The organism is Bradyrhizobium guangxiense (assembly GCF_004114915.1).
In the GTDB taxonomy this organism is placed as follows: Bacteria; Pseudomonadota; Alphaproteobacteria; order Rhizobiales; family Xanthobacteraceae; genus Bradyrhizobium; species Bradyrhizobium guangxiense.
Genome location: NZ_CP022219.1, coordinates 115,343 through 171,141, shown reverse-complemented (window position 1 = coordinate 171,141; position 55,799 = coordinate 115,343). Strand labels below are relative to the sequence as shown.

General features: G+C 65.2%; 55 protein-coding genes, 1 tRNA gene and 1 pseudogene (2 of these 57 running past the window's edge). 26 read left to right on the top strand and 31 right to left on the bottom strand.

What is annotated here, in order from left to right; all coding sequences use genetic code 11:
• On the bottom strand, positions 1-1,148 hold the 5' portion of the coding sequence (locus tag X268_RS00805) for a methyl-accepting chemotaxis protein (RefSeq protein WP_128923164.1). It extends 928 nt beyond the left edge of the window; the window shows 1,148 of its 2,076 coding nt (coding positions 1-1,148); the start codon lies at positions 1,146-1,148; its stop codon lies off the left edge, out of view.
• A gap of 243 nt (positions 1,149-1,391) precedes the next feature.
• On the opposite strand from X268_RS00805, the gene X268_RS00800 reads away from it, so the two are divergent.
• Complete coding sequence (locus X268_RS00800; protein ID WP_128923163.1) at positions 1,392-2,687, top strand: hemolysin family protein; 1,296 nt, start codon at positions 1,392-1,394, stop codon at positions 2,685-2,687.
• 211 nt (positions 2,688-2,898) lie between these two features.
• On the opposite strand, the gene X268_RS00795 is transcribed toward X268_RS00800, so the two are convergent.
• From X268_RS00795 to X268_RS00785, 3 genes are all read right to left on the bottom strand, one after another.
• The gene (locus X268_RS00795) at positions 2,899-3,138 is read right to left on the bottom strand and encodes a PilZ domain-containing protein (protein WP_128923162.1); all 240 of its coding nucleotides are present in this window, start codon (positions 3,136-3,138) and stop codon (positions 2,899-2,901) included.
• 105 nt (positions 3,139-3,243) lie between these two features.
• Positions 3,244-4,932 (bottom strand): FMN-binding glutamate synthase family protein, encoded by a 1,689-nt coding sequence (locus tag X268_RS00790; RefSeq protein ID WP_208764413.1) that lies wholly within the window; start codon positions 4,930-4,932, stop codon positions 3,244-3,246.
• 418 nt (positions 4,933-5,350) lie between these two features.
• Positions 5,351-6,124: a ferredoxin--NADP reductase gene (locus X268_RS00785; protein ID WP_128923161.1), complete on the bottom strand. Its 774-nt coding sequence runs from the start codon at positions 6,122-6,124 to the stop codon at positions 5,351-5,353.
• 381 nt (positions 6,125-6,505) lie between these two features.
• Between X268_RS00785 and X268_RS00780 the strand changes: the two genes are divergently transcribed.
• Entirely contained in the window at positions 6,506-7,309 is an 804-nt protein-coding gene (locus X268_RS00780; RefSeq protein ID WP_128923160.1) for an ATP-grasp domain-containing protein, read from the top strand.
• A gap of 131 nt (positions 7,310-7,440) precedes the next feature.
• Positions 7,441-7,677: a hypothetical protein gene (locus X268_RS00775; RefSeq protein WP_128923159.1), complete on the top strand. Its 237-nt coding sequence runs from the start codon at positions 7,441-7,443 to the stop codon at positions 7,675-7,677.
• 310 nt (positions 7,678-7,987) lie between these two features.
• On the opposite strand, the gene X268_RS00770 is transcribed toward X268_RS00775, so the two are convergent.
• Positions 7,988-8,188 carry a hypothetical protein gene (locus tag X268_RS00770; RefSeq protein ID WP_128923158.1) on the bottom strand — a complete coding sequence of 67 codons (201 nt, stop codon included), beginning with the start codon at positions 8,186-8,188 and terminating at the stop codon, positions 7,988-7,990.
• 625 nt (positions 8,189-8,813) lie between these two features.
• Between X268_RS00770 and X268_RS00765 the strand changes: the two genes are divergently transcribed.
• Positions 8,814-9,020: a hypothetical protein gene (locus X268_RS00765; RefSeq protein ID WP_128923157.1), complete on the top strand. Its 207-nt coding sequence runs from the start codon at positions 8,814-8,816 to the stop codon at positions 9,018-9,020.
• 374 nt (positions 9,021-9,394) lie between these two features.
• Here X268_RS00765 and X268_RS00755 read toward each other — a convergent pair whose 3' ends face one another.
• Positions 9,395-10,348 (bottom strand): amino acid ABC transporter substrate-binding protein, encoded by a 954-nt coding sequence (locus X268_RS00755; protein ID WP_128923156.1) that lies wholly within the window; start codon positions 10,346-10,348, stop codon positions 9,395-9,397.
• 9 nt (positions 10,349-10,357) lie between these two features.
• Complete coding sequence (locus X268_RS00750) at positions 10,358-11,656, bottom strand: dicarboxylate/amino acid:cation symporter (RefSeq protein ID WP_128923155.1); 1,299 nt, start codon at positions 11,654-11,656, stop codon at positions 10,358-10,360.
• 213 nt (positions 11,657-11,869) lie between these two features.
• On the opposite strand from X268_RS00750, the gene X268_RS00745 reads away from it, so the two are divergent.
• The 5 genes from X268_RS00745 (at position 11,870) to X268_RS00725 (ending at position 17,205) form a co-directional block, all read left to right on the top strand.
• Entirely contained in the window at positions 11,870-12,871 is a 1,002-nt protein-coding gene (locus X268_RS00745; RefSeq protein ID WP_128923154.1) for an NADP-dependent oxidoreductase, read from the top strand.
• A gap of 214 nt (positions 12,872-13,085) precedes the next feature.
• Positions 13,086-13,916: a hypothetical protein gene (locus X268_RS00740; RefSeq protein ID WP_128923153.1), complete on the top strand. Its 831-nt coding sequence runs from the start codon at positions 13,086-13,088 to the stop codon at positions 13,914-13,916.
• A 106-nt stretch (positions 13,917-14,022) separates the two neighbouring features.
• Positions 14,023-14,238, top strand: coding sequence for a hypothetical protein (locus X268_RS00735; protein WP_128923152.1), 216 nt, complete (start codon positions 14,023-14,025; stop codon positions 14,236-14,238).
• 190 nt (positions 14,239-14,428) lie between these two features.
• Complete coding sequence (locus X268_RS00730; protein WP_164937455.1) at positions 14,429-15,595, top strand: FAD-dependent monooxygenase; 1,167 nt, start codon at positions 14,429-14,431, stop codon at positions 15,593-15,595.
• Positions 15,592-17,205 carry a benzoate-CoA ligase family protein gene (locus X268_RS00725; RefSeq protein ID WP_128923151.1) on the top strand — a complete coding sequence of 538 codons (1,614 nt, stop codon included), beginning with the start codon at positions 15,592-15,594 and terminating at the stop codon, positions 17,203-17,205. The genes X268_RS00730 and X268_RS00725 overlap by 4 nt, the downstream gene beginning before the upstream one ends.
• A gap of 210 nt (positions 17,206-17,415) precedes the next feature.
• On the opposite strand, the gene X268_RS00720 is transcribed toward X268_RS00725, so the two are convergent.
• Positions 17,416-17,928, bottom strand: a complete 513-nt coding sequence (locus X268_RS00720) for a MarR family winged helix-turn-helix transcriptional regulator (RefSeq protein ID WP_164937454.1) — start codon at positions 17,926-17,928, stop codon at positions 17,416-17,418.
• On the bottom strand, positions 17,918-18,550 hold the full coding sequence (gene maiA, locus X268_RS00715; protein ID WP_128923149.1) for a maleylacetoacetate isomerase: 633 nt from the start codon (positions 18,548-18,550) through the stop codon (positions 17,918-17,920). Before maiA ends, X268_RS00720 begins: the two co-directional genes overlap by 11 nt.
• A gap of 178 nt (positions 18,551-18,728) precedes the next feature.
• On the opposite strand from maiA, the gene gtdA reads away from it, so the two are divergent.
• Positions 18,729-19,769 carry a gentisate 1,2-dioxygenase gene (gtdA, locus tag X268_RS00710; protein ID WP_128923148.1) on the top strand — a complete coding sequence of 347 codons (1,041 nt, stop codon included), beginning with the start codon at positions 18,729-18,731 and terminating at the stop codon, positions 19,767-19,769.
• Positions 19,770-19,873: 104 nt separating this feature from the next.
• Here gtdA and X268_RS00705 read toward each other — a convergent pair whose 3' ends face one another.
• The 4 genes from X268_RS00705 to X268_RS00690 form a co-directional block, all read right to left on the bottom strand.
• Positions 19,874-20,698 (bottom strand): ABC transporter permease, encoded by an 825-nt coding sequence (locus X268_RS00705; RefSeq protein ID WP_164937453.1) that lies wholly within the window; start codon positions 20,696-20,698, stop codon positions 19,874-19,876.
• Positions 20,691-21,464 (bottom strand): ABC transporter ATP-binding protein, encoded by a 774-nt coding sequence (locus tag X268_RS00700; protein WP_128923146.1) that lies wholly within the window; start codon positions 21,462-21,464, stop codon positions 20,691-20,693. Before X268_RS00700 ends, X268_RS00705 begins: the two co-directional genes overlap by 8 nt.
• A 107-nt stretch (positions 21,465-21,571) precedes the next feature.
• A complete protein-coding gene (locus tag X268_RS00695; protein ID WP_128923145.1) occupies positions 21,572-22,576 on the bottom strand; it encodes an ABC transporter substrate-binding protein in 1,005 nt (334 codons plus the stop codon).
• 48 nt (positions 22,577-22,624) lie between these two features.
• Positions 22,625-23,992, bottom strand: a complete 1,368-nt coding sequence (locus tag X268_RS00690; RefSeq protein WP_128923144.1) for an FAD-dependent oxidoreductase — start codon at positions 23,990-23,992, stop codon at positions 22,625-22,627.
• 111 nt (positions 23,993-24,103) lie between these two features.
• Between X268_RS00690 and X268_RS00685 the strand changes: the two genes are divergently transcribed.
• Both X268_RS00685 and X268_RS00680 read left to right on the top strand, forming a co-directional pair.
• Complete coding sequence (locus X268_RS00685; RefSeq protein WP_128923143.1) at positions 24,104-24,988, top strand: LysR family transcriptional regulator; 885 nt, start codon at positions 24,104-24,106, stop codon at positions 24,986-24,988.
• A gap of 137 nt (positions 24,989-25,125) precedes the next feature.
• The gene (locus X268_RS00680) at positions 25,126-25,398 is read left to right on the top strand and encodes a hypothetical protein (protein WP_208764412.1); all 273 of its coding nucleotides are present in this window, start codon (positions 25,126-25,128) and stop codon (positions 25,396-25,398) included.
• 3 nt (positions 25,399-25,401) lie between these two features.
• Here X268_RS00680 and X268_RS00675 read toward each other — a convergent pair whose 3' ends face one another.
• Positions 25,402-26,205, bottom strand: a complete 804-nt coding sequence (locus tag X268_RS00675) for an enoyl-CoA hydratase-related protein (RefSeq protein ID WP_128923142.1) — start codon at positions 26,203-26,205, stop codon at positions 25,402-25,404.
• Between the two features lie 152 nt (positions 26,206-26,357).
• Here X268_RS00675 and X268_RS00670 point away from each other — a divergent pair, with 152 nt between their 5' ends.
• Positions 26,358-27,332: a 2-dehydropantoate 2-reductase gene (locus tag X268_RS00670; RefSeq protein WP_128929105.1), complete on the top strand. Its 975-nt coding sequence runs from the start codon at positions 26,358-26,360 to the stop codon at positions 27,330-27,332.
• Positions 27,333-27,335: 3 nt separating this feature from the next.
• Here the strand turns inward: X268_RS00670 and X268_RS00665 are convergent, their stop codons facing one another.
• From X268_RS00665 to X268_RS00655, 3 genes are all read right to left on the bottom strand, one after another.
• Positions 27,336-28,010, bottom strand: a complete 675-nt coding sequence (locus X268_RS00665; protein ID WP_430648249.1) for an alpha/beta hydrolase family protein — start codon at positions 28,008-28,010, stop codon at positions 27,336-27,338.
• Positions 28,011-28,115: 105 nt separating this feature from the next.
• Positions 28,116-29,672 (bottom strand): acyl-CoA synthetase, encoded by a 1,557-nt coding sequence (locus X268_RS00660; RefSeq protein WP_128923141.1) that lies wholly within the window; start codon positions 29,670-29,672, stop codon positions 28,116-28,118.
• The gene (locus X268_RS00655) at positions 29,669-30,406 is read right to left on the bottom strand and encodes a TetR/AcrR family transcriptional regulator (protein WP_128923140.1); all 738 of its coding nucleotides are present in this window, start codon (positions 30,404-30,406) and stop codon (positions 29,669-29,671) included. The genes X268_RS00660 and X268_RS00655 overlap by 4 nt, the downstream gene beginning before the upstream one ends.
• Positions 30,407-30,494: 88 nt before the next feature.
• Between X268_RS00655 and X268_RS00650 the strand changes: the two genes are divergently transcribed.
• From X268_RS00650 to X268_RS00630, 5 genes are read left to right on the top strand one after another with little or no spacing between them, the layout of a single operon-like run.
• On the top strand, positions 30,495-31,676 hold the full coding sequence (locus X268_RS00650; protein WP_128923139.1) for a lipid-transfer protein: 1,182 nt from the start codon (positions 30,495-30,497) through the stop codon (positions 31,674-31,676).
• A gap of 8 nt (positions 31,677-31,684) precedes the next feature.
• Positions 31,685-32,140 carry a MaoC family dehydratase N-terminal domain-containing protein gene (locus tag X268_RS00645; protein ID WP_128923138.1) on the top strand — a complete coding sequence of 152 codons (456 nt, stop codon included), beginning with the start codon at positions 31,685-31,687 and terminating at the stop codon, positions 32,138-32,140.
• Positions 32,137-32,547 carry a MaoC/PaaZ C-terminal domain-containing protein gene (locus X268_RS00640; RefSeq protein ID WP_128923137.1) on the top strand — a complete coding sequence of 137 codons (411 nt, stop codon included), beginning with the start codon at positions 32,137-32,139 and terminating at the stop codon, positions 32,545-32,547. Before X268_RS00645 ends, X268_RS00640 begins: the two co-directional genes overlap by 4 nt.
• 16 nt (positions 32,548-32,563) lie before the next feature.
• Entirely contained in the window at positions 32,564-33,391 is an 828-nt protein-coding gene (locus X268_RS00635) for an SDR family NAD(P)-dependent oxidoreductase (RefSeq protein ID WP_128923136.1), read from the top strand.
• 13 nt (positions 33,392-33,404) lie between these two features.
• Positions 33,405-34,550 (top strand): acyl-CoA dehydrogenase family protein, encoded by a 1,146-nt coding sequence (locus tag X268_RS00630; RefSeq protein WP_128923135.1) that lies wholly within the window; start codon positions 33,405-33,407, stop codon positions 34,548-34,550.
• Positions 34,551-34,565: 15 nt separating this feature from the next.
• On the opposite strand, the gene X268_RS00625 is transcribed toward X268_RS00630, so the two are convergent.
• The 6 genes from X268_RS00625 to X268_RS00600 form a co-directional block, all read right to left on the bottom strand.
• A complete protein-coding gene (locus X268_RS00625; protein WP_128923134.1) occupies positions 34,566-35,705 on the bottom strand; it encodes an amidohydrolase/deacetylase family metallohydrolase in 1,140 nt (379 codons plus the stop codon).
• 115 nt (positions 35,706-35,820) lie between these two features.
• Positions 35,821-35,897, bottom strand: a tRNA-Arg gene (locus tag X268_RS00620).
• Between the two features lie 99 nt (positions 35,898-35,996).
• A complete protein-coding gene (locus X268_RS00615; protein ID WP_128923133.1) occupies positions 35,997-36,953 on the bottom strand; it encodes a tripartite tricarboxylate transporter substrate-binding protein in 957 nt (318 codons plus the stop codon).
• A 51-nt stretch (positions 36,954-37,004) separates the two neighbouring features.
• Positions 37,005-37,376, bottom strand: a complete 372-nt coding sequence (locus X268_RS00610; RefSeq protein ID WP_128923132.1) for a cupin domain-containing protein — start codon at positions 37,374-37,376, stop codon at positions 37,005-37,007.
• A 25-nt stretch (positions 37,377-37,401) separates the two neighbouring features.
• A complete protein-coding gene (locus X268_RS00605) occupies positions 37,402-38,040 on the bottom strand; it encodes an RraA family protein (protein ID WP_128923131.1) in 639 nt (212 codons plus the stop codon).
• Positions 38,041-38,061: 21 nt separating this feature from the next.
• Positions 38,062-39,579 (bottom strand): AMP-binding protein, encoded by a 1,518-nt coding sequence (locus tag X268_RS00600; protein ID WP_128923130.1) that lies wholly within the window; start codon positions 39,577-39,579, stop codon positions 38,062-38,064.
• A 242-nt stretch (positions 39,580-39,821) separates the two neighbouring features.
• Here X268_RS00600 and X268_RS39135 point away from each other — a divergent pair, with 242 nt between their 5' ends.
• A complete protein-coding gene (locus X268_RS39135) occupies positions 39,822-40,442 on the top strand; it encodes a hypothetical protein (RefSeq protein WP_164937452.1) in 621 nt (206 codons plus the stop codon).
• A 73-nt stretch (positions 40,443-40,515) separates the two neighbouring features.
• Here X268_RS39135 and X268_RS00590 read toward each other — a convergent pair whose 3' ends face one another.
• Positions 40,516-40,728 carry a hypothetical protein gene (locus X268_RS00590; RefSeq protein WP_128923129.1) on the bottom strand — a complete coding sequence of 71 codons (213 nt, stop codon included), beginning with the start codon at positions 40,726-40,728 and terminating at the stop codon, positions 40,516-40,518.
• Positions 40,729-40,745: 17 nt separating this feature from the next.
• Complete coding sequence (locus tag X268_RS00585; RefSeq protein WP_128923128.1) at positions 40,746-41,753, bottom strand: 2-dehydropantoate 2-reductase; 1,008 nt, start codon at positions 41,751-41,753, stop codon at positions 40,746-40,748.
• Positions 41,754-41,913: 160 nt separating this feature from the next.
• Between X268_RS00585 and X268_RS00580 the strand changes: the two genes are divergently transcribed.
• Both X268_RS00580 and X268_RS00575 read left to right on the top strand, forming a co-directional pair.
• Positions 41,914-42,480 carry a YidB family protein gene (locus tag X268_RS00580; RefSeq protein ID WP_128923127.1) on the top strand — a complete coding sequence of 189 codons (567 nt, stop codon included), beginning with the start codon at positions 41,914-41,916 and terminating at the stop codon, positions 42,478-42,480.
• Positions 42,481-42,522: 42 nt separating this feature from the next.
• Entirely contained in the window at positions 42,523-42,795 is a 273-nt protein-coding gene (locus X268_RS00575; protein ID WP_172786583.1) for a GlsB/YeaQ/YmgE family stress response membrane protein, read from the top strand.
• A 201-nt stretch (positions 42,796-42,996) separates the two neighbouring features.
• Here X268_RS00575 and X268_RS00570 read toward each other — a convergent pair whose 3' ends face one another.
• Positions 42,997-43,782 (bottom strand): SDR family NAD(P)-dependent oxidoreductase, encoded by a 786-nt coding sequence (locus X268_RS00570; protein ID WP_128923126.1) that lies wholly within the window; start codon positions 43,780-43,782, stop codon positions 42,997-42,999.
• A 249-nt stretch (positions 43,783-44,031) separates the two neighbouring features.
• Between X268_RS00570 and X268_RS00565 the strand changes: the two genes are divergently transcribed.
• From X268_RS00565 to X268_RS00555, 3 genes are read left to right on the top strand one after another with little or no spacing between them, the layout of a single operon-like run.
• Positions 44,032-45,096, top strand: a complete 1,065-nt coding sequence (locus tag X268_RS00565) for an acyl-CoA dehydrogenase family protein (protein WP_128923125.1) — start codon at positions 44,032-44,034, stop codon at positions 45,094-45,096.
• 14 nt (positions 45,097-45,110) lie between these two features.
• The gene (locus X268_RS00560) at positions 45,111-46,271 is read left to right on the top strand and encodes an acyl-CoA dehydrogenase family protein (protein ID WP_128923124.1); all 1,161 of its coding nucleotides are present in this window, start codon (positions 45,111-45,113) and stop codon (positions 46,269-46,271) included.
• Positions 46,272-46,286: 15 nt separating this feature from the next.
• On the top strand, positions 46,287-47,105 hold the full coding sequence (locus X268_RS00555) for an enoyl-CoA hydratase/isomerase family protein (RefSeq protein WP_128923123.1): 819 nt from the start codon (positions 46,287-46,289) through the stop codon (positions 47,103-47,105).
• A 181-nt stretch (positions 47,106-47,286) separates the two neighbouring features.
• Here X268_RS00555 and X268_RS40665 read toward each other — a convergent pair.
• The 4 genes and pseudogenes from X268_RS40665 to X268_RS00535 form a co-directional block, all read right to left on the bottom strand.
• A pseudogene (locus X268_RS40665) lies at positions 47,287-49,301 on the bottom strand (acetate--CoA ligase family protein).
• Between the two features lie 276 nt (positions 49,302-49,577).
• Complete coding sequence (locus tag X268_RS00545; RefSeq protein ID WP_164937451.1) at positions 49,578-50,324, bottom strand: VOC family protein; 747 nt, start codon at positions 50,322-50,324, stop codon at positions 49,578-49,580.
• Positions 50,325-50,326: 2 nt separating this feature from the next.
• On the bottom strand, positions 50,327-51,115 hold the full coding sequence (locus X268_RS00540; RefSeq protein WP_128923121.1) for an enoyl-CoA hydratase: 789 nt from the start codon (positions 51,113-51,115) through the stop codon (positions 50,327-50,329).
• A gap of 154 nt (positions 51,116-51,269) precedes the next feature.
• Positions 51,270-52,475: an ABC transporter substrate-binding protein gene (locus X268_RS00535; protein WP_128923120.1), complete on the bottom strand. Its 1,206-nt coding sequence runs from the start codon at positions 52,473-52,475 to the stop codon at positions 51,270-51,272.
• A 285-nt stretch (positions 52,476-52,760) separates the two neighbouring features.
• On the opposite strand from X268_RS00535, the gene X268_RS00530 reads away from it, so the two are divergent.
• Positions 52,761-53,612, top strand: a complete 852-nt coding sequence (locus X268_RS00530; RefSeq protein WP_128929102.1) for a thermonuclease family protein — start codon at positions 52,761-52,763, stop codon at positions 53,610-53,612.
• Positions 53,613-53,647: 35 nt separating this feature from the next.
• On the top strand, positions 53,648-55,138 hold the full coding sequence (locus X268_RS00525) for a M48 family metalloprotease (RefSeq protein WP_128923119.1): 1,491 nt from the start codon (positions 53,648-53,650) through the stop codon (positions 55,136-55,138).
• A 169-nt stretch (positions 55,139-55,307) separates the two neighbouring features.
• Here X268_RS00525 and X268_RS00520 read toward each other — a convergent pair whose 3' ends face one another.
• On the bottom strand, positions 55,308-55,799 hold the 3' end of the coding sequence (locus tag X268_RS00520) for an MFS transporter (RefSeq protein WP_128923118.1). Its footprint extends 843 nt past the window's final position; the window shows 492 of its 1,335 coding nt (coding positions 844-1,335); the start codon falls outside the window, past its right edge — the gene reads right to left on this strand; it ends in the stop codon at positions 55,308-55,310.

The following is a 55,799-nucleotide window of genomic DNA, read 5'->3' as shown; positions in this document are numbered from 1 at the left end:
AGCGAGCCCGAGACCTGGCCGATCTCGTCGTTGCGGCCCGTCACCGGAATCTCCACCTCGTGCTGTCCGGCGGCGAGCGACCCGATCACGTCGGCGATCCGGCCGAGCGGCGTCACCACGCGCCTGCGCAGCATCATCGTCACACCACCGAGCGTGCCGAGCAGCGCCAACACGGCGACGCCGGCAAGGGCGAGCATTGCCAGCGCGCCGTCGCGCGCGGAAGAAGCACGCTCGGCGGCTTCCGCCAGCGCAGCGTCGCGCACGCCGTAGAACATCTGGATCGCCGGCACGATGACTTTCGCCAGCTCGTCGGCGGTCGCGCCGTATTTGCCGTCGCTCCGCGCTGCAGGAAGCTCCTTGTCCACGGCAACGGCGGCTTGTCCGAAATAAGAGTCCGTTGCCGCCTTGTGCGCGGCAGCGATGCGGGCGGGATTTCCGAGTTGTTCGAGACCAGCCTCGATGCGCTCGCGGTCGGCCTCGACGCGGCCCTGCATGCGGTCCATCAGCGACAGTTCGGCTGCGGTGAGCGGGCGGCGTGCGGACAGCGCCGGTGACAGCGTGGCCGCGCGGCTGCCGGCCGAAACACGCAGATCCTGCGCCGTTCGCGCCAGGCTCAACAGCGCCGCGAGCGAGGAATCGGCATTGATGACCTTCGCCTCAAGCCGGTTCATGACCGGTTCGATGTGGCCGATGACCTCGGCAACACCGGGCAGGAAACCCTTTGTCGCAGCACTGTCGCGCGCCGCCAGCGGGACGCCCATCGCGCGATCGGCTGCGGCGGTGATCTCCTTCAGCCGCTGCGCCGCACGACCGAGATTCTCGGCAATCGCGCCGCCATCATCCAGCATCATGACTGCGCGCCGTGCGGCCTCGAAGCCCGCCTCGGCAGTTTTCGAAGCCTTGGTGGCGGCCTCGAGCTGTGCCTGCGTTGCCGCGCCTTCCTGGAAGATCGGTCCGATATAGGGAGCGCGAAGGCTGGCGACGTGCTGGTTGGCCATCAGCGTCGCGCCGAACGCATCGACGGTCTTGATCGCGTCGGAGCGGTTCGTGAAGATGCGTGTCTGGGGTATCAGCACCTCGGCGCCGAGGATGACTGCAAATACCGTCACCGTCAGCATCGACAGCGCGAAAAGTTTCCCGATCCGCATCTTGGGTCCCCCCAATAGATTTCTGCAATGTCGAAAACCTAGGCCGGCGGCCACTAAGGGCCCGTTAAGCAACGCTCCGTAGTTCCGCGGAGCGTCAGGTCGTAGCGGACAGCCTTGAAGCGCGGCGACGCGGCGGTTCCCACGGTGGCGAATGCGTGGATTTGCCAGCACTTCCTCCCCGAATACCTATATCAATGGCGTGCGCCCGCCATCCGGCCACACTTGCTTACCTCCGGAACGTCAATGCTCTCCCTGGAACTCGTCATCGTCGTCGTCCTGATCGTCATCAACGGCCTGCTCTCCATGTCCGAGCTGGCCGTGGTCTCGTCGCGTCCCGCCCGGCTGTCGCTGCTCGCGGCCAAGGGCGTGCGCGGTGCCGAGCGGGCGCTGACGCTGGCAGCCGATCCCGGCAAATTCCTCTCGACGGTGCAGATCGGCATCACGCTGGTCGGCGTGCTCTCCGGCGCGTTCTCCGGCGCGACGCTCGGACAGCGGCTGACGCAATGGCTGCTCGAGCTCGGCCTGTCCTCCGGCATTGCCGACATCGTCGGCGTCGGCATCGTGGTCACGCTCATCACCTACGCCACCCTGATCGTCGGCGAGCTGGTGCCGAAGCAGGTTGCGCTGCGCGACCCCGAAAGCATCGCGGTCAGGGTCGCGCCGGCCATGCACGTGCTCGCGAAAGTCTCGCTGCCGCTGGTCTTCCTGCTCGACATCTCCGGCAAGCTGATCCTCACTTTGCTCGGCCGCGGCGGCAAGTCCGAGGAAAAGGTCTCGGAGGACGAGATCCATCACCTCGTCAGCGAGGCCGAGAGCGCCGGCGTGCTCGAGCCCGGCGAGAAGGAGATGATCGCCGGCGTGATGCGGCTCCGCGACCGGCCCGTCGGCGCGGTCATGACGCCGCGCACGGAGGTCGACGAGATCGACCTGAACGACGATCCGGCCGCCATCCAGGAGATCATTGCGAGCAGCCCGCACTCGCGCTTTCCCGTCTCCAACGGCGATCGCGACAAGCCGATCGGCGTGCTCCAGGCCAAGGACCTGCTGGTCGCCTATATGAACGAGCGCAACCCCGATTTGCGCGCGCTGGTGCGCGAGGCGCCCGGCATTCCGGCCTCGGCGGACGCGCGCGACGTGCTGACCATCCTGAAAGCCGCTCCAGTTCACGTCGGTCTGGTCTACGACGAATATGGCGGCTTCGAAGGCATGGTGACCGCCGCCGACATCCTCGAGTCCATCGTCGGCGCCTTTCATTCGGAGGAGGGACCGCCGGAGCCGGCCTTTATCAGGCGCGCCGACGATTCGCTCCTGATCGCCGGCTGGATGCCGGTCGACGAGTTCGGCGAGCTGCTTGGCGTCGAGCTGCCGCCGCACCGCTACAACACGGTGGCAGGCCTCGTGCTGCAGCAATTCAGCGCGCTGCCTAACGTTGGCGACGCCTTCGACTTCGGCGGCTGGCACATCGAGGTGGTCGATCTCGACGGGCGAAGGATCGACAAGATCCTGGCGAGCCGGTTGAGCGAGGTCGAGACGGGGTGAGTTGCGCGGTTAGCGAGCCGCAAAGCTAAAGAATGATCCGGAAAAGTGCGAAGCAGTTTTCCGGAAAGATCATGCGCAAACAACAACCTAAAGCGCGATGACGATTCATCTAAATCTCATCGCGCTTTAGCTGTCGTCCCGGACCAGCGCGCCTCGAGCGCTCGCCGATTCGGGACGCCAGCTGAAAACGCCGCGAGGACGAGGCCCTCACTCACCGGAACTTCACGCCGATTCGCTTCTCCTTGCGCCAGACCACGATGCAGGATCGATGGGTTCCGTCGGCCTGGAGGAACAGGGTGAAATGCTCGGGAATGCCGACCGGGCTGGTGACGTCGAGCGCCGCGCCGGCGTCGGACAGGTTGCGGACGGTGCAGTCGATGGCGCCGCCGCCGAACTCCATCGTTCCGGCCTTCAGCACGCGATGCCTCGCCTTGTCGCGCCGTTCGTCCATGGGCACAACCTACATCCAAAGTTGAACCAAACGTTAAATGCCAGCCACGCTCACGGCGTGCATTCGTGCGGGCCGCCGATGGCGCCCCGCCCTTCGGCAATGCCGCTACGGCGCCGGCTGGAACGTCTCCGCCTGCGCCATCCGCCAGGCATCGCGGAAGCGCGGATCGTCGGTGCCGTCGAGCAGCTCGCCCGGACGCAGCGCCGGATAGAGCTGCGCGAAGGTTTGGACCTTGGTCGTGGACGTGCGCTGGCTGAAATGGATCGGGCGCAGCTGCTGCGGATGCTCCAGGCCGGCCGCGGCGATCAGCTCGGTCAGCGAATGCAGCGTCGCGTGGTGATAATTGTGCACGCGGTCGATCTTGAGCGGCACGTAGAGCGCACGCGCGCGCGTCGGATCCTGCGTCGCCACCCCGGTTGGACAGCGGTCGGTATGGCAGCTCAGCGACTGGATGCAGCCGAGCGAGAACATGAAGCCGCGCGCCGAGTTGCAATAATCGGCGCCGATCGCCATCGCCCGCGCCATGTCGAAGGCGGTGGCGATCTTGCCCGAAGCACCGATCCTGATGCGGTCGCGCGCATTGATGCCGACCAGCGCGTTGTGGACGAAGTCGACGCCCTCGCGCATCGGCATGCCCAGATGATCCATGAACTCCAGCGGCGCCGCGCCGGTACCGCCTTCATTGCCGTCGACGACGATGAAGTCGGGATAGATGCCGGTCTGAAGCATCGCCTTGCAGATCGCCAGGAATTCCCAGGGATGTCCGATGCAGAGCTTGAAGCCGGCCGGCTTGCCGCCGGAGAGACGCCGCATCTCGGCGATGAACTGCATCATGCCAACGGGGGTCGAGAAGGCGCGGTGCGAGGCCGGAGAGATGCAATCCTCGCCCATCGCGACGCCGCGGATCTTCGAGATCTCCTCCGAGACCTTGGCCGCCGGCAGCACGCCGCCATGGCCGGGCTTGGCGCCCTGGCTGATCTTGAGCTCGACCATCTTGATCTGATCGTCGCCGGCGACGCGCGCGAACGCTTCGGGATCGAAGCTGCCGTCGAGATGGCGGCAGCCGAAATAGCCGGAGCCGATCTCCCAGATGATGTCGCCGCCCATCTCGCGGTGATAGGGGCTGACGCCGCCCTCGCCGGTGTCGTGCGCGAAGCCGCCCTTCTTGGCACCGGCGTTCAGCGCGCGCACCGCATTCGGGCTGAGCGCGCCGAAGCTCATCGCGGAAATGTTGAACACCGAGGCCGAATAGGGCTTCTTGCAGTCGGGGCCGCCGATGGTGATGCGAAACTTCTCCTGGGCATGCGTCTTCGGCGACACCGAGTGGTGCATCCACTCATAGCCTTCCCGGTAGACATCCTCCTGGGTGCCGAACGGACGCTTGTCGAGCTCCATCTTGGCGCGCTGATAGACCACCGCGCGGGTGTCGCGCGAGAACGGCATGCCGTCCTTCTCGCTCTCGAAGAAGTATTGCCGCATCTCCGGGCGGATCTCTTCGAGCAGGAAGCGGATATGCGCCGAAATCGGATAGTTGCGCAGCACCGCGTGGCTCTTCTGCAGGAGATCGCGGACGCCGAGCAGGGTCAGCGCGCCGAAGATCAGGACCGGAATCAGCAGGATGTCGAAGATCTTGCGGTCGGTGATGCCGATACCGATCAGGAGCGCGGTAACGACCGCGCAGATCGTCAGCACGATGAAGCGCGGCGAGAAGGGCAGCAGCAGGGTTTCAACGATCCCCTCTTCCGCCAGCGGCAGGCGCTTCGGGGATGCATGCGTCTTGTTGTCGTCGGCCACGATTCCGGTCCTCTCGCCAGCATGAGGCGGTACGATACGCCCTCGCCTGTCATACGGATATGACGCAGCCCTTGTTTCAGGCTAGCGAAATCGGCCGGCGCAGATCAATCCGCCGGGAGGACGGATTTTGCGGTGCAGCAGAGGGGATTGGGAGGACCAGTCGATCCTGAGCGAAGGCCCGGATCGGTCCCCAGTGGAACGCGCAGGCACCTCCACATATTCGGCTGTCGTCCCGGGCAAGCGCCAGCGCAGACCCGGGATCCGTATCCACGGGAAGGGATGTTGGGCGAAGCTGGTGGTTACCAGCCTTCGCAAAACTACTCCCTGCGGGTCTGGGTCCCGGATCGGCGCGCGCTTGAGGCGCGCTTGTCCGGGACGAGTGAGGCGAAGCCATCCCGCGAAAGCGAGATGGCGGCGCTTAGCGCTCGACGAACGCCTTCTCGATCACGAAATGGCCGGGCTTGTTGCCGGAACCTTCGATGAAGTCGCGGCTCTCGAACATCACCTTCAGCTCTTCCAGCATCGCCGGGCTGCCGCACATCATGATGCGGTCGGTTGCGATGTCGAGCGGGCCCTGTCCGATGTCGTTGAAGATCTGCTCGGAGTTGATGAGGTCGGTGATGCGGCCGCGGTTCTTGAACGGCTCGCGGGTCACGGTCGGATAGTACACCAGCTTATCGGCGAGCAATTCGCCGAACAGCTCGTCCTCGCGCAGGCTCGCGACGAGCTTCTCGCCGTAAGCGAGCTCGGAGACCTGACGGCAGCCATGCACCAGCACGATCGACTCGAACTGGTCATAGACCTCGGGGTCCTTGATCAGGCTCGCGAACGGCGCGAGGCCCGTCCCGGTCGAGAGCAGCATCAGCCGCTTGCCGGGAAGCAGATTGTCGGTGATCAGCGTGCCGGTCGCCTTGCGGCCGACCAGGATGGTGTCGCCTTCCTTGATCTTCTGCAGACGCGAGGTCAGCGGGCCGTCCTGAACCTTGATCGAGAAGAACTCGAGCTCTTCCTCGTGGTTGGCGCTCGCCATGCTGTAGGCGCGCAGCAGCGGACGGCCGTCGACCTCGAGGCCGATCATGGCGAACTGGCCGTTCTGGAAGCGGAAGCCGGTATCGCGCGTGGCGCGAAAGCTGAACAGCGTGTCGGTCCAGTGCTGAACGGAAAGAACCTTCTCTCGGTAAAACGCGCTCATGATTTTCGATATTCCGAATAATTGCGGTTTTAGGGCAAAAGCGCTGCCCGGCCCCTGAAAGCGGGGCGGACACCATTGCCATGGCGGAGGATTTCGCGTGTGTGATCTACGCCATTGAGACCAATAATCAACCTCGTTCCGGATGCAATTGATGCTGGTCAAACCGGCATTTGCGGCAGAACTGGTCACATCATTAATGAATCTGCTGCCTGGCCTGCAGGAAGGGCAATTTCTTTTCCCTCCGGAGCTCGAATGCAGCACTTAATTTCCATCGCGCTCGCGAGAATTTCATTAAGAATAGCTCTGATTACCGCACGGGATTGGCGCCGCTGACCGGATTTTTACGGCTTTCGGCGACGGAACGACGAAAGACAGGACGACTTGGCAAGCGACGAGCGAATCTTCGTTCAGGCAATCCGGCGCTATTGCGCGGACCACGGCATCACGGTCGATGTCCGCGCCGGCGGCTGGCTGATCGCGATGCGCCGGGGCGAGATGCGCCATTTCGCTTTCGGCTACGACGTGGGCCTCAACAGCGCCATCGCGCACCGCCTCGCCAACGACAAATCGGCAACCGCCGAGGCGCTGACGCTTGCAGGCGTGCCCTGTGTTCTCCATCACCTCTTCCTTAACCCGAAGCTCGGCAGGAACGTGGTCGGCGCGACCTGGCGTGAGGCGATGCTGGACCTGCTGCGCGACAATCCGCAAGGCGTGGTGGTCAAGCCGAACGAGGGAACATCGGGGCGCTCGGTGTTCAAGGTGACGACGGAAGCGCAACTCGACCACGCCGCTGGCGAGGTCTTTGCGATGAGCGCCGGGCTCGTGATCTCGCCCTATGTCGCGATCGAGGACGAGGTCCGCGTGGTGCTGCTCGATGACGCGCCGCGCGTCGTCTACAGCAAGCAGCGTGGCTCGGATTGGCGGCACAATCTCGATGCCGGCGCAAAGCCGGTGCTGCTGGAGGGCGGCGATGTCCGCGCGGCCTGCGTGCAGCTCGCGATCGAGGCCGCGCGCGCCATCGGCATCATCTTCGCCTCGATCGATGTGGTTCGCGCGGATGGCGCATGGAAAGTGCTCGAGATCAATTCCGGCGTGATGATGGAGGCGCTGGGCAAGCTGCATCCGGAGCTGGTGCAGGCGACCTATGACGCGGCACTGAATCGGATTTTCGAAGAGGCGAGCTGAACCGCCAAGGTCGCAATTGCCGGCCCCGTAGTTCCCTCCAACGCAGCAACTTCACAATATTCCATTGCGCGTGCATTGCCGGTTGATCCAGCGCAATTCCTGGGCGGCCGCGACATGATGGATGTGGCCAAATGACATTCAGAGCTTCCACAGAGGACCGGCAAGAGATTGAGGGTATGAGGATCACTCCGGAACAACTTGAAAATTTCGCGACACAGATTGCGGGCTCCGAGTTCGAGATCCAGGCTCACGACGGCATCAAGGAGCTGATCGGCCACCTTACTCCCGATGACTACGATGCCGTGCTGGCGCGAGCCGCCGAGATCGTGCGTGAGCGCGTCGAGAGCAGATCCGGTCGTCCAAAATAGAACGAGGCCCGGAATACCGAGCCTCGTCACCTAGCTACTGGATTGGGTCAGAGAGAAGCCGCTAGGCAAGAAAAATGCTAGAATGAACCTTGATTGCGCCGATTGCGCCAGCGCAAACAGCCGTGAAATACGTCGACGAGGGCCCTACGATTCCGCCAGGCTACGCTGCGGCCTTCGCCCCCTAGATCAGGCAGGCAAGATAGACAACCGCCGCGCTGAGGACGGCTGCGACCGACCAAAGCGCCGGATCGAACGGCTCGGCGACAACCCTGGTCTCAATTCTGTTCTTTGGCATTGAGGATTCTCCGAGTCAGCGGGCAGCGACGATGGTCGTGCCACTCATAGCCACTGGTCTTCCGGGCTTGGATACGGCCACCCTCTCGACGGAGGTGGCTCTCTCGTCGAAGTGAAGAGAAACGGCGAAGCCACTGATTGCCGCGGCGACCAACAATGCGACGATGACGATCTTGGAGTGGGTTGCACGGTCGGCGCTATAAATCGAGTGATTCATCGGGCTCTCCGAACTCTGTTCGATTAACGCATTGTTAAACAGGGTCACCGGCGTGGCCAGCTCGCGTCGTATCTTAGGGCGAGTCCCCTAAGTAGTCTGACGGAGGAAGGTTTCGGCCGAAGCTTGAGCCGCATCAAACTCGTTCTCCTCCCTTCGCAAATACAAATGCGGTGCCGGTACAGGCAAGGAGGTCGAGTGATGCAGCAGAATTTGCCGCCCCATGTGAGACAGGCTGTCGAGGAGGCTTGGGCCGTCAGGCTTGCACGGCAAGCGGATGCTTGGAAGAGCATGCGTATGGGACGAAGGAGCGCCACTGACTGCGGCGTGGTCGTCGTTCGAAGGCCGAAGCGGACGCAAGCCGTCTCGCAAGACAAATCTCTCGGTTAGCAATTTGCCCGCTCGGGTCGGCTTCGGCCGCTAGGCGGCGAGGTGGGTGGATCCATCGACTCGCGCCGGCACCGTAGCGCCGCTTTCGGAATGAATGATCGTGACACGATGAGATGCAATCTCTTCGATAATCAGGCGACGCAAGCTCAGCCCCCGCGATTGGTCGTGCCCGCCACGCAGCCATGGTCGGCAGTGGACGTAGGTCTCTTCCTCGTCTCGAACTCTATCAGGCAATCAGATGAATGAAGCGCAACAACTGGCTCTGGCGATGTTCGTTCTGGCGTGCGCCGCCATGACCTTGGTCGCGGGACAGCTCTACATGAACCAGGGCTCGGAAATGACTTCTGCCCCCAGACGCTTGCAGACAATGCCGCTGGGCATCTCGTCGCCGACACAGACGAGCCGCAGCGCGATCCCCGATTTCGCGGCGCAGAGGCGGTCATGACGACGAGACGAGCGCAGCAAGCCCGGAGTTCAGCCGTGCGCAAGGAGAGCACCCCGATCGGCAGGCGCAACACCAAGATCACGCTCGGCGAGATGCGCGCGTCCGGCGTCCGTGGCATCATCATCGACTGCGCGGATTGTGGCTGTGGCCACTGGACCGCCCTCAACGCAGACCTCTGGCCAGATGAAGTCCGGCTGTCCGATCTCGAGAGCCAGCTAGCCTGCACGGCGTGCAATGGGAGAGCCGTGGTCAGACCCGATTTCGCCTGGCAGATGAGAAGCCACGGTGGAGCGCTGGTGAACGTCCGCTCGTCTTCTGTTCCTGCTCTAGGCGCGTCAAGAAGCGCCACGAGCTAAGATGCGCCAGGCACGGTGCTAGTTACTTGCGCTCGCCGAATCATCCATCGCCTTGAACGCCTCTTCCAGCTGCAGCGAGATCGGCACGTTCATGCGTTCGCCGGTGGGAAGGCGTGCGGTGAACCATTTGTTGTAGAGCGGGACGAGATCGCGGTTGGAGCCGAGCTTGCGGAAGGCGCGCTCGACCACGGCGGAGAGCTGAGGCTCGCCCTTGCGGAACATAATGCCGTAGGGGTCATAGGACAGATAGTCCCCGACCACACGAAAATATTCCTGCGCCTTGTGGCGCGCGATCAGGCCATAGAGCAGGATGTCGTCGGTTGCGAATGCATCGGCCTTGCCATCGTTCACCATCCGGAACGACTGCTCGTGATCCGGCGCGGTCACGATGTTGAGGCCGAGCGAGAGCTTCTTGTCGACGGCGTGCATCGCCTGCTCGTTCGTCGTGCCCTTGGTCACCACGACGGTCCGGCCCTTCAGGTCCGCGACACCGGAAATTGCCGCTCCCTTCGGCACCATCAGCTTGGTGCCGGCGACGAACATCAGCGGCGAGAAGGCGACGCGCTTGCCGCGCTCGGCATTGGCGGTGGTCGAGCCGCATTCCAGGTCGATCTTGTTCTGGAGCACGGCGTCGATGCGGTCGTCCGAGGTGACCTTGATGTAGTCGATCTTGAGATCGGGATCGTCGACCTCGACGCCGATCTCCTCGACGATGGCCTCGCAGAGCTCGAGGCTGTAGCCGATCGGACGGCCCGACTGATCGAGGAAGGAGAATGGCGGCGAGCTTTCGCGATAGCCGAGCCGCACGGCGTGGGCCTTCTTGATGGCGGACAGCGTCGGGCTGAGCCCTTCGCCGGCCTGCGCGAGCGCCGAGGTCGCGAACAACGAGGTCGCGAACAAAGACGTCGCGAGCAACGAGGCCGCGAACCACAGGCGGCCCGAGGTCAGCGACCTCGCTGGGGTCTGACCCATGGTTCACTCCTACCCATGGCCGGCCATTGCGGGTACCTCGCCCGGCACCATGTCGTCGGGCACGACGTCGGCTGGTCCGAGCGCATGCTCGGGCCCGAGCTCGCCTTCCCATTTGGCCACGACCGAGGTCGCCAGCGTGTTGCCGATCACGTTGGTGGCGCTGCGGCCCATGTCTAGGAAGGTGTCGATGCCCATGATCATCAACAGGCCCGCCTCGGGGATGTTGAACTGCGCCAAGGTCGATGCGATCACGACGAGGGAGGCACGCGGCACGCCGGCGACGCCCTTGGAAGTGATCATCAGCGTCGCCAGCATCGCGAGCTGGGTGCCGAGCGGCATGTCGATGTGATAGCTCTGCGCGATGAAGATGCTCGCGAAGGTGCAGTACATCATTGTGCCGTCGAGGTTGAAGGAATAGCCGAGCGGCAGCACGAAGCTCGAGATTCGCGACGAGGCGCCGAAGCGGTTCAGCCCCTCCAGCGTCTTCGGATAGGCCGCCTCCGAGCTGGCGGTGGAGAACGCGATCATCAGGGGCTCGCGGATCAGCTTCAGGAGATGGCTGTAGCGCGGCCCGATCACGATGAAGCCGACGATAACCAGGATGGCCCACAGGATCATCAGCGAGAGATAGAAGCCGCCCATGAAGACGACGAGCTTCCAGAGCACGGCGAGGCCGTTCTTGGCGACCGTGGCGGTGATCGCGGCCCATACCGCGAGCGGCGCGAACAGCATCACGTAGCTGGTCACCTTCAGCATGATGTGACCGATGTCGTCGATCAGCGCCAGGATCGGCTTTGAGCGCTCCGGCATCGCGCCCATCGCCACCGAGAAGAACACGGCGAAGATCACGATCTGCAGGATCTCGTTCTGCGCCATCGCATCCGCGATCGAGGTCGGAATCAGATGGGTCAGGAATTTCTCGATCGAGAAGGCCGAGACCGGCAGGCCGGTCGATTGCCCCGCTGCAGGCAGTGTGCCCGGGAAGTTGGCGCCGGGCTGCAGCAGATTGACCATGATCAGGCCGAGCAGCAGCGAGACGAAGGACGCGCTGACGAACCAGCCCATGGTCTTGGCGAAGATGCGGCCGAGCTTGGCGCCGGAGCCCATATGGGCAATGCCGCCGACCAGGGTCGCGAACACTAGGGGCGCGATGATCATCTTGATCAGACGCAGGAACATCATGGCGATCAGGTTGATGGCAGAGGCCCACTCGGCGCGCGTGTCGGGCAGGAAGTTGTAGATCGCCGACCCCAAGACGATGCCAAGCACCATCGCCGCCAGAATGTATTGCGTGAACCTGTTCGACATCGTTGACCCCCACGTACACCGGCGCTTCATGATGTCGCAGATATCACAGCGACGCAACACGCTTTGCGTGTGATCGCGTTGACCGGATGTTCCCTTGTGAAACGGAACGCCGCGATCTAGCCTTCATGCAGCGCACAACACACATGCGGCTTGCACGTTTTGTTTGCGGCGGCTGCATCAATAATCGTCAAGATAATCAAAGAGGGAAACGCCATGAGCGGCAGCATCAATCGCCAAATCCTGCTGGTCGAGAAGCCCAGCGGCAAGCTCGGCCCCGAGCATTTCAAGATGGTGGACGGCGCCATGCCGGAACCGAAAGATGGCGAGGCCCTGCTGCGCGTGCGCTACATTTCGCTCGATGCCGCCAACCGCGCCTGGATGCACGGCGCGACCTATCGCTCCGCCGTGGAGGCCAACAGTGTGATGGCCGGCGGCGCCATCGCCGAGGTCGTCAGCTCGAAGGCGCCTGAACTCGTTGCCGGCGACATCGTGTTCGGCGACACCGGCTGGCAGGAATATGCGGCGGTGCCGGCGAAGCATCTCACCAAGATGCCGAAGCTGGAGCCGATGACGCATCTGCTCAGCGTGTTCGGCATCGCCGGCCTCACCGCCTATTTCGGCCTGCTCGAGATCGGCAAGCCCAGGGAAGGCGAGACCGTCGTGGTTTCCGCCGCCGCAGGCTCGGTCGGCTCGATCGTCGGACAGATCGCCAAGATCAAGGGATGCCGCGTGGTCGGCATCGCCGGCGGCGCGGACAAGTGCAACTGGCTGACCTCCGAGCTCGGCTTCGATGCCGCGGTGGACTACAAGGACGGCGCGCTGTTCAAGGCGCTGCGCGCAGCCGCACCTGATGGCATCGACGTCTATTTCGACAATGTCGGCGGCGACATTCTCGAAGCCTGCCTGCCGCAGATGAACAATTACGGCCGCGTCGCCTGCTGCGGCGCGATCTCGCAGTATGATAGCGCGCCTGCTGCGCACGGCCCGCGCGGTGTGCCCGGCCTGATCGTGGTGAAGCGGCTCGTCATGCAAGGCTTCATCGTGATGGACTACATGAAGGAGAGCCAGCGCGCGCTCGCCGATCTCCAGGCCTGGGTCAAATCCGGCAGGCTGAAGGTGCAGGAAGACATCATCGACGGCCTCGCCAACACGCCGAAGGCGCTGATCGGATTGCTCGCCGGCGAGAACCGCGGCAAGCGCATGGTGAGGCTCTGACGGCGTTTTTATTTGAGCATGCTCTTTTCGGAAAACCGCTGCACACTTTTCCGGATCATGCTCTAAGTTACGTCAAAATTGCGCCGGCAATATTGACTTGCGGCAGACACGGAAGCGGCCAAAGATGCCGCTCCGCGAGCTGCCGCTCGCGGCGATTATTTGCATCACTTTTAATAATGCGTCGGCGTTACCGACAGGGCAGGAATTCATTCAGATGTTCAACACGTTGAAACACGTCTCAGCGCGCAGCGCGTTGCTCGCCGCAACGCTCTTCGCAACTGCAGCAAGTGCCTTCGCGCAAGCGCCGACCGAAGCCCAAAAGAGCGCCGTCCGGTCCGCGTGCCGCTCGGACTTCATGGCGCACTGCTCGAGCGTGACGCCCGGCGGCACGGAAGCGTTTCAATGCCTCGCCAAGAACATGTCGAGCCTGTCGTCGAGGTGCCAGGCTGCGGTTCGCGCGCTCGAGCCGAAGACCGAAGCGGCCCCCGCCGCTCCGAAGACCGAAGCTGCGCCCAAAGCGGAGCCGGCGCCGGCACCTGCCGCGCCGAAGGCTGAATCCGCTCCCGCTGCGAAGCCGGCCGCCGCACCGGCGCCGAAGGCCGCGGCGCCCAAGCAGCCGAGCAGCGCGCAACTTGCAGCGATCAAGAGCGCATGCCGCGGCGACTATCCCAAGGTCTGCGCCAGCGTGCCGCCGGGCGGCGCCCCCGCGCTCGAATGCCTGGAGAAGAACAAGGCCAAGGTCTCGCCCGCCTGCGAGAAGGCCGTAGGTGCCGCAACCGGCGGCGCCGCAGCCGCAGCGCCTGCTGCGGGGGCCGCTCCTGCGGCGGCGGCAGCACCGGCAACCGCGCCGGCCGTGATCGTGCTGCGTCCGCTGCGGCCGCGCGAAGAGCTGTTCATCGTCCGCTCCGCCTGCGGCGCGGACATCCGCACGCTGTGCGCCAGCGTCGCGCCCGGCGGCGGCCGCATCATCCAATGCATCTCCAGCAACGCCGCCTCGCTGTCGCCGGCCTGCAAGGACGTGCTCGCCCCATTCGCCGCGCGATAGCTTTGCGCATCGACGTTTGGCGGCGTGCGAATGAATTTTCGCGCGCCAGCGACGACAAATCCCTTGCAGATATCGATTTCGATCACGACAAGACCGGGAGGACAACATGCGTTCATTGCTGCTCGTTGCTGCTGCGCTCCTCGCCTTTGGAGCGACCATGACGTTCGCGGCCACCGATGCCAATGCGGTGGTGTGCGCGCGCGGGGTCTATCGCGCCGGCTGCGCCGGGCCGAATGCGGCCGTCGTGGTTCGCAAGCCGGTTCCGGTCGTCCGCTGCACCAGGGTGCTGGTGAACGGGGTCTATGTGAAGCGCTGCGTCTGACGCGCGAATAGCCAAGCCGGCGCGGTTTGGCTATGGTTCGGGCCTGACGGGTTCGGACGCGCGCAAAACGCGGGTCCGAGATGAGTTTCGGTGCGCCTGCGCTTGGCCGATAATTCTGCTGGCGCCGGGCGCCGGAGCACATTAGTCTACCCCTAGATAGTAAGTATACTGTCAATTAGGGAGGCAGACGTTGCGGATCGCCGTGATTGGCGGAGGGCCCGGAGGGCTCTACTTCGCCTATCTCTGGAAGAAGCGTCACCCCGAGGATCAGGTCGACCTGTTCGAACAGAACCCGGCCGACGCGACCTGGGGCTTTGGCGTCGTGTTCTCCGACCAGGCGCTGGAATTCCTGCGCGCCGACGATCCCGAGACGGTCGACGCGATCGCGCCGCATATGGAAAGCTGGGAGAACATCACGCTGAACCTTCACGGCGACAGCGTCGCCATCGACGGCGTCGGCTTCTCCTCGATCGGGCGGCTGGAGCTGCTGAGATTGCTGCAGCAGCGCGCAATCGACGTCGGCGTCACGCCGCGCTTCGACACGCCAATTAACGCCATCGACCAGCTCAACGGCCACGATTTGATCGTCGCCGCCGACGGGCTCAACTCGCTGGTGCGCCGCGCGTTCGAGGGCGATTTCGGCACCTCGCTGTCCTACTCCTCCAACAAGTTCGTCTGGTACGGCACCTCGAAGCGCTTCGACACGCTGTCGCAGACCTTCGTGAAGACCGACCGCGGCGCCTTCAACGCCCATCACTACCGCTACTCGCCGACCATGAGCACCTTCCTGGTCGAATGCGACCACGCGACGTGGCAGGCCTATGGCTTCGCCTACAAGGACGTCGAGCAGTCCAAGGGCGTCTGCGAGGAGGTGTTCGCCGACACGCTAGGCGGCCGCTCGCTGGTCTCCAACAAATCGGTCTGGCGCAATTTCCCCTGGGTCTGGAACGAGCACTGGTCGTTCAAGAACATGGTGCTGCTCGGCGACGCACTGCATTCGGCGCATTTCTCGATCGGCTCGGGCACGCGGCTGGCCATCGAGGACGCCATCGCGCTGGTCAAGGCGCTGGAATCCGATGCGCATCTTGCGACCGCCCTGCATCGCTACCAGGCCGCGCGAAAACCGGTGGTGCAGAAGCTCGTCAATGCCGCGCGCACCTCGGCGTTCTGGTACGAGCACTTTGCCGAGCACATGAAGCTCGACCTGATGGACTTCGCCTACAGCTACATCACCCGCTCCGGCCGCATCGACGATGCTCGCCTGCGCCACATGTCGCCGGCCTTCATGGCCCGGTACGAGGCCGCCAAGAACGGTGGAGACAACGGCGGAGATGCAAGCGACGAGGCCACGGCATGAGCAACGAGATTCGCGACCAGGTGCCCGCCGGCAGCAAGGGGGCACGCGAGATCGGCTTCGCCGTTCCCGACATCTACAACGCCAGCCGCGTGCTGTTCGACAACCTCGGCAAGGGTCGCGGAGACAAGCTCGCGCTGATCGGTCCGGCGGGCACGCGCACCTATGCGGCGCTCTGCGCGGAGGCCTGCCGCTGGGGCAATGGCTTCGCCTCACTCGGCCTGCAGCGCGGCGATCGCGTGCTGCTGTTTCTCGACGACACACCGGCCTACCCGGCCGCGTTCTTCGGCGCGGTGCGCGCCGGCTTCGTGCCGCTTCTGATCAACACGCTGACGCCGCCGGACCTCCTGCAATTCTATCTCGTCGATTCCGGCGCGAGCGTTGCGGTGGCGGACGCCGAATTCTGCGCGCGCTTCAATGCGGAGGCCTGCAAGGATACTGGCCTGCGCACGCTGATCGTCGTCAATGGCGCGGCGGGCGATCACGGCGCGCCGCGGGCGCTCGCGGCGGAGAGCTGGCTGGCGCAATTCCCCACGCAGCTGGCGGAAGCGGACACGCATCGCAACGAGATGGCGTTCTGGATGTATTCGTCCGGCTCGACAGGACGTCCCAAGGGCATTGTGCATCTCCAGCACGACATGGCCTATAGCGATCACGCCTTCGCGCAGAACATCCTGAAGCTGACGCCGGACGACATCTGCTTCTCGGTGCCGAAGATCTTCTTCGCCTATGGCTTTGGCAATTCCGTCACCTTCCCATTCTCGGCGGGAGCTGCGACGCTGCTGCTGCCGGGCCAGCCGAAGCCCGCCGCGATCTTTTCGGCGATCGAGCGCTACAGGCCGACGCTGTTCTTCGGCCTGCCCACGCTCTACACGGCGCTGACCAAGGCCGAGGGTGCGGACAAGATTGATTTCTCGTCGCTGCGCATGGCGCTCTCCGCAGCCGAAGTGCTGTCGGCGGAGGTCTTCAACGGCTGGAAGACGCTGACCGGCCTCGAGATCGTCGAGGGCCTCGGCTCGACCGAGGTGCTGCACATCTATTTGTCCAACAGGCCCGAGCAGAAGAAGCTCGGCGCCGCCGGCCTGCGCGTGCCCGGCTACGAGGTCGCGCTGCGCGACAAGGACGGCCGCGACGTCGGCGACGGCGAGGAAGGCATCTTGTGGGTACGCGGCGATTCCAACACGCCACTGTACTGGAACCGGCCGGACAAATCCGCCGAGACGATCCGCGACGAGGGGTGGATCTACACCGGCGACCGCTTCGTGAGGGATGCCGACGGCTTCCACTTCTTCCGCGGCCGCGCCGATGATCTCATCAAGATCTCCGGGCAGTGGGTCTATCCGCTAGAGGTCGAGCTCTGCCTCGCCGACCATCCTGACATTCGCGAATGTGCGGTGTTCGCCGCCGAACTGCCGGACCGGCGCATGACGCTGAAGGCGGTGGTGGTGATGAACAACCGCACCGCCGACCAGCGTGACGCGACGCGGCGATTGCAGGACTACGTCAAGGGCAGGCTGCTTCCCTACAAATATCCGCGCGAGGTCATCTTCATCGACGAGTTGCCGAAGACGGGGACGGGCAAGATCGACCGGCAGGCGTTGCTCAGGATGTGAGGCGAGGGCTTAGCTACACTCTCGGTGTCGTCCCCGCCTAGTGCGCAATTGCGCACGGGGGCGGGGACCCATACGCCGCAGCAGGAGTTGTTGTGCGAGCTTGTCATTGCCTGTTCTCGCCAAATTACTGCGGAGTATGGGTCCCGGATCTGCGCTACGCTTGTCCGGGACGACGGCAGTGTGTGGAGCGCGACCATCGCCTCACACCCCTCACCCGCCCTTGCCCAGATGCTCCAGCGCATCCTCGGCCCGCAGCGGCACGCGCGAGGCCTCGTTGTTGAGATCGACGAGCTGCGACAACAGCCCCATCAGCGTCCTGCGATCGGCGGGCTTCAGCGGCTGCAGCATCCGCTCCTGGGCGCGGTCGACGGCCGGGATGATCTCGCGCAGGATCGCAGTGCCTGCCTTGGTCAAATGGAGCAGCTTGATCCGCTTGTCCTCGGGCGCGGGCTTGCGCTCGATATAGGCCTTGGCCTGCAGCCGCTCGATCACGCTGCCGAGCGTGGAGCGGTCAAACGCGATCACCGCCGACAGCCGCGTGGCGTCGATGCCGGGATGGGTGTGGATGGCGATCAGGGCTGCATATTGTACCGGGGTCAGGTCGAACGCCTTGCACTCCTCCATGAAGATCGCGACCGCAATCTGCTGCATGCGCCGGAACAGATAGCCCGGCGCGGCATAGACCGCGTCGATCGTGATCGGAGGGGGCGGCTTACTCGGCATCGGGCTGCTTCTCCGGTGCGGCATCGGCGAAGGCCGGCAGCGCCCTGGCGGCGGCGTCCGCCTTCAGCAGGCGCGGATAGGCGGAGACGTCGACACCGAAGCGGCGCGCATTGGCGAGCTGCGGCACGAGGCAGAGATCGGCCAGCGTCGGCGCGTCGCCGAAGCAGAACGGACCCGGCTCGTCCTTGATCAGCGTCTCGCAGGCCGACAGTCCTTCGCGGTTGACCCAGGCGGCCCAATCCTGGACCTTGTCCTCGGGCAGGCCGAGCTCGCGCAGCCGCGCCAGCACTTTCAGGTTCTGCACCGGATGGGTGTCGCAGGCGATCGCCAGCGCAAACGCCCGCACCTTGGCGCGCTGCAACGGGTCCTTCGGCAGCAGCGGCGGATTGGGGTGCGTCTCATCGAGCCATTCGATGATCGCGACCGATTGCGTCAGCACCGCTCCGGTATCGTTCTCCAGCGCTGGCACGAGGCCTTGCGGGTTGATGGCGAGATAAGCGGGCGCACATTGCTCGCCCTTGCGCAAATGATGCGGCAGATGCGCGGCCTTGAGGCCCTTCAGGTTCAGCGCGATCCGCACCCGATAGGCGGCGCTGGAGCGGAAATAGCCGTGCAGCTTCATCGGAGGCTCCCTATTCCTTGTCATTCCGGGGCGATGCGCAGCATCGAACCCGGAATCTCGAGGTTCCGGGTTCACGCTTCGCGTGCCCCGGAATGACCGTCTTGTAGTTTACCCGTCACGTTGACGCTAGCCATATTGGCAGTATACTGTCAAATTAGAAACGAACGGGAGCCGCGCCATGGAAGCCGTGACCAAGACGCCGGAACGCGAAGCGTTCTACAAAAAGATCGACGGCGAAAACCTCACCGCGCTGTGGACGGTGATGAGCGACCTGATCACGCCGGAGCCGAAAAGCGCCTGCCGGCCGCACTTATGGAAATTTGACGTCATCCGCGACTACATGACGGAAGCCGGCAAGCTCATCACCGCCAAGGAGGCCGAGCGGCGGGGGCTGGGGCTGGAGAACCCCGGCCTGCGCGGCCAGTCCAAGATCACGACCTCGCTCTATGCCGGCGTGCAGATGGTGGTGCCCGGTGACGTCGCGCCGGCACATCGCCACAGCCAGTCAGCCCTGCGCTTCGTGCTCGAAGGCAAGGGCGCCCACACCGCCGTGGACGGCGAACGCACCGCGATGGAGCCCGGCGACTTCATCATCACGCCCTCGATGACCTGGCACGATCATTCCAACGAGACCGATCAGCCGATGTTCTGGCTGGATGGCCTCGACATCCCGCTGGTGCAGTTCTTCGACTGCTCCTTTGCGGAGGGATCGAAGGAAGACCAGCAGAAAATCACCAAGCCAGCCGGCGACAGCTTTGCGCGCTACGGCCACAACCTCCTGCCCGTCGACGTGAAGCGGAGCTCGAAGACCTCGCCGATCTTCAGCTATCCCTACGTCTACACCCGCGAAGCGCTGGAGAAAGCCAGGACGGGCCAGGAATGGGACGCCTGCCACGGCCTCAAGCTGAAGTTCAGCAACCCCGAGACCGGCGATTTCGCGATGCCAACCATCGGCACCTTCATCCAGCTGCTGCCCAAAGGCTTCAAGACCGCGCGCTATCGTTCGACCGATGCCACCGTGTTCTGCCCGATCGAAGGCCGTGGCCGCAGCCGCATCGGCGACGCAGTGTTCGAATGGGGCCCGCGCGACCTGTTCGTGGTGCCGAGCTGGCACTGGGTCACGCACGAGGCGAATGAGGATGCCGTGCTGTTCAGCTTCTCGGACCGTCCGGTGCAGCAGAAGCTCGATCTGTTCCGGGAAGATCGCGGCAACGCGTGACGGTGGGCAAAGGCGCAACGCGCCGTGCCCACGCGCTTTCGCGGCTCATCAAGAGATCGTAGGCACGCTTCGCTTTGCCCACGCTACGGCTGCAGGGGTTGCCGCTACCGCCAGTGCAGCAACTTCGTCTCCAGCCAGCCGATTACCTTGCCGACCGCGAGCCCGAACACCGACAGGATCACCACGCCCGCGAGCAGCTGATCCGTCTGCATCAGATTGCCGGCCTGGAGCACGAAGGCGCCGATGCCGTATTGGGCGCCGATCATCTCGGCGCTGACGACGAGGAGCAACGCGACGGACGCCGTGATGCGGAAGCCCGCGAGGATCGCGGGCAGCGCGCCGGGCCAGATCACCTTGCGCACGATGGTGGCAAAGGGGACGTTGAAGCTCTGCGCCATGCGGATCAGGTTGCGTGGCACCGCGTCGACGCCGCTATACACCGAGATCGCGGTCGAGAAGAACACCCCGAGCGCAATGGTCGCGATCTTCGGCTCTTCGCCGATGCCAAGCCAGAGGATCAGGAGCGGCAGCAGCGCGATCTTCGGGATCGGGAACAGCGCCGAGATGAAGGTGATGCCGACGCTGCGCGCGAGCCGCGACAGGCCAATGGCAAAGCCGACGGCGACGCCGGCCGCGGTCCCGAGCATCCAGCCGACGCCGATGCGCAGCAGCGAGGCGGACAGATGCTGCCACAGCGCGCCCGACACCGCGAGCTGGTAGATCGCCCGGGCGATCGCCGAGGGTGTCGGCAGGAACAGCGCATTGACGAGACCGGCGCTTCCGGCGGCCTGCCAGATCGCGATGACGAGGGCGATCGCGATCCAGCCGCCGTAGCGGCTGCTCGCGGGCACGAAGCCGGCGCCGCGGAAGCGGACGCGCCGCGTCGCTTCATCCTTCGGGGTTACGTCGCTCGTCGCGCGATCAAGCATGCTGGACCTCGCGCTCGGCATCGATGGCTTCGTTGCGGATCAGCGACCAGATCTGGTTCTGCAGCGCCAGCAGCTTTTCGCGCGCCGCCGCTTCGCCGCGCGCCGCGCGCGTCATCGGCACGGCGACGACCTCGCGGATCCGGCCGGGACGCCGCGACAGCACCACGATGCGGTCGGCGAGCCGCGCGGCCTCTTCGAGATTATGGGTGACATAGACCGCGCCCATGCCGCCATCGGCCAGCAGGCGGACAAAATCCTCCATCAGCAGCTCGCGGGTCTGCGAATCCAGCGCCGACAGCGGCTCGTCCATCAACAGCATGGCGGGCTTGACCGCGAGCGCGCGCGAGATGCCGACGCGCTGGCGCATGCCGCCGGAGAGCTGCTTGGGATAGGTCTTGCGAAAATCGGTCAGCCCCGTGCGGCGCAGGGCGTCGTCGACCAGCGTGCGGCGCCGCGCCGCCGAGAGCTGAGTGTGCAGCAGTGGGAATTCGACGTTCTCCTCGACTGTCGCCCAGGGCAGCAGCGCAAAATCCTGGAACACGAAGGTGAGCGGATTGAGACTGTCCGCGGGCGGCGCGCCGCGCAGCTCGGGCGCGCCGGCGGTCGGCTGCAACAGGCCGCCGAGGATCGACAGCAGCGTGCTCTTGCCGCAGCCCGACGGCCCGACGATCGCCACCACCTCGCCGGCGCCAACGGTGAAGGAGACGTCGTCGAGCACGGCGAGATCGCCGAAGTGATGGGAGATGTGGTTGGCGATCAGGTCCATGCTGTCTCGTCTATCCTGTTCTCCGTCGTTCCGGGATGATCCGAAGGATCAGACCCGGAACCTCGAGATTCCGGGTTCTCGCTTCGCGAGCCCCGGAATGACGAAGGTTAATCCGCCTTCACAAAATCCTTGGCGATGATCGCATTCGCATCAAAGCCCTTGTCGGCAAAGCCCTGCTCCTGCAGCCATTTGATCTGGTTGTCGACGTTCTTCACGTCGAGCTTGCCGTCGGGATCGATATAGGCACAGTTGCCGACCACCTGCTCGACCGGGAGATTGGTATACTTGGCGATGATCTCCAGCAGCGGTTTGGTCCTGTCGTTGATCGGGGCGACACCATCCTTCATCGCGGCGAGGATGACGTCGTGATATTCGCGATCGGCCTTGGCCAAAGCACCGAGCAGCTTCGTCACCAGCGCCTTGTTGGTCAGCGTCTTCGGCGATGCAAACACCGCGCCCAGCTGCCACGGCGTCTCGTCGCCGACCCAGCCCAGGAACTTCGCGCCGCCCTCGTCCATCAGCTTTCGCGCGGTCGAGATCGGCAGCAGCGCCGCATCGACGGTCTCGCCCTTGAGCGCGGCCGCCGCATTCGACAGCGACTGCAGCGGCACGATCTTCACGTCCGCAAGCTTGAAACCGTATTTGTCGGCGAGCAGACCGAGCGAATAGTGAAAGCTCGATCCGACCTGGGTCATCGCCACGCGCTTGCCGGCGAGGTCCTTCGGTGTCTTCAGCCCGGCCGCATAGGCATTGTTGCTGGCGAAATAGCCGATCAGCGGATAGCCGGCCTTCTCGCGGCTCATGCCACCGATCACCTTCAGCGTCCCCTTGCCGGCGAGATTATAGAGACCCGCGGTGAAGGCGGTGATGCCGAAATCGACGTCGCCGGATGTGGTGGCGACCGCGATCGGCTGGGCCGCGTCGAAGAATTTCAGCTCGACGTCGAGGCCGGCCTCGCGGAAATAGCCCTTGTCCTGCGCAATGAAGACCGGCGCAGAGGACGACAGGCGAAGCACGCCGATCTTGGCCTTCAGCGCGTCCTCGGCCCGGGCTGCACCCAGCGCCATGATCGCCAAAAGGCCGGCTGCCGCGAGCCGTGCAATCCCGATCATCCCCGTTTCCTCCGTTGTGATTCTTTTGGTTGTTCTGTCAGCAGTCCGTCACAGGCCTTCGGGCACCGGCTGGTCCCGCCCAACGAAGGCGCCCTGTTGTTTCAACGTTTCCTGCAATTTTTCAACGGGGATGTCACGCGGGATCCTGTTTCCGGCAAGCGCCAGCGCGGCGGCGGAACCGGCTGCCTCGCCCATCACGAAACAGGCACCGGAGACCCGCGCCGCCGACTGGCCTTCGTGGGTCATCGAAGCACAGCGGCCGGCGACCAGGAGATTGTCGACGCCTTCGGGCACCAGCATCCGGTAAGGCAGCTCATTATAGCCCCGGGATTCCGGGATCGGCGGGAAAGTGAAGACGACATCACCGGGCACATGGGCCTCGATCGGCCAACCATTGACGCCGATGGAATCCGCGAACGAGGCGCAGCCGAGCACGTCCTCGCCGCTGAGCCGGTAGCCGCCCGTGATGCGGCGGGTCTCGCGGATGCCGAGCTGCGGCGGCAGATCGACGATGTAGGACTTTTCGAAGCCCGGCACGGTGCTGCGCAGGAACTCGTAAGCGGCGAGTGCCTGCTTGCGGCCCTCGATCTCGCCGCGGGTGAGATCGTCGGGCTCGACGCCATTGATGGCGTGGCCGTCCTCGCGCGCCACTTGCGTGAAATTCCCCCGCCATTCGATGCCGGACTTTTGCGGCCGTACGATCGCGCTTTTCCGCGGAAATGTGTGCGTGCCGGCCGCGATGGCCTGTTCCATCAATTGCGGGATGGTGCGCCAGGCATCGCCCGCCTTGGCGGGATCGATGCCGTTGAGGCGGAGCATCATCGAAGGGTAAAGCGGATGGCCGTGCGCGTCGCCGATCTCGAACGGCGCACCGGCCCAGACCGCGAGGTCACCGTCGCCGGAGCAGTCGATGAAGATCTCCGCGCGCACCGCCTGCCGACCGGCCTTGGTCTCGACCAGAAGCGCGTCGATGCGGCTGTCATCGCTCATCACCACGCCGGCGCCGAGGGCATGGAAGAGCATGTGGACCTTGTGGCTGGCGAGCAGCTCGTCGGCCGCGATCTTGTAGGCCGCTGTGTCATAGGCCTGGGCGAACACCTTGCCGAGGATCAGATGCGGCGTGTTGAGACCGTTCAGATGGTCGATCCGCGCCAGCAGCTCCGACGCCATGCCCTGCACCAGCCGGCGGTGCTCGCCATGGACATTGCCATGCAGGCCGCAGAAATTGGTGACGCCGGCCGCCGTGCCCATGCCGCCGAGGAAGCCGTAGCGTTCGATCAGCAGCGTCTTCCGCCCGGCGCGCGCGGCTGAGGCCGCAGCGATGATGCCGGCCGGCCCGCCGCCGAGCACGACGACTTCGTATTCGCCATAGAGCGGCACCTGTCGTGCCGGTTCTTCGATCGTCATGGCCCGCATGGCGCGTCCCCTCCCGAACTTCCTTTGCTTGGGACGACTATGAATTAACGCGCAGCGAGCTACAATCCACCAAAATACGCGATCAGCTTTCGCAAATCGAGAAAGGTCAAGATGGACATCCTCGTGAACCTCCAGGCCTTCCTTGCCACCGCCGATGCGGCCGGCTTCTCGGCCGCCGCGCGAAAGCTCAACGTCTCGACCTCGGTGGTCGCCAAGCGCGTCACGCAGTTGGAGGCGCGGATCGGCACGCCGCTGTTTCACCGCTCGACCCGGCAATTGCGGCTGACCGAAGCCGGGCAGCGCTACGTGCATCGTGCGCGCGGCGTGGTGACTGACGCGACCGATCTGCTCTCGCGCATGGGCGAGAAGGGTCACGACCTCGTCGATCATCTGCGCATCAAGGCCCCGACCTCGCTGACGGTGGCGCGGCTCGCCGACGCCTTCAGCGCGTTCCAGACCCAGAACCCGAAGCTCAAGCTCGAGATCGTGCTGATCGACCGCCCGGTCGATCCCGTCGCCGAAGGCTTCGACATCGCTATCGGCGCCTTCCCGCACTCCTTCGGCGGCGTGGTCGACGAGCCGCTGTGCGCGCTGAAGCGGCTGCTCTGCGCCTCGCCCGCCTATTTGAAGAAGCACGGCACGCCGAGACATCCGCGCGATCTCGTTGAGCATCGCTGCCTCAGCTTTCTGCCGACCGGCCCGGAATGGGTCTTTGACGGCCCGCGCGGCCGCATCAGCATCCAGGTCAGCCCGCTGCTCTCCTCCAACGAGGGACACGTGCTGGCGCAGAGCGCGATTGCCGGCAACGGCATCGCGCTGATCTCGCATTATCTGGTCGCGGATGCCTTGCGCGACGGCAGGCTGAAGCCGGTGCTGCGCGACTTTCCGATTCCGGAATTGTGGGTGAAGGCCGCGATCCCCGAGCGGCGACGCAACGCAGCCGCGGTGCAGGCGCTACTGACCTTGCTGAAAACGTCACTCGCACCGTCGTTGTGAATTGCGGTGCCGTAGCCCGCATGGAGCGCAGCGGAATGCAGGGAAGCCGGCCCCCAGATTGCGCTTCGCTCCATCCGGGCTACACGCCCGCCAAAAGACGGTTGCCCGGGAATGACGGACCTGACAGAAGGGCGCGCATGGATTCGACGCTTTTGAAATTCGCCCTTCCCGCCCTGACGGTTCTTGTGATCTCAACCACTGCCACCTCGGCCGTGGAGCAGAATTGCCGCTTCATCCAAACCAAGCCTGATCGCGAGGCCTGCTACAAGCGCCAGGAGGACGAGCTGGCGGCGAAGCGCAAGCCCGCTGCACCGGCCAGCGACGGCAAGACCCTCGAAACGCTGCGGCAGATGCGGCAGGAGGACGACGCCGTCTATCGCAGCATCAACAACATCTGCCGCGGCTGCTGACGATCAAATCTTTCCGCCGCCCCACCTCGCCCCACGCTTCTCGGCGAACGAGGCCAGCCCTTCCGCAGCCTCGGCGCTCTGGCGCTTGAGCGAATGCAGTTGCACGAGCCGGATGTAGGCGGCGTCGTCCACCGCCATGCCGCCGAACGAGCTTTCCAGCGCGAGGCGCTTGGTTTCGGCCATCGCCTCAGGGCCGTTGGCGAGCAGCTGCTCAACCACCTTGGCGCCTGCGGCCTCGAGTTCAGCGAGCGGCACCACGTCGTGGACGAGGCCGATGCGGCGGGCGTCCTCGGCGCCGAAGCGTTCGCCGGTGAGCGCGTAGCGGCGCCCCTGCCGTACTCCGATGGCGTCGCAGAGCTGCGGGATGATGATCGCGGCGGTCAGGCCCCAGCGCACCTCTGTGATCGAAAATAGCGCATTGTCGGCGGCAATCACGACGTCGCAGGCCGCGATGACGCCGGTGCCGCCGCCGAAGCAGCCGCCCTGCACCAGCGCGACGGTCGGGATCGGCAGCGTGTTGAGCCGCTGCACCGCCTCGAAGGTCGCTCGCGAGGCCGCCTCGTTCGCTTCAGTCGATTGCGGCCGCACGCCGTTGATCCATTTCAGGTCGGCGCCGGCCTGGAAGTGCTTACCGTTGCCCTTGAGCACCACGACGCGAAGGCCGGGCTTCCCGCCGAGATCGTCCATGGCCGCGAGCACGCCCGCGATCAACGCGCCGTCATAGGCATTGTTGACCTCCGGCCGGTTCAACGTGACGGTCGCAACCCCGCGTTCATCGAGGCTCCACAGGACGGGGCTGGCAGTCATCGGCGATCCTCCGGTCATTTGCTTGGCACGCACTATGACCGAGGCAGCGCATCCCGATCCATATCTTTCCAGCGTGGGGCGGTCGCGCCCATCGCATGGCGGCTTGTGTCATGCTGCCGTCCGGTGGCACCAAGGGACAGGACGGAATCATCATGCGCATCTGCATTTTCGGCGCGGGCGCCGTCGGCAGCCACATCGCGGTGCGGCTGGCGCGCGCCGGCCATGACGTATCATGCGTGATGCGGGGTGCGCATCTGGAAGCGGTGCGCGCGAACGGCCTCAAGCTGCGAGTCGGCGATTCCGAGGTTTCCGCCAAGGTGAACGCGTCAGGGGATCCGGCCCAGCTCGGCCCGCAGGATGTCGTGATCTCCACGCTGAAGGCGACCGCGCTGCCCGGACTGGTGTCCAGCATCAAGCCGCTGCTTCAGGACAACACCGCCATCGTGTTCGCTCAGAACGGCGTTCCCTGGTGGTACGGTATCGGCTTGCCGCCGCGCCACCCGACACCGCCCGACATTTCTTTCCTCGATCCCGGCGGCCGCCTGCGCGCCTGCATTCCGAAGGAGCGGATCATCGGCGGCGTCATCTTCTCCTCCAACGAGGTGACCGCGCCCGGCGTGGTGCAGAACCTCACCCCGGACCGCAACCGCCTTCTGATCGGCGAATGCGACGATCGCAATTGCGAGCGGATCACGAAGCTGCGCAACGTCCTCAACGACGCGCGGTTGGAATCGCCGCCGGTGGCCGAGATCCGCGAGGCGATCTGGTCAAAGCTGCTGACCAACATGTCGCTATCGGTGCTGTGCCTGCTCACCGGCCTGACCGCGCGCGGCGTGCGCGACGACCCCGCCTTCGCGGAGGTGATTCCACGCATGCTGAACGAGGCCAACGAGATCGCCCAGCACTTCATTCCCGAGGTCAAGCGCGTCACGCGCAGCGGCCCCGCGCCCAACCACAAGCCGTCGCTGCTGCAGGATTACGAGCTCGGCCGCGCCATGGAGATCGACGTGCTGGTTAAGGCGCCCCAAGCCTTCGCGCGCACCGCCGGCCTGTCGACACCGACACTCGACCTGATCGCCGCGCTGGCGATCCAGAAGGCGCGCGACAACGGGCTTTATTCGGCCTGAGCTTCAGGCGATCCCATCGATCCAGGCTGTGAGCACGTCCAGCACCTCTATGAGCGCGTCTTCATTGGTCCGGCCGGACTTCTTCAGCACCGCGAAGGAGTGATCGCCGCCTTCGACCTCATGCAGCGTCGCCTTCGGCCCGAGCGCCGAGATGACAGGCCTGAGGTAGCTCAGATCGGCAAGTCCATCGCGCGTGCCTTGCAGGAACAGCATGGGGATGGTGATTCCGGCGAGATGCTCGGCCCGCTCGGACGACGGCTTCTTGGTGGCATGCAGGGGAAAGCCGAGGAAGGCGAGGCCTTTGACATCGGGCAAGGCGGCCTTGGCCTGCGCCTGCGAGGTCATGCGCCCGCCGAACGACTTTCCGCCCGCCACGAGCTTGAGACCGGGGCAGAGCCGCGCCGCCTCCGCGACCGCCGCGCGAATGGCGGCGTGTGCGACGACGGGCTGGTCGGGCCGCCCCTTCTTCTCTTCCATGTAGGGAAAATTGAAGCGGAACGCCGCGATGCCGCGATCGCCGAGGCCCTCCGCGACCTTCTCCATGAAGGCATGTCGCATGTCCGCACCGGCCCCGTGCGCGAGGACGTAGCAGGCGCGCGCATCGGCCGGCTGCGTCAGGATCGCCGAGACCGTGCCGATGCGCTCGATGTCGAGCTTGAACTCTCGCCTCTGGACCAAGATTGGATGTTCCCGATGAGTCCCGCAAAAGATACTCGCGCGACCGCGATCTGGAAACATCAACCTCACGCGTCGTCGGCGCGCATGCCGTAACGCGCGGAACCCTCAGCTGACTCGCCGTTCCCGACCTTCCCAGAACGGGCGGCGCAGTTCGCGCTTCAGCACCTTGCCGGCGCCGGACAACGGCAACGGTGTCTCGGTGATCTCGATGCTGCGCGGACATTTGTAACCGGCGATTAACGTCTTCGTGAACTCGATCAGTTCGTCGGCCGATATCTCCACGCCGCTGCGTTTGACCACGACGGCATGGACCTGCTCTCCCCATCGCTCATTGGGAATTCCGATGACCGCGCATTGCAGCACCGACGGATGCTGCGCCAGCGCGTTCTCGACCTCGACCGAGTACACGTTCTCGCCGCCGGAGATGATCATGTCCTTCACGCGGTCGACGACATAGATGAACCCGTCCTCGTCCATGTAGCCGCCATCGCCTGTATGCATCCAGCCGTCGACGACGGCCCGCGCCGTCTCCTCCGGCCGCTCCCAATAGCCCATCATCACGGTGTCGCCGCGCACCACGATCTCGCCGACAGCGCCCGTCGGCACGGGTTGATCGTATTCGTCGACGATTCGCACCTCGCAACCGAGCGTGGCGCGGCCAGCACCGCGATGACGACCCTTTCTGCGCCCCTCCCCGACATGCTCGCCGGCATGCAGCAGCGTCGCGATCGGCGACAATTCGGTCATGCCGTAGGCCTGGGTGAAACGGACATGCGGCAGTGCGCGCGCGGCACGGTCGAGCACCGCCTCGCTGATCGGCGAGGCCCCGTAGATGATGTGCTGAAGCGAAGACAGGTCGTAATTGCCGATCGCGGGGTGATCGACCAGCATCTGGATCATCGTGGGCACCAGCAGCACGTCGGTGACCCGCTCGTTCTGCATCGCGGCCATCACGCCTTCGGGCGTGAAGCCCTGAACGATCACGTTCGAGCCGCCGGAGAGCAGCAGCGAATACATCGCCGCACCGTTGGCGAGATGAAACATCGGCGCCGCGTGCAGATAGGTCGTGCTCGCCGGAAACAGCCCTTCGCCCAGCGCGTTGAGCGCATTGGCCATCAGGTTCTGGTGGCTGAGCATCACACCCTTGGAGCGCCCGGTGGTGCCGCCGGTGTAGAAGATGCCGGCGAGATCCTCGCCCTTGCGCATGGCATCCGCCACCGGAGCGCTGCCGGCGATCAGATCCTCATAGCTCTCCATTCCGGCCGGCACTTCGCCGTCGTCGGCATAGATCAGCTTCAGCCCCGGAATGGCGCCCGCGAGCTGCGCACCAACCTGCGCAAAGGCCTTGTCGACCAGGAGAGCGAAGGCGCGGCAGTCGTGGAGCGCATCCTCGTTTTCCAGAGCGCTCCAGCGGATGTTGAGCGGCACAATCACGCCGCCCGCCCAACCGGTTGCCAGATAGAGCTCGAGATAGCGGTCCGAGTTGAAGGATAGCACCGCAACACGGTCGCCGCCCCCGACGCCGCGCGTGCGCAGGCCGCCGGCGAGCCTCGCAACGCGTTCGCCGAGCTCGCCCCAGCTCCGGCGTCGCCGGCCATAGACGGTGGCCATCCCATTCGGATTGATTTGCAGCGCCCTGCGCAGTCCGTGCGTTATGTTCATCCCGATCCTCCTCCCGTGCGTTTCTTCCCTGTTGTTTTGCGTCCTGAGTTGCGCCCTTGCGGCGCTCTCGGCGTCTTCTTTGTCATCTGCAGCCGACCGTCGGCCGCCAGACCGTCCGTCAGCCGCACCGTGAACTCGTCGGCGATTGCCGTCGGCGACAGCTTGCCCTCCCGCCGATACCAATGGCCGATCCAGTTGAGCGCACCCGCGATCGCGAACGCTGCAAGCTTGGGATCACATGGCCGTATCGAACCGTCGGCGGTGCCTGCGGCGATGTAGCGCCGGAAGGTGGCGTCGATCCTCTTCTTGGCGGCGCGTGCGACGGCGGCGTTCCGCTCCGTCAGATCGCGAAGATCGAAACGTACCAGGCTCGCGCCAAAATCGGTCGCCATCAGCGCGGCATAGGCGTGAACCAGCTTGCGCAGCTTGGAAAGGCCGGAACCACCACCGGCGTTGATCTCCGTGATCACGCTGTCGACGAGCTCGGCACCCATCGACCAGCATTCGAACAGGATCTCGTCCTTGCCGCGGAAATAATTATACAGCGCGGGCTTGGTGATGTTCAGCCGCTCGGCGACCTTGTTCAGCGTCACGCGATGATAGCCCTGCTCCAGGAACAGCTGCACGGCGGCGCGCAGCACCGCCTCGCGCTTCTCGTCGCGGGCGCGGCGCCGGCTCTCGAACGGCAGCCATGGCGAAGGCGATGAAGGCGGAGCGGGCGGCGCTGAATCCATGGTCGATCGGTTGACTCTGGTGGAGATCGGGCGATATGTTACCGATGGGTAAGAAAAAGTCCAATGGGTAATTTAACGGGAGGAAGCGATGTCTGACGTGATCGTCGCCGGGGTCGGCATGATCCCGTTCGCCAAGCCGGGCGCCAGCGCGCCCTATCACGAGATGGGGACGGAAGCGGTCAAGCTGGCGCTTGCGGATGCCGGCCTCGGCTACGAGAAGGTGGAACAGGCCTATGTCGGCTACGTCTACGGTGATTCCACCTGCGGACAGCGCGCGCTCTACCATGTCGGGATGACCGGCATCCCCATCGTCAACGTCAACAACAATTGCTCGACCGGCTCGACCGCGCTGTTCATGGCGCGGCAGATGATCGCGAGCGGGGCGCTGGATTGCGTGCTGGCGGTCGGCTTCGAGCAAATGAAGCCCGGCGCGCTCGGCAGCGTCTATACCGATCGGCCAAGCGCATTCGAGGAATTCGACGCCGCTGCGGACCGGCTGATTGACGCTCCCGGCATTCCGCTGGCGCTGCGCTATTTCGGCGGCGCCGGTCTGAGCCACATGAAAAAGTACGGTACCCCGCTCGACGCCTTCGCCAAGGTGCGCGCCAAGGCGAGCCGTCACGCCAAGAACAATCCGCTCGCACTCTTCCGCAAGGAAGTCACTGCGGACGACGTCATGAACGACCAGGTGATCTGGCCGGGCGTGATGACGCGCCTGATGGCTTGCCCGCCGACCTGCGGGGGCGCCGCCGCAGTGCTGGTGTCGGAGCGGTTTGCAGACAAGCACGGCATCGGCAAAGAGGTGCGCATTGCAGCGCAGGCCATGACCACCGACACGCCGTCGACCTTCAAGGCCGGCGACATGATGCAGCTGGTCGGCTACGACATGGCCAAGGAGGCAGCCAGCCGCGTTTATGAAAGCGCCGGCATCGGCCCTCGCGATCTCGACGTCGTCGAGCTGCACGACTGCTTCGCCCACAACGAGCTGATCACCTACGAGGCGCTAGGCCTCTGCGGCGAAGGGGAAGCCGGCAAGTTCATCAATGACGGCGACAACACCTATGGCGGCCGGATCGTGACCAATCCGTCCGGAGGATTGCTGTCGAAGGGGCATCCGCTCGGCGCCACCGGGCTTGCGCAATGCTATGAGCTGACGCGGCAGTTGCGCGGCACGGCAGGCGCCACCCAGGTCGAGGGAGCGAAGGTCGCGCTCCAGCACAATCTGGGCCTCGGCGGCGCCTGCGTCGTCACACTCTACAAGCGGCATTGATCATCCGCATGGTCGATCAATCCGCCGTAGGGCTCAGCTTCACGCCCGTTACCGCGCGCGTGGAGCCCGGCCGTCTCCGCTACTTCCTCAATACGCTGGGTGAGCAGAATCCGGTCTATCGCGACGCAAATGCGGCGCGGGCAGCCGGATTCTGCGGCATGCCGGTGCCGCCGACCTATCTGTTCTGCCTCGAGATGATGGACGTCGACGACCCCTTCGAGATGTTCAGCGCGCTCGGCATCAATCTCGCCCGCGTGCTGCATGGCGAGCAGAGCTTCGTCTATCACGCGCCGGTTCTTGTCGGCGACACCCTGACGTTTCGGCCACACGTGACCAGCGTGACGGACAAGAAGGGCGGCGCGATGACGCTGATCGGCATCCGGTGCGAGGTGACCAATCAGGACGGCGTGCATGTCGCCGACACCGAGCGCACCATCGTCGTCCGCAACGAGGTGGCGTCATGACGGCATCCGGAGACATCAAGGCCGGCGACCGCATCGTCCACAAGGTCTTCCCGCCGATCCCCCGCCACATCCTCGCGCTCTATTGCGGCGCATCGGGCGACCACAACCCGATCCACGTCGATATCGACTTTGCCAAGGCGGCCGGATTTCCCGATGTGTTCGCGCACGGCATGCTGGTGATGGCCTGCCTCGGCCAGGCCGTCACCGATGCTGTGCCGCCTACCAGGCTGCGCGCCTTCGCGACGCGGTTCGTGGCTATCACCCAGCTCGGCGCCACGCTGACCTGCGAGGGCACAGTGGCCAAGCTGTTCGAGCACAATGGCGAGCGCCGCGCGAAACTCGCGCTCACTACCAAGGACGAGCGCGGCGAGATCAAGCTCGACGGCAGCGCCGTCATCGCGCTGTAAGGGCAAGGAGATCCAGATGGCTAAACTGCAAGGCAAGGTCGCGCTCGTCACCGGCTCGGGACGCGGGATCGGGCGCGCGATCGCGCTCAAGCTCGCGCGCGAAGGCGCGAGGGTCGTGGTCAACGACCTCGATGCCGAACCCGGCAATGCCGTGGTCGCGGAGATCAAGGCTCTGGGCGGCGATGCCGCCGCCGTGAACGGCAGCGTCTCGGAGGCGGGGTTCGCCGACCGCTTCGTCGGTGCCGCGCTGGACACGTTCGGTGGACTCGACATCGTCGTCAACAATGCCGGCTACACCTGGGACTCCACCATCCAGAAGATGACGGACGAACAGTTTCAGGCCATGCTCGATGTCCATCTGGTCGCCCCGTTCCGCATCCTGCGTGCGGCCGCCGAGCCGATCCGCGTCTTTGCCAGGAAGGAAGCCGAGGAAGGGCGCGAGGTGTTCCGCAAGGTCGTGAACATCTCCTCGATCGCCGGCCTCTACGGCAATGCCGGACAGGCGAGCTATTCCTCGGCCAAGGCCTCGCTGATCGGGCTGACCCGAACCATGTGCAAGGAGTGGGGCCGCTACAAGGTCAACGTCAATTGCGTCGCCTTCGGCCTCATCAACACCCGCCTGACACAGCCGATCGAGGCGCAGCAAAAGACCATCGACGTCGCCGGCCGCGACATCAAGGTGGGCGTGCAGCCGCACATGCTTGAGGCGATGTCGCGGATGATCCCGCTCGGCCGCGGCGGCACACCGGAAGAAGCGGCCGATGCCGTCTATCTGTTCTGTAGCCCGGAATCCAATTATATCAGCGGCCAGGTGGTCGTCGCCGGCGGCGGCCTGATTGTCTGAGAGCGAGGCCCTGATGCAATACCGTTCCTCCTGGATGACCGAAGAACTCGACGTCTTCCGCGACCAGTTCCGGAAATATCTTGCCAAGGACCTGGCACCGCATGCCGAGAAATGGCGCGAGCAGAAGATGGTCGACCGCTTCGCCTGGCGCGGGCTCGGCGAAATGGGCGCGCTGCTGGCGAGTGTGCCGGAGGAATATGGCGGCCTGGGCGCCACCTTCGCCTATGACGCAGCGGTGCTCGACGATCTCGAAAGCACCGTGCCGGAGCTGACCACCGGCGTCTCCGTGCACAGCGCCATCGTCGCGCATTACATCCTCAATTACGGCTCGGAGGAGCAGAAGAAGCGCTGGCTGCCGAAAATGGCCTCCGGCGAGATGGTCGGCGCCATCGCCATGACCGAGCCCGGCACCGGCTCGGATCTGCAGGCCGTGAAGACCACGGCGAAGAAGCAGGGCAATTCCTACGTCATCAACGGCCAGAAGACCTTCATCACCAACGGTCAGGCCGCCGATCTCGTCATCGTGGTCGCGCGCACCGGCGAAGCGGGCGCGAAAGGCATCTCGCTGATCGTGGTCGAGACCGCAGGCGCGGACGGCTACAAGCGCGGGCGCAACCTCGACAAGATCGGCCTGCACGCCTCCGACACCTCGGAGCTGTTCTTCGACAACGTCGCCGTGCCGCCGGAAAACCTGCTCGGCAAGGAGGAAGGCCAGGGCTTTGTCCAGCTGATGCAGCAATTGCCGCAGGAGCGGCTTTCGCTCGCGGGCGGCGCCGTCGCCGCGATGGAGCGCGCGGTCAAGCTCACCGCCGACTACACCAAGGAACGAAAGGCGTTCGGCAAGCCGCTGCTGGATTTCCAGAACACCGCCTTCAAGCTCGCCGAGCGCAAGACCGAGGCGATGATCGCGCGCGTTTTCGTCGACTGGTGCATCGAGCGCCTGATCGCCAAGGACCTCGACACCGTGACGGCGTCGATGGCGAAATATTGGTGCTCGGAGAAACAGGTCGAAACCGCCGACGAATGCCTGCAGCTGTTCGGTGGCTACGGCTACATGCAGGAATATCCGATCTCGCGCATCTTCATCGATTCCCGGATCCAGAAGATCTATGGCGGCACCAACGAGATCATGAAGCTGTTGATCGCGCGATCGCTGTGATCGGGTGCACGCCGTTCACTTCGGATGCCACCATCGGCCGCCGATGACGACACCTTCGGACACGATCTTTCTGTCGCCGATCAGGTGCTCGCCGACCACGTCCTCGTAGTCGAACTGGCCTTGCCTGACCGAGATCAGCGTGGCGTCGCCGACGCTGCCCGGCTTGAGGCTGCCGAGCTCGGGGCGGCGCAGCGCCATCGCCGCGTTCACCGTCGAGGCCGCGACCACGTCGGGCAGCTCCATGCCCATGCACAAGAATTTCGACATCGTCGTGACCTGGTCGAAGGCGGGCCCGTCGATGCAGAGCTGATGGATGTCGGAGGAGATCGTGTCCGGATAGAAGCCGTTGGCGAGCATCGCGCGCGCGGTCTTGAAGGCGAACGAGCCCTTGCCGTGGCCGATGTCGAACAGCACGCCGCGCTCGCGCGCCTCCAGCACCGCCTTCTTCACCGTGCCTTGCGCGGTCGCCGGCGTGTTCGGGAAGGGGCGGAAGGCATGGGTCAGCACGTCGCCGGGACGCAGGCGTGCCAGCACCTCCTCATAGCTCGGCGGCGGATGGTCGATATGCGCCATCAGGGGCATGCCGACCTCGTCGGCGACCTCGAGCGCGATGTCGAGCGGCACCACGCCCGAGGTGCCCGAGGAGTGCAGGCCGACACGGACCTTGATGCCGACGATGACATCGCGATTGGCGTCCGCCACCTTCGCGGCCTCGATCGGATTCATCAGCCGCAGCTCCTCGCTTTCGCCCACCATGATCCGGTGCGAGAAGCCGAAGATGCCGGCATGCGAGACGTGCAAATAAGCGAGGATGCGGACCTGGCTCGGCTCGATCACATGCTTGCGGAAGCCGGCGAAATTGCCGGGCCCGGCGCTGCCGGTGTCGACCGAGGTGGTGACGCCGGAGGCCCGACAGAACTCCTCGGCGTCGATGCCGAGCGAGGTCCCGCCCCAATAGACATGGGTGTGCAGATCGATCAGCCCCGGCGTCACGATGAACTGCGAGACGTCGCGCACATCGGTGCCCGGGTCCGCCTTGAGCCCAGTGCCGATCGCGGCGACCTTGCCGCCCGAAAATGCGACATCCGTCACGGCATCGAGCTTCTGCGATGGGTCGATCACGCGGCCCCCGCGCAGGATCAAGTCAAAAGGCATCATGGTCTCCGGGATTTAGTCAGGGAGGCGACTGTAGTCGGCCAAGGAAGGAGCCTGCTTCTAGCAATTTTTGCGCCGGAGAGCTTGTCGTGCGGGCACGACGGTGGTGCGAAGCTGGCGATCCCGGGAAGACTCGAACTTCCGACCTACGGTTTAGGAAACCGTCGCTCTATCCGGCTGAGCTACGGGACCGCGGAACCCGCGTCTGGCGGGTTGCCTTGGGGTGTACATATCAAAGCGATGGCGGGATCGGAAGCCCTCGCCTGGCCTAATGCGCAAGGATCGTCGGCCCTACGCCCTGATGTTGTTGTCCTTCACCACCTTGCCCCAATAGGCGACTTGGTTGTCGAAGAAGGTCTTGAAAGCGGCCCCGTCCCGGAGCAGCAGCGTCATGTGCTGCGTCTCCTTCAACTGGGCGGCGGTCGCAGGCTCGCTCAGGATCTCCCTGGACGCCGCCGCGAAGGCGGCGACGACGTCGGGCGGCGTCCCTGCGGGCGCGAAGATGCCCCACCAGGCCAGCGTCTCGAAATCGGGGAAGCCTGCTTCGATCGCGGTCTGCGTGTCCGGCAGCGCGGGCAGCCGCTCGCGGCCGAGCTGCAGGATCGGACGCAGCATGTTGGTGCCGAGCTGGGCCGCGACCAGCGCCGCCGATCCCGCAATGAGATCGACATGGCCGCCGAGCACGTCGTTCATGGCCGGGCCGCCGCCGCGATAGGGCACGTGCATGATCTCGACGCCGGCCTTGCTACCGAGCACGGTCATGGCGAGATGGCCGAGCGTGCCGATGCCGACCGAAGCATATTTCACCGCGCCCGGCGTCGCCTTGCAGGCCGCCACCACGTCGGCGAAGCTCTTGTAGGGACGGCCGGCGCCGGCTGCGATCACGTAAGGCGCGGTGCCGATCAGCAGCACCGGCATCAGCTCGCGCTCGACATCCACCGGCGGCTTGTCGAGGATCGACGGAATCACCGCATGGGAATCGAAGGTGACCAGGAACGAGGTGCCGTCGGCCGGGCTCTTGGCGACCTGCGCCGCACCGAGCGCCCCGGCCGCGCCCGACTTGTTCTCGACCACGACGATGCGGTCAAGCTTGGTCTGCAGGCTGGCCTGCAACAGTCGCGCCATCGCGTCGGTCGAGCCGCCCGGCGGAAACGGCACGACCAGCGTGATCTTGCCGGCCTGCGCCATGGCCGGCGTGAGCGCGAGAATGGCCGGCGCAGCGAGCAGCGCCCGTCGTGTGATCGTCATGGTCCCCTCCCTCTTGTTTTCAGCGCCTGGCTTTTTGCTCTTTGGCGCCGCTTACGTGGTCCCGAAACCCGACCCCGCTTTCTTGTATTCTGGCCGAGGCGGACTGAAGATGTCCAACACGCGGGCTCCATCGGGCCCGGCGCGCATGGTGTGCGGCACGTTGCCGGGGGTGCGCCAGAAATCCCCCTTCTTCACGGCAATCTCCTCGTCGCCCTGGACGCGTATCGCGGAGCCGTCGAGCAGCACGCCCCATTGCTCCTCGGGATGATGGTGCAGCGTGCCTTGCGCATGCGGCGCCAGCGTCACCACGGACAGCATCGCCTGCTCGCCGGAGAAGATGCGCGTGGTCACGCCCGCGGCGAGCTCGCGGAAGAGGCCGTCGTCGGGATTGTCGATGTTGTGGAATTCGTCCTTCTGGCTCACGTCGTCCTCCCCTGGATTTCTCTGATCAGGATTTGCCGTAAGAGCCTTGGTAGCGGCCCTCGCGGATCGCCTTCAATGTCTCCTCTTCGCGCGCGACCTGGGCTCGCACCGCTTCGAGCAACGCCGCTGCTCCCGCGGCGGGAAAGGACACCACGCCGTCCTCGTCGCCGACGACGATGTCGCCGGGCGCGATCACGCCGCCGCCGATCGTCACCGGCACGTTGATCTCGCCGGGCCCGTTCTTGTAGGGGCCGCGATGGATCACGGCGCGGGCATAGCAAGGAAAATCGTCGGCCGCGAAGGCGGCGACATCGCGGATTGCGCCGTCGATCACATAGCCTTCGGCTTTGCGCCATTGCGCGATGTTCTTCATGATCTCGCCGACCAGCGCCCGCGTCTCGTCGCCGCCGCCATCGACCACGATGACGTCGCCGGGACCGACCAGCTCCAGCGCGCGGTGGATGGCGAGATTGTCGCCGGGCCGGGTGCGCACCGTGAAGGCCGTGCCCACCAGCTTGGCCCCGCGATGATAGGGTTTGAGCCCGACCGCGCCGGGCAGCCGGGCGAGATTGTCTGAAATGACCGAGGTCGGCGCGTTCCGAAAGCCCTCGATAAGCTCGGCCGGTGGCTTCGGCACGCTGTTCGCTGCGATGGTGATCGTCATGTCGGTCCTTCCCGGTTTGTCCTACTCGGCGTGCGCCCGCGCCTTTGCCGGCCAGATCCGGAAGGCGCGCCCTTCCTTCATCCACGCGGCGCGCTCGTCGCGCAACAAGGTTCTGCGAACCTTGCCGGAATCATCGCGCGGCGGGACGCTGACGAACTCGAAGCTTTCAGGGTGCTTGTAGCGGCTCAGTCGATCCTTGAGGAAGTCCGCCATGCCGTCGGCAATCGCCTGGCCGCCGGCATCGCCGTCCGGCTCGATGATGGCATGCACGCGCTGGCCCAATTCCGGATCGGGCAAGCCGACCACCACGCAGGAGCGCACGCCCGGCGCTGCGGAGACCGCGGCCTCGACCTCGGCCGGATAAATGTTGGCGCCCCCACGCAGCACCATGTCGGCGAGGCGGTCGCCAAGATAGAGATAGCCCTCCGCATCCAGCCTGCCGATATCGCCGAGCGACTCCCAGCCATCGCTGCGGCGCTTCGGCTCGGCACCGAGATAGTGATAGGTGGCGTCCTTGCCGTCATTGTTCAGGAAATAGATCTCGCCGGTCTCGCCGGGCGCGACGTCGTTGCCGTCCTCGCCGATGATGCGAAGCTTCGCCATCTCGCCGATCTTGCCGACCGACCCCTTGTGCGTCAGCCATTCCGCGCCCGAGATGATGCAGGCCCCCTGCCGCTCGGTGCCGCCATAGAGCTCCCAGATCCGCTCGGGCCCGAGCCAGGCGATCCAGTTCTCCTTCAGCCACGGCGGCATCGGCGCGGCCATGTGGAAGACGGTCTGCAGGCTCGAGAGATCATAGCCGTTGCGCACGTGCTCCGGCAGCGCCCAGATCCGGTGCATCATGGTCGGCACGAAATTGACCCATTGCACGCGCTCGCGCTCGATCTGCCGCAGCGTCTCCTCGGCATCGAATTTGGTGAGACCGGTGAGCTTGCCGCCGGTGAACAGCGCGTAGTGCGACACGATGAACGGCGCATTGTGATAGAGCGGCCCCGGATTGAGCAGCGAGACGCCGAAGGGAATGTTGAGCGGCGGCGCCGCGACGGTGTCAGTCACGGCAGGATGGGGATCGAGGATCACCTTGGGCCGTCCGGTCGAGCCGCCTGATGTCATCGCCTTCCAGTAGCGCGCCACCGGCGGATTGAGCGGCTCGTCCGAAAAACCTTCCGGCACGAAGTCGGCGGGCAGACGGTTCGGCGCATTCCAATCCGCCTCGCCGCCAACCACCAGCGCCGGCTTCAGAATGTCGAGCACGGCGGCGGCTTCGCCGCGCGGCAATCGCCACGACAGCGAGGTCGGCGTCGCGCCGCACTTCCACACCGCGAAGGAGGTCTCGAAGAACGCATTGCCGTTGGGCAATCCGATCGCAACGAAGTCGCCGGGCTTGACCCCCTTGGCCGCGAACGCCCGCGCGCGCCGGTTGGCGCCGCGCTCGAGCTCGTCCCATGTCAGCGTGTCCTGCCCGTGGCGGACGGCGATCGTGCCATGTGGTTTGCGGTCAGCGTACCAGCGCGGCACGTCGGAGAGGGGCAGCAGCATCAGGCGTTTCCATTTCGTTTTCTTGACGTGTTTCTTGGCGTCGCCTCAGGTGAGGCGCGCGCAGGGCGAAGTGTAGCAGCCTACCGGCGCGACGCTGTGACTCCTGCGCCACGTCAAGCACAAAATGTCAGCATCCCAGCCATGAAATTCCCGGGTTCCACGGGTGACAAGCCGGCGATAAAGAGGCAAAAATCCGGCTCGACTCAGTTCGGGTTGAGTTTCCTAGGGAATGCTCTCGTAGAATGTCGTCCGTGATTGCATTGCGTCGTCTGCTTCTCGTTGCCGCAGCAGGATTTTTTCTGCTGACGCATGCACATGCCCAGGCGCAATGGTGGAAACGCGCGCCCGTCGATTTCGAGGAATGCGCCGACGCCGCCGAGAGGGCTGCGACCAAGGCCGAAAAGACCTCCGCGCTGGCCGATTGCAACGCCAGGTTTGCCGGCCGCCGCAAGCCCGGCGGCGGCTACTCCTATTACGACTTCCTCCAGGATCGCACCTTCGACATCGCCGGCCCCAATCCGACGCCGGAAGAGCAGAAGAAGATCGACGAAGCCTATACCGCCTATCTCGCCAAGCAGCGCCGCAACAATGAAGCGGCCCAAGCCACGGCTCGCCAGCAGCGCGAGCAGCAGGAGCAACAGGTCCAGCAGCTTCAACAGATCGCGCTGCGAACCGAGGCCGAGCGCGTACGCGTGCCCGTCCCGGTCGAGCGGCCGAAGGTGCAGCAGACCGTCGGCCAGCGACCGAAGGGCGCATGCGCCAAGGGCTCCTTCTCCTGCGAATGGCCGCGGCTGTCGGAAAGCTTGAACGATTTGAAGAAGTTGTTCAACCCGACGCCGGGCAAGCCGGCGAAGAAGGGCTGAAGCAGCAGCCACACACTACGCTTGTCCGGGACGACGGCTGAGAATGTCGCGCCACCTGCGTACTCGCAGCGTATCACTTCGCTGGCTTCTTCTTGCTGCGCTTCGGTTTGGACACCGGCACATCCACCGGCGCTGCCGTCGCCGAACCATCCAATTGCGACCTGCTCTCCTGCAGCCGCCTGTCATAGCCGGGCGAGTTCACGACAGTCGGCGGCCTTGCATGGGCCAGCGTCGATGCGCCGCAGAGCGCGGCGAGCACGAGCCCGATCATCAAACGACGTTCCATCGCGTTCCTCCCTGCACTCACGTCGCGCCGCGAATTTGCTGCGGCGTCAGCCGCGGCGGACCGTTGCCGGCCGCCTCGGCCTGCCTGATCAGCGCAACAATGCGGCGCATCAGCGGCACGTCGACATGGTTCTGCTCGGCGAGCGCGATGACCGCGCCCTGCAGATAGTCGATCTCGGTCTTTCGGCCCTGTTTCAAATCCTGCCACATCGAGGAGCGCGCCTCGGGATCGATCTTCATCGTGCGTCCCAGGATCGCGTTGAAGATCGCATCTGGCAGCCGCAGCAAGGTCGGAGACCAGCTCATCGGAATCGGCGTCGCCGAAACCGGCGTGATGCCGGCGGCCTGCAGCGCGGCAAGTCCTTCCACCATCTGATCGGCGAACAGCCTTCGCCAGTCGCGGCTTGCCAGCTGCGCAGCGAGCGGCATGTCCGACAACGCGCTGAGCGCGTTGTTCAGGTTGATGATCAGCTTGCCCCATTGCACGCCGGTGATGTCACGGCTCCCGCGCCCGCTGAGGCCGGCCACCGAGAGCGCCGCGGCGGTGTTCGCGGCATCCTCACCGATATGGATATCGCCGGAGGTCGAGCGGTGGAAACGACCCTCGCCCATCGCGATCACGTTGAACGGCACCATACCGGCGAGCACGCGGCGGCTGCCAACACGCTCGCGAAGCACCGCGACATTGCCGACGCCGTTCTGAAGCGAGACGACGACGGCATCCTCAGGCGCGTGCTGAGCGATCTGATCCGCGACGGCGGCGCTGTCGGCGCTCTTCACCGTGACCAGCACGATGCCGGCGCTGTGGAAGATCGCGGGATCTTCCGAGAGCGCGAGCTGCCCCGCGCCGAGCCTCTTCTCGGAACCGTCGAAATCGGTCAGCCGCAAGCCGAAGCGCTCGATCTCGGTCTTGACGCGCGGCCGCACCAGCAGCGCGACACGGCGGCCGCCGGCCGCCAGCATGCCGCCGACGAAACAGCCGATGGCCCCGGCGCCGGCCACCACGATCGGTCGATCCGTAACCACTGACTTGCTCCCTGAATGACCGGCCTTCGATAGCAGAGGCGAGGCCGGCAACCAATCGCCGGGCATCCGACTTGTAACGGTCACGAGTGCCCCATATGTTTTCGCCCCGGGGGCAGTCAGTGGCGAGCGCTCGCCGAACGTGACGCCAAAGGAGAGCACCATGGGTCTACTCGACGTCCTCAACGGCATGCAGAACGGCCCGCGCGGCCCCAGCGCGCCGAGCTCCGAGAAATCCTCCGGCGGCATGTCGCCGATGACCATGGCGCTGCTCGGCCTGCTCGCCTGGAAGGCGTTCAAGCACATGACCGCAAGCCAGTCCGGGACGGCGCCGCAACCGTCGCCGACGCCGGCCCCTCCGCCGGTGAATGCCGGCGCGGGCGGCGGGCTAGGCGACATCCTCAAGGGCGGTCTCGGCGGCCTGCTCGCGGGCGGCGCGGCCGGCACCGTGCTCAGCGGCGGTCTCGGCGATCTCCTCAATCAGCTCCAGCAGGGCGGCCACGGCGACGCCGCGAATTCCTGGGTCGGCAAGGGCGAAAACAAGCCGATCGCGCCGGGCGATCTCGCCAGCGCCCTCGGCGCCGACCAGATCGAGAGCCTGTCCGCCCAGAGCGGCCTGTCGCGCGAGGAGCTGCTCAATGGCCTCAGCCAATACCTGCCGCAGGTGGTCGACCATTTGACGCCGGACGGACGGCTGCCGACCGAGAACGAGATCTCGGGCAGAATCTAGTCGGACCTTGAGCGGCACGCTTTCGGGAAGGGGAGCACAGTCATGAGCATGGGCGGCCTGTTGTGGATCATCGTCGTCGGCTTCATTGCCGGCCTCATCGCGCGCTGGCTCGCGCCGGGGCCGAACAATCCGAGCGGCTTCATCCTCACCACCATCCTCGGCATCGCCGGCGCGTTTCTGGCCACCTTCGTCGGCCAGGCCATCGGCCATTACAGCCCCGACCAGGGCGCCGGCTTCATCACCGCAACCATCGGCGCGGTGGTGGTGCTGTTCATCTGGCACCGGCTGGTGGCAAGCGGCGTGATCAAGGGGTGATCACACTCGGTGTCGTCCCGGACAAGCGTGCCCTAAGCGCGCGCCGCTCCGGGACCCATAGCCACAGGGAGCGGTTTGGCGAAGACTCGGAGTGATCAGAGGCGCGCAGCAACTCCTCCCTGTGGTTATGGATCCCCGCGTTCGCGGGGATGACGCCTGTGTTGGCCGCACCATTAGAGCGTCACAGCGACAAGACACCCATCACGTAATCAAATGCATCCCTGCATCCATGCGCACGACCTCGCCGGTCATGTTGCTGGAGGCCGGCATCGCCAGGAAGCAGACGAGCTGGGCAATGTCGCTCGCGGTTGACGCGACCTTGAGCGGCACCTTCGCCACCACGCTGTCGCGCACCTGCTTTGCCTGCGCCTCGCCGCGCCCCTTGGTGAACCAGGGCGTGTCGATATAGCCGGGGCACACGGTGTTGACGCGGATCAGCGGCGCCAGCGCGCGCGACAGCGACAGCGTCATGGTGTTGAGCGCGCCCTTGCTGGCGGCGTAGGCGATCGACGAGCCGACGCCGCTGATGCCTGCGACCGACGACACATTCACGACCGCCGCCGGCCGCCCCGAGGCCTTCGCGGCGGCTTCGAGCAGGCTGCGCGCCGCGCGCACCATCTGGAACGGGCCGATGGTGTTGACGCCATAGAGCCGCTGGAAGTCTTCAGCCGACAAGCCGTCGAGATCGGCGTGGGCGACATGCTTGGTGGTGCCGGCATTGTTGACCAGGATATCGACCCGGCCCCAGCCGCTGGCGGCGGCGACAATCTTGCGGCAATCATCGTCCTTTGAAACGTCGCCCTGCACGACCAGCACCTCTGCGGCACCGGCCTTGCGGCAGACCTCAGCCGTGGCCTCGGCCTCCTTCTGGCTCGACGAATAATTGATGACGAGCCGCGCTCCGCTGCGTGCGAGAATTTCCGCCGTCGCAGCGCCAAGGCCGGAGGCCGACCCCGTCACGATTGCGCACAGATTGTCCTTGGCCATCCTGATGTCCTTCCCCGTGGCTCTGATCTTCCGCGCCTTGTTTAGCGAGTTTGCCGCGCCCTGCAAATCGAGCAAACTCCGCTAAGCGGAATTAACCTCCCGTCGGCCCTTGCGCCCATGCCCGCGCCGCAGGTTGACCTGCGATCAACGCTTGTCAGGGCCATGGCTTTTTCGGATCATCGGGCGCAAGAAGAGCCGCGCGCCGATCGAGCTGACGGGACGCGCCAACGGTAAGACACGGGGAACGCTGTGGCGGAGAGTGACAACATCGTCGTCGAGACCGCGGAGAAGATCTTCGCCGATCTCGCCGATCCGCAAACCATCAACAACGACAAGAAGGGTGCATGGCAGGCGCCGCTGTGGCAGGCGCTGAGCGAGGCCGGCCTGCCATTGTCCTGGGTGCCCGATGATCTCGGCGGCTCGGGCGCAAGCCTTGCCGACGGGTTTGCGCTGCTGAACGCCGCCGGCCGCTTCGCCGTCGCGGTTCCCCTCGCCGAGACCATGCTGGCCGGCTGGCTGCTGGCGCAGGCGAAGATCGCTTCGCCCGAGGGCGAGATGACGGTGCTGCCGGCGAGCCCGAAAGACCGTATCACCCTCGATGCCGACGGGTTACTCTCCGGCCGCACCCGCGGCGTACCCTTCGCGAAGACGGCAAAGCATTTTGCGGTGCTGGCGCGCGGCAAGGACGGTGTCTCCGTCGCCCTGGTCGACGCCGCCAAGGCGCGGATCGAGGCCGGCCTCAATGTCGGCTACGACCACAGCGACACCGTGACGCTCGACAAGGTCCAGCCCGTTGCGCTCAAGGCCGCGCCGAAGGGCCTGGACCAGACCACGATGATGCTGATGGGCGGCGTTGCGCGCAGCCTGCAGATCGCGGGCGCGCTGGAATCGATGCTCGACATCTCCGTGCGCTACTCCAACGAACGCGTCGCCTTCGAGAAGAAGATCTCGAAATTCCAGGCTGTGCAGCACAACCTCGCGCGCCTCGCCGGCGAATCCGCCGCGGCGCTCGCGGCCGCGACCTCGGCGGCTGACGCCATCGCGAGCGCCAGGGCGTTCGACGACGAGGTCTATCTCGAAGCGGCCTCCGCAAAGATCCGCTGCGCGGAAGCCGCGGAGAAAGGCGGCGCCATCGCCCACCAGGTGCACGGCGCGATCGGCTTCACCATGGAGCACATCTTGCACCGCTACTCGCTGCGGGCGCTGGCCTGGCGCGACGATTTCGGCTCGGAGAGTCATTGGGCCGTCGAGCTCGGCAAGCTGGTCGCAAACCGCGGCGCCGACGAATTGTGGCCCCTCGTGGCGTCGCGCTGATCGGGAGAGAACACATGACCGCTGCCCTTCGTTTCGATCCGATCCGCCTGCCCGAAAAGTGCGAGCAATTGCGCAAGGAAGTGCGCGCCTTCCTCGCCGAGGAAATCGCCGCCGGCACCTTCGATCCGCACAAGCCCAACCGCGAGGACACCGACGCGCCGGAATTTTCCCGCCGGGTCGGCGCCAAGGGCTGGCTCGGCATGACCTGGCCGAAGAAATATGGCGGCCCGGAGCGCTCCTTCCTGGAACGCTACGTGGTAACCGAGGAGATGCGCGTCGCCAACGCGCCGACGCGGCGCTTCTTCGTCGCCGACCGCCAGAGCGGACCGGTGCTGCTGAAATACGCACCTGAACACATCAAGATGGAGATCCTGCCGCGGATCTGCCGCGGCGAGATCTGCTTTGCCATCGGCATGAGCGAGCCGAATTCCGGCTCCGACCTGTTCGCCGCGAAGACGCGCGCGACCAAGACCGACGGCGGCTATCTCATCAACGGCACCAAGATCTGGACCTCGTCGGCGCATATCGCCGACTACATGATCGCGATCTTCCGGACCTCGCCGCCCACCAAGGAAAACCGCCGCCACGGCCTGACCCAGTTCCTGGTCAAGATGAAGCAGCCGGGCATCAAGGTGAACCCGATCGGCCAGATCACCGGACAGTACGAGTTCAACGAGGTCGTCTTCACCGACTTCTTCGTGCCCGATGACCACGTGCTCGGCGAGGTCGACGGCGCCTGGAAGCAGGCGACGAGCGAGCTCGCTTACGAGCGATCCGGGCCAGAACGTTTCCTCGAGACCTATTACGTGCTGACCGAGCTGGTGCGCGCGGTGGGCCCGAACCCGGACACGCGCAGCGCCGAAGGCATCGGCCGCCTGGTGGCGCAGCTCCACACCATGCGGCGCATGTCGGTCTCGGTGGCCGGCATGCTCGAGGCCGGCAAGGAGCCGGTGGTCGAGGCCTCCATCGTCAAGGACATTGGCACGGTCTGGGAGCAGCAGCTTCCGCACCGCGTTCGCGATCTCGCCGCGTTCGTCGAGGAAACCGCGACCAATCGCGAGACCCTGGAGCGGCAGCTCGATTTCGCCATCAAGACCGCGCCGAAACTCACCATCCAGGGCGGCACCACCGAGGTGCTGCGCGGCATCATCGCCCGCGGATTGGGCCTGCGTTAAACTTTCGAGGACATCATGAGCACTTACACAGATATCGGCGTCGAGAAGGTCGGACACGTCGGCTCAATCGAAATCCGCCGCCCGCCGCTGAACTTCTTCGACATCTCGCTGATCAACCAGATCGCGGACGCGCTCGACGAGTTCGACCGCGACATCGAGATCCGCAGCTCCGTTCTCTCGGCGCAGGGCAAGGCGTTCTGCGCTGGCGCCAATTTCGGCGACCCGGCCCGGCAGGCGCAGGAAGCGCGCGAGGCCGAGCGAGCCAAGAAGGGCGATCCCGCCGACAATCTCGGACCGATCAACCATCTCTATATCCAGGCCGTGCGCATCTTCCGCGCCAAGAAGCCGATCGTTGCCGCCGTGCAGGGCGCGGCCATCGGCGGCGGCCTCGGCCTTGCGGTCTCCGCCGATTTCCGCGTCACCTGCCCGGAGGCTCGCTTCTCCGCGAACTTCACCAAGCTCGGCTTCCACCCCGGCTTCGGCCTGACCGTGACGCTGCCCGAGCTGATCGGCAAGAACAACGCCGAGCTGATGTTCTACACCAGCCGCCGCGTCACCGGCGAAGAGGCCTACAAATGGGGCCTCGCCAACGAGCTGGTGCCGCAGGACCAGGTGAAGTCAGCCGCGATGAAGCTCGCCGGCGAGATCGCCGAGTGCTCGCCCCTCGGCCTGCTCTCCACCCGCGCCACGATGCGCAACGACCTCGCCGACCGGGTGATGGCTGCCACCAACCACGAGCTCGCCGAACAGACCAAGCTGCGCGCGACGGAAGATTTTAGGGAAGGCGTGAAGGCCACGGAAGAGCGGCGCGTGGCGAACTTTAAGGGACGATAGTAACCATATCGCCCCGGCGGCGCTGCATTCTCCGCTGTCGTCCCTGCGAAAGCAGGCACCCACCAGGGAGAAGCTGTAGCGCGAGCTGGTCACTCCAAGTCTTCGCCAAAGTACTCCCTGTGGGCATGGGTCCCGGATCTGCGCTTCGCTTGTCCGGGACGACAGTGGTGGTTGTGGTTCGCTATTTCCGCCGCACCACCAGCGCATCCACGATCGTGACGCCCTGCCCTTCGCCGTGCACCAGCACGGGATTGAGCTCGATCTCCGCGATCTGCCGCGCCGCGAGCACCGAAATATCCGCAATCAACTGCGCCAGCGCCGCAACATCGGCCTTCGCAGCCCCACGAAACCCATTCAGCAGCGGCGCCGCTTTCAAGCCCGCCAGCATCGCGCCGGCCTCTTCCGCGCTCACCGGCGCGGGACGATAGACGACGTCGCGGAACAGCTCCGTCGTGATGCCACCGAGGCCCACCATCACCATGGGGCCGAACGTCTCGTCCGTCATCGTGCCGACGATGATCTCGACCCCCTTCTTCGCCATCGGGCCGACCAGCACGCCCTGGATCTCCGCCTCCGGCCGATGCTTGCGCGCATTGTTGTGCAAAGCCTCGAACGCCAGGAACGCCTCGCCCTTGGTGGTGATGTTGACGCGGACGCCGCCGACCTCGCTCTTGTGCGCGATATCGGGCGACTGGATTTTCATCACCAGCGGAAAGCCGGCACGGGCGACGGCGTCGTCGAGCCCGGCCTTGTCCGTCACCAACACTTCGTCCGGCAACGCAATGCCGGCGGCACGCAGCAGCGCCTTGCTGTCGGCCTCGGACAGAGACGGTGATTTCAGATGCGCGGAGAGATCGCGCGGCGGCAGCCGCGCCTCGTCCGCAGACTTCGGCAGGCTGAACCTCGCGTAATCGACCAGCCGCCGCATCGCGACGCCGACATGGGTGAGGCCCGAGAGCACCACGACACCGGATTTGGCGAGCTCGCGCCGCGCGAAGTCGGACGGCACCGTGTAGGAATAGAACACCACCGGCTTGTGCTGGGCTGCCAGCACCGGCCGCAACTCTTCCTCCCTAAACGGCTTTCGTACCTCGCTCGACAGCGACAGCACCACCAGAACGGCGTCGACCTCGTCGGAGGCGGTGAGCACGTCGACGCTTTTCTGCAAACCGCCTGACGTCACGCCCTGTGCGGTGACGTCGATCGGGTTGCGCGCAGTGCCGTAGGATGGCATCAACGCCTTGATGCCCGCCTGGATCGGCTCGGACAGCTCCGGCACCTGCAAGCCTTGCAATGCCACGGCATCCGCACCCCAGATGCCGGCGCCGCCCGACACCGTCACCACGGCAACCCGGTCGCCTCTCGGCAGCGGATTGCTGGCAAGTACCGCCGCGATCGTCAGCGCTTCGTCGAGGTCGTTGGAGACGATGAAGCCGTATTTCGCGAACACCGCATCATAGGCCGCCGACCAGCCCGCCATGCTCGCGGTATGCGAGGCCGCGGCGCGTTGACCTGCGCCGGAGCGGCCGACCTTGGTGACGATGACGGGCTTCTTGAGCTCTGCGGCGCGCCGGGCGGCGGCAAGAAACTGTCGACGTCGCGAATGCCCTCGATGAACAGCAGGATCACGTCGGTCGAGGGATCCTGCACCATGTAATCCAGGAACTCGCCTGCTCCCAGATCAGCCTCATTGCCGGCGCTGACGACATAGCTCACGGCGATTCCGAGTGCCTTGGCGCGATGGTAGTAGGCAAAGCCGATGCCGCCGCTTTGCGCGACGATGCCGATCCGCTTGGTCGTGGCAACGAACGGCACGACATCGGGCTTGACGTCCACGGCCGGGCTGAACGTCGCCGCCACGCGCTGCACCTGGCTGAAGAAGCCTTCGGCGTTCGGACCGGAGATTCGCATGCCGGTGCGCTTCGCCAGCGCCGCGATCGCATCCTGCATCGCCGCGCTGTCGCCGCCCTCCTCGGCAAAGCCGGAGGAGATGATCACCGCGTTCTTGACGCCCGCGACCGCGCACTGCTCGAGCGCGGCGAGAACCGCGCGCGCGGGAATGATGACGACGGCGAGGTCGATCGGCGCGCCGATCTCCGCGATCGATTTGTAGCAGGCGAGCCCATCGATGTCGGTGTAGTTCGGGTTCACCGGGTAGATCTTGCCGGGATACTCGTTCCTGCGCAGCATCGACAGCAGCCGACCCGGGATCTTCTCGTGATCGCGCGAAGCCCCGATCAGCGCGATGCTGGCCGGGGCGAAGAAGCTGTCGAGCGGATGCGGCATGTTAAGCCTCTCCTCGTCCTGGTCGAGCCGCCGCACTCTTTCAAACCGTCATCCTGAGGTGCGAGGCGTCGGGCGCAAAGCGCCCGATGGGGAGTCTCGAAGGATGAACGGCCCGCCTGTGGCCGTCGCCCTTCGAGGCTCGCCGAAGAGGCGAGCACCTCAGGGTGACGGATCACTACGAGGGAATCAACCGACGCGAAACGTTACACCACCTAACAAGAACTCGTTCCCCGCCACCGCATGCCCCTTCGCCTTGGCCGCATGCAGCACGCGCGCCACGTCGGTCACCCGAAACTCCAGCGCGCTCATGATCTCGCTCGCGCCCGTCACGAAGCGGAAGGTTGCATTGGGCAGCCTCAGCTCGGAGTCGCGAGCCGCAACCCCGATGATCTTGCCCCAATGCTCCGCCAGACCGTGCGGATCCGGGCTCTGCATCTCGACCGCCGTCAGTGCCTGCGTCACGTCTTTGCGGATAGACTTCTGCCAGTCCGGCCCCGCCGGCGGATAAGGCCCAAGAAGGTCATCGCTGCCTTCAGTGTGGTTGAACTCGATGAAGGCGGCCCGGCAGTCGCGGGGGTGGAGCTGCACGCCGTGGTAGGGCGCGTGGTCGATGACGTTGGCGGTGCGCACGCCCATGGCATTCGCGTGGCGGCCGCGCTCGTCGGGATCGTCGCAGCAGAAGATCGCCATATAGCCGCCGCGGCCGCCGGTCTTGTCGATGAAGCGGCCGGCCGTGGTGCCGTCCTTGAACGGGGCGACCACCTCCAGCAAAATGGAGCCGACCGGGAGCAGCGCGTTCTCCAGGCCGTATTTCGCGACATTGCCGTCGCGGTAGCAGACGGAAAGGCCCATGATCTCCGCGATGTCGGAGATGACGGGCGCGAGCTGCGGCGCGACGAGGCAGATCTGCCGCAAGCGCAGATAGGGCGCCATGGTCATGCGCCCCTGAAGGTCGGCTTGCGCTTCTCCACGAAGGCCCTGGCGGCCTCCTTGTGATCCTCGGTGTCGCCGCAGCGGGTGTGGTGGATCGCCTCGCCGTCGAAGCAATCCTCCAGCGCCAGATGCTCGGCATTGTTGATGTTGCGCTTGATGAAGCCGAGCGCGATCGACGGCCCTTGCGCCAGCGACAGTGCAAGCTCATGCGCGGCGGCGTCGATCTCGGCGTCGGGCACGACCTTGGTCACCATGCCGATCGCATGGGCTTCCCTCGCCGTGAGCACCGGCGACATCAGATAGAGCTCGCGCGCCCGCGCGCTGCCGAGCAGCTGGGTCAGGAAATAGGTGCCGCCGTAGTCGCCGGAGAAGCCGACCTTGGCGAAGGCGGTGGTGATCTTGCAGGATTCGGATGCGATGCGCAGGTCGCAGGACAGTGCCATCGACAGGCCGGCGCCGGCCGCGGCGCCGTCGAGCTGCGCCACCACGGGCTTCGGCATCTGGTGCAGGATGCGCGAGACCTCCATGCCGCGGCGGAGGTTTGCGAGCTTCTGCTCGAACGGCAGCGGCGCGCGGCCGGCCGCCATCGACTTGACGTCGCCGCCGACGCAGAACGAGCCGCCGGCGCCCTTGAACAGCACCGCCCGCACCTCGGGATCATCGGCCGCGCGCCGCGCCGCTTCGACCAGCCCGGCGACCATGTCCGGATTGAGCGCGTTCTTCCGCTCCGGACGGTTCATGGTGATGGTGAGCAGCCCGCCTTCGAGCTTTTGCAGGACCATGTCGTTCATGGGGCGTCTCCCTTGTTGTTATTTTGCTCCGTCATTCCGGGGCGCGCCGCTTGGCGCGAACCCGGAATCCATTCGTCCACCGTCACTGCCGCCCGATGGATCCCGGGTTGTCGCTTCGCGAGCCCCGGGATGACGGCGTCACTTCGTTACGCCGTCACTTCTTCACCAGCGGGCAGCGCGATTGCTCCAGCGACTGGAACGCTTCGCTGCCGGGCACGGTGGCGAGCAGCTTGTAGTCGTCCCAGCGGCCCTTCGATTCCGACGGCTTCTTCACCTCGAACAAATACATGTCGTGGATCATGCGGCCGTCCTCGCGGATCTTGCCACCCTTGGCAAAGAAGTCGTTGATCGGCGTTTCCTTCATCATCTTCATGACGGCGGCAGCGTCGGTGGTGCCGGCCGCCTTCACCGCCTTCAGGTAATGCGTGACGGAGGAGTAGACGCCGGCCTGCGCCGAGGTCGGCGGCCGCTTCACGCGCTCCTGAAAGCGCTTGGAGAAAGCGCGCGTCTCGTCGTTCATGTCCCAATAGAACGCTTCCGCCAGCAACAGCCCCTGCGCGGTCTCGAGGCCAATCGAGTCGATGTCGGTGACGAAGGCGAGCAGCGGCGAGACTTTCTGGCCGCCCTTGGTGATGCCGAACTCGGCCGCCTGCTTGATGGCGTTGACGGTGTCGCCGCCGGCATTCGCAAGCCCGATCACCTTGGCCTTGGAGGCCTGGGCCTGCAGCAGGAACGAGGAGAAGTCCGAGGTGTTGAGCGGATGGCGCACGCTGCCGAGCACCTTGCCGCCGGTCTTGGTGACGACGGCGCTGGTGTCCTTTTCCAGATCCTGGCCGAAGGCGTAGTCGGCAGTGAGGAAGAACCAGCTGTCGAGGCCTGTCTTCACGGCCGCAAGGCCGGTCACGTTGGCTTGGCCGTAGGTGTCGAACACGTAATGGATGGTGTAGGGACCGCAGGCCTCGTTGGTGAGACGGATCGAGCCGGGGCCGTTGAACATGATGATCTTGTTGCGCGCCTTCGCGATCTCGCCGGCCGCAAGCGCGGTCGCGGAGGCCGCGACGTCGTAGATCATCTCGACGCCCTGATTGTCGAGCATGTCGCGGGCGATGTTGCCGGAGAGATCGGCCTTGTTTTGATGGTCGGCCGCGAGCACCTGGATCTTGCGCCCCAGCACTTCGCCGCCAAAATCTTCCACGGCCATCTTGGCCGCGGTCTCGCTGCCGGGACCGGTGATGTCGGCATAGAGGCTCGACATGTCGAGGATGCCGCCGATCTTGAGAGGTGGCTTGTCCTGGGCCTGCGCTGCGCTCGCACCGAGGGCAAACGCGGCGGCAAAAATGCCCGACAGAATGTGCTTCATCGAAAAGACCTCCCTTTAACGCCTGTCTCTGATGGCGGCTTGGTTATTGCTCTTGGCAATCGTTATTGGCAATCGCTGTTGCCGCAATCATGCCGCATGCGCAAGAGCGCAGCAAGCGCGAGGCGCATATGATGGCCGCGCATGTTTTCCGCAAAGCGGAATGGTGAGAGGCGCTGGATTTTTCCGCGTCATTGCAAGCCAACGGGTCCGCGCAAAGCGCGGCCCGATGACAGGCTCCGCGAAGCAATCCAGATTCTTTCCGCGTGGGAGTCTGGATCGCTGGCAATGACGGAGCATGAGGAAGCCTCTTCGCCTCACACATCGTTTGAGTTAAGATCGAGACACAACGCAACCTCTCCGGGTCACGTGACGCGACTGCTTCACCTCGTCGTCCTATGTCTTCTCGTCGCGGCTGACACCGCGCTCGCGACACCGTGCCAGTTCGAAGCGCAAGGCGAGGGCCGCGTTGCGGCCATCGTCGACGCGCGCAGCATCCGTCTCGACGACGGCCGCGAGATCCGTCTGATCGGAATCGAAGCGACGGCATCCACCAAGCAGGCGTTAGCATCGCTGCTCGCCGGTCGCGACGTCACGCTCCGCGCCAGCGACGACACACCCGACCGCTATGGCCGCCAGGGCGCGCTGGTCTTCGTCGGCGAAAGCGATAGCTCCGTACAGGCCATGCTGCTCGCCGAGGGTAATGCCCTGGTTTCCGCCGAGATCACCGACAAGGACTGCGCGGCCGCTCTGATGGCGTCGGAAGCTGCAGCGCGGCGCCAAAAAAAGGGCAGTTGGGCTGACCCGTCGGCCATAAAAAACGCGGAAAGTCCGGACGATATTTTGGCGGGGATCGGGCGTTTTGTGGTGGTCGAGGGTAAAGTCCTGTCGGTCCGGCAAGCTGGGGCAATGACCTACCTCAACTTCGGGCGGAACTGGACACGTGGCTTTGCCGCGACTATTTCAAAGCGCACGCTACCGGCGTTCGAAAGCGCCGGCATCACCCTTAAGTCCTTGGAAAACAAACGTATTCGTGTCCGGGGCTGGGTCGAGGACAATACGGGACCGCGGATCGAGGTGCGGCTCGTGGGGCAGGTCGAGTTGCTGGGCGCAAACGAGCCGACAGGGGGACGGCCCTGACAAGGGCCAGGCACGGGTTAAGCGACGTGAATGGGGTGCTAGAGAGGCACGTACGGACTGAATGCCGCCGCCTGCGGGCTGCGCCGGCCGTGCTGTGCCTCGTGCTGGGCACGACGCTCGCGGGCTGCGGCGACATGGGCCGGTTCCAGACCGCGACCGCCCCGCCGGCCGTCGCCATGCCCAAGCCGAAGCCGGCCGTCGCGCAGCCCCCCGCCACCGAGAAGGAGCACGAGCGCATCCTGGCGAGCTATGGCGGCACTTATGACGATCCCAGGCTCGAATCGCTCGTCAGCAAGACCGTCGACCGGCTCGTCGCGGCTTCGGACCGTCCCGACCAGGGCTACAAGGTCACCATCCTCAATTCCGGCGCGGTGAACGCCTTCGCGCTGCCGAACGGCCAGCTCTACGTCACGCGCGGCCTGCTTGCGCTCGCCAGCGACACCTCGGAATTGTCCTCCGTGCTCAGCCACGAGATGGCGCATGTGCTGTCCAAGCATGCCGCGATGCGCGAGGACCAGGCGCGCCAGGCCGCGATCGTCACCCGCGTCGTCACCGACATGAGCAACGATCCCGATCTCACCGCACTCGCGCTGGCCAAGACCAAGCTCACCATGGCGAGCTTTTCGCGCAAGCAGGAGCTCGAGGCCGACGGCATCGGCGTCGGCATCTCCGCCAAGGCGCATTTCGATCCTTACGGCGCGGCCCGCTTTCTTTCCACCATGGAGCGCAATGCCGAGCTCAAGGCCGGCAGGAGCTCGCTCGATCCGCGCGCGCAGGATTTCACCTCGTCGCATCCAGCCACCCCGGAGCGCGTGCAGAACGCGCAGAATATCGCGCGCCAATACACGGCGCCTGAAGGCGCCGAGCGCGACCGCGAGAGCTATCTCGCCGCGATCGACAATCTCGTTTACGGCGAGGACCCCAGCGAAGGTTTCGTGCGCGGCCGCCGTTTCCTGCATCCGAAGCTTGGCTTCACCTTCCAGGCGCCGGACAATTTCACGCTCGACAACACCGCCCAGGCGGTGATCGGCGTGCGCGAGGGCGGCGCCCAGGCGATGCGTTTCGACGTGGTGCGCGTCCCGGCCGAGCAGTCGCTCGGCGACTATCTCAATTCCGGCTGGATGGAGGGCGTCGAGAAGGCGTCGACCGAAGACCTCACCATCAACGGCTTCCCGGCCGCGTCCGCCACCGCCAAGGGCGACCAGTGGCAGTTCAAGGTCTATGCGCTGCGCTTCGGCAGCGACGTCTACCGCTTCATCTTCGCGACACGGCAGAAATCGACCGAGAGCGAGCGCAACGCGCGCGAGACCGTGAATTCGTTCCGCCGCCTGACGCTGGACGAGATCCAGGCCGCCCGTCCGCTGCGGATCAAGGTCATCACCGTGCAGCCCGGTGACACCGTGGAGTCGCTGTCCCACCGCATGGCCGGCGTCGATCACCCCGCCGAGCGTTTTCGCGTGCTCAACGGCCTCGATCGCACCGCGCAGGTGAAGGTACGCGATCGCGTGAAGATCGTTGCGGATTGACGTGCGCTAAGCGCACGTCATCCCGGGGGGCGCTTAGCGCGAACCCGGGATCTGGAGCCCACAAACTCCGCCGCCGTAGCGTGTTCACCAACGCCTTATCTTAATCGCTGAGGCATGGTGGGCACGGCGCTATGCGCCTTTGCCCACCCTCTAAAGCTGCGGCTTGAGCTTATGAGCTGGAGCCCGCGTCCATGTCGCCGGCCTCGCGCTGGCCGCTGAGCCAGAGCGCCAGCAGGGTCCAGAACGCGCCCGATAGCAGATACGCACCCGAGGCGATGACGCCGAGATTGGTGGCGAGCAGCAGCGCGACCAGCGGCGCGAAGCCCGCGCCGAACAGCCAGGCCATGTCCGAGGTCAGCGCCGAGGCGGTGTAGCGGTAGGCCTGCCGGAAATTCGAGGCGATCGCGCCGGAGGACTGGCCGAAGGACAGGCCGAGCAGGATGAAGCCGATCACCATGTAGATGGTCTCGCCGAACGCGCCGGCATCGAGCAGCTGCGGGGCAAAGCCGCTATAGATCGCGATCGCGATCGCCGATCCCATCAGCAGCGATTTGCGCCCGACGCGGTCGGCGATGATGCCGGAGACCACGATCGCGCCGACGCCGAACACCGCGGCGACGATCTCGATGATCAGGAAGCGCACCGGGCTTTCGCGGGTGAA

What these genes read in the sequence shown, in the direction of transcription:
- X268_RS00800 (WP_128923163.1), top strand. Translation starts at nt 1,392, where the DNA reads ATGCTCTCCCTGGAACTCGTCATCGTCGTCGTCCTGATCGTCATCAAC.
- X268_RS00795 (WP_128923162.1), bottom strand. Translation starts at nt 3,138, where the DNA reads ATGGACGAACGGCGCGACAAGGCGAGGCATCGCGTGCTGAAGGCCGGA.
- X268_RS00785 (WP_128923161.1), bottom strand. Translation starts at nt 6,124, where the DNA reads ATGAGCGCGTTTTACCGAGAGAAGGTTCTTTCCGTTCAGCACTGGACC.
- X268_RS00775 (WP_128923159.1), top strand. Translation starts at nt 7,441, where the DNA reads ATGACATTCAGAGCTTCCACAGAGGACCGGCAAGAGATTGAGGGTATG.
- X268_RS00770 (WP_128923158.1), bottom strand. Translation starts at nt 8,188, where the DNA reads ATGAATCACTCGATTTATAGCGCCGACCGTGCAACCCACTCCAAGATC.
- X268_RS00765 (WP_128923157.1), top strand. Translation starts at nt 8,814, where the DNA reads ATGAATGAAGCGCAACAACTGGCTCTGGCGATGTTCGTTCTGGCGTGC.
- X268_RS00755 (WP_128923156.1), bottom strand. Translation starts at nt 10,348, where the DNA reads ATGGGTCAGACCCCAGCGAGGTCGCTGACCTCGGGCCGCCTGTGGTTC.
- X268_RS00750 (WP_128923155.1), bottom strand. Translation starts at nt 11,656, where the DNA reads ATGTCGAACAGGTTCACGCAATACATTCTGGCGGCGATGGTGCTTGGC.
- X268_RS00745 (WP_128923154.1), top strand. Translation starts at nt 11,870, where the DNA reads ATGAGCGGCAGCATCAATCGCCAAATCCTGCTGGTCGAGAAGCCCAGC.
- X268_RS00740 (WP_128923153.1), top strand. Translation starts at nt 13,086, where the DNA reads ATGTTCAACACGTTGAAACACGTCTCAGCGCGCAGCGCGTTGCTCGCC.
- X268_RS00735 (WP_128923152.1), top strand. Translation starts at nt 14,023, where the DNA reads ATGCGTTCATTGCTGCTCGTTGCTGCTGCGCTCCTCGCCTTTGGAGCG.
- X268_RS00725 (WP_128923151.1), top strand. Translation starts at nt 15,592, where the DNA reads ATGAGCAACGAGATTCGCGACCAGGTGCCCGCCGGCAGCAAGGGGGCA.
- X268_RS00720 (WP_164937454.1), bottom strand. Translation starts at nt 17,928, where the DNA reads ATGCCGAGTAAGCCGCCCCCTCCGATCACGATCGACGCGGTCTATGCC.
- maiA (WP_128923149.1), bottom strand. Translation starts at nt 18,550, where the DNA reads ATGAAGCTGCACGGCTATTTCCGCTCCAGCGCCGCCTATCGGGTGCGG.
- gtdA (WP_128923148.1), top strand. Translation starts at nt 18,729, where the DNA reads ATGGAAGCCGTGACCAAGACGCCGGAACGCGAAGCGTTCTACAAAAAG.
- X268_RS00705 (WP_164937453.1), bottom strand. Translation starts at nt 20,698, where the DNA reads ATGCTTGATCGCGCGACGAGCGACGTAACCCCGAAGGATGAAGCGACG.
- X268_RS00700 (WP_128923146.1), bottom strand. Translation starts at nt 21,464, where the DNA reads ATGGACCTGATCGCCAACCACATCTCCCATCACTTCGGCGATCTCGCC.
- X268_RS00695 (WP_128923145.1), bottom strand. Translation starts at nt 22,576, where the DNA reads ATGATCGGGATTGCACGGCTCGCGGCAGCCGGCCTTTTGGCGATCATG.
- X268_RS00690 (WP_128923144.1), bottom strand. Translation starts at nt 23,992, where the DNA reads ATGCGGGCCATGACGATCGAAGAACCGGCACGACAGGTGCCGCTCTAT.
- X268_RS00685 (WP_128923143.1), top strand. Translation starts at nt 24,104, where the DNA reads ATGGACATCCTCGTGAACCTCCAGGCCTTCCTTGCCACCGCCGATGCG.
- X268_RS00680 (WP_208764412.1), top strand. Translation starts at nt 25,126, where the DNA reads ATGGATTCGACGCTTTTGAAATTCGCCCTTCCCGCCCTGACGGTTCTT.
- X268_RS00675 (WP_128923142.1), bottom strand. Translation starts at nt 26,205, where the DNA reads ATGACTGCCAGCCCCGTCCTGTGGAGCCTCGATGAACGCGGGGTTGCG.
- X268_RS00670 (WP_128929105.1), top strand. Translation starts at nt 26,358, where the DNA reads ATGCGCATCTGCATTTTCGGCGCGGGCGCCGTCGGCAGCCACATCGCG.
- X268_RS00660 (WP_128923141.1), bottom strand. Translation starts at nt 29,672, where the DNA reads ATGAACATAACGCACGGACTGCGCAGGGCGCTGCAAATCAATCCGAAT.
- X268_RS00655 (WP_128923140.1), bottom strand. Translation starts at nt 30,406, where the DNA reads ATGGATTCAGCGCCGCCCGCTCCGCCTTCATCGCCTTCGCCATGGCTG.
- X268_RS00650 (WP_128923139.1), top strand. Translation starts at nt 30,495, where the DNA reads ATGTCTGACGTGATCGTCGCCGGGGTCGGCATGATCCCGTTCGCCAAG.
- X268_RS00645 (WP_128923138.1), top strand. Translation starts at nt 31,685, where the DNA reads ATGGTCGATCAATCCGCCGTAGGGCTCAGCTTCACGCCCGTTACCGCG.
- X268_RS00640 (WP_128923137.1), top strand. Translation starts at nt 32,137, where the DNA reads ATGACGGCATCCGGAGACATCAAGGCCGGCGACCGCATCGTCCACAAG.
- X268_RS00635 (WP_128923136.1), top strand. Translation starts at nt 32,564, where the DNA reads ATGGCTAAACTGCAAGGCAAGGTCGCGCTCGTCACCGGCTCGGGACGC.
- X268_RS00630 (WP_128923135.1), top strand. Translation starts at nt 33,405, where the DNA reads ATGCAATACCGTTCCTCCTGGATGACCGAAGAACTCGACGTCTTCCGC.
- X268_RS00625 (WP_128923134.1), bottom strand. Translation starts at nt 35,705, where the DNA reads ATGCCTTTTGACTTGATCCTGCGCGGGGGCCGCGTGATCGACCCATCG.
- X268_RS00615 (WP_128923133.1), bottom strand. Translation starts at nt 36,953, where the DNA reads ATGACGATCACACGACGGGCGCTGCTCGCTGCGCCGGCCATTCTCGCG.
- X268_RS00605 (WP_128923131.1), bottom strand. Translation starts at nt 38,040, where the DNA reads ATGACGATCACCATCGCAGCGAACAGCGTGCCGAAGCCACCGGCCGAG.
- X268_RS00600 (WP_128923130.1), bottom strand. Translation starts at nt 39,579, where the DNA reads ATGCTGCTGCCCCTCTCCGACGTGCCGCGCTGGTACGCTGACCGCAAA.
- X268_RS39135 (WP_164937452.1), top strand. Translation starts at nt 39,822, where the DNA reads ATGTCGTCCGTGATTGCATTGCGTCGTCTGCTTCTCGTTGCCGCAGCA.
- X268_RS00590 (WP_128923129.1), bottom strand. Translation starts at nt 40,728, where the DNA reads ATGGAACGTCGTTTGATGATCGGGCTCGTGCTCGCCGCGCTCTGCGGC.
- X268_RS00580 (WP_128923127.1), top strand. Translation starts at nt 41,914, where the DNA reads ATGGGTCTACTCGACGTCCTCAACGGCATGCAGAACGGCCCGCGCGGC.
- X268_RS00575 (WP_172786583.1), top strand. Translation starts at nt 42,523, where the DNA reads ATGAGCATGGGCGGCCTGTTGTGGATCATCGTCGTCGGCTTCATTGCC.
- X268_RS00570 (WP_128923126.1), bottom strand. Translation starts at nt 43,782, where the DNA reads ATGGCCAAGGACAATCTGTGCGCAATCGTGACGGGGTCGGCCTCCGGC.
- X268_RS00560 (WP_128923124.1), top strand. Translation starts at nt 45,111, where the DNA reads ATGACCGCTGCCCTTCGTTTCGATCCGATCCGCCTGCCCGAAAAGTGC.
- X268_RS00555 (WP_128923123.1), top strand. Translation starts at nt 46,287, where the DNA reads ATGAGCACTTACACAGATATCGGCGTCGAGAAGGTCGGACACGTCGGC.
- X268_RS00545 (WP_164937451.1), bottom strand. Translation starts at nt 50,324, where the DNA reads ATGGCGCCCTATCTGCGCTTGCGGCAGATCTGCCTCGTCGCGCCGCAG.
- X268_RS00540 (WP_128923121.1), bottom strand. Translation starts at nt 51,115, where the DNA reads ATGAACGACATGGTCCTGCAAAAGCTCGAAGGCGGGCTGCTCACCATC.
- X268_RS00535 (WP_128923120.1), bottom strand. Translation starts at nt 52,475, where the DNA reads ATGAAGCACATTCTGTCGGGCATTTTTGCCGCCGCGTTTGCCCTCGGT.
- X268_RS00530 (WP_128929102.1), top strand. Translation starts at nt 52,761, where the DNA reads ATGACGGAGCATGAGGAAGCCTCTTCGCCTCACACATCGTTTGAGTTA.